Genomic DNA, 54,361 nt, shown 5'->3' on the forward strand with positions numbered 1-54,361 from the left:
CCAGGACCCCGGCCACCTGTACGCCCAGGGCACCCCGCACCCGCAGGGCACCCCGTACCAGCAGGGCGGCGGCCCCGTCCCCGGCAATCCGTACGCCGGCTAGCCGGTCAGCGGCTCACCGGATCCGGGACCTGCGCCACCGCGAGGCCCGGATCCGACCCGCCCGCCGTGGCCAGCAGGGTGCCGTCCGGACCCCACACCGCGCTGTCGCCGGGGCACGGCCCGACCTCCCAGTCGCCCACCAGATTGGCCAGGACGACCTGGAGCCCGAACTCCCGGGCGCGGACCGGATAGACGGTCGTGAACGAGTCGTTCCCCCGCTCCAGCGCCGAACTGGCCGCGTACACCGTGCAGCCGTCCGCGGCCGCCCGCTCGGCCAGCTCGGGGAAGCGGTTGTCGTAGCAGACCGCGAGCGCCACCCCGACCCCGTCGAGGACGAACCGCCCGTCCCGCTCGCCCGCCTGGAACAGCTCCAGCTCCCGGCCGTGCAGATGCCGCTTGTCGTACCGGGTCAGCAGGGTCCCCGCCGGGCCGACGACCAGCGAGGTGATCGCGGGGCGCGACCCGTCCGTGCGGACCACCGCGTTGACCACGGCCGCCGTCCCCGTCTCCCGGCAGGCCCGCCGCACCGGCTCCAGCCGGGCGTCGTCCTCGGTCAGCCACAGACCGGGATCCGCGGCGATCAGCTCCAGGTCGTAGCCGGTCAGCGCCAGTTCGGCGAAGACCACGAGCCGGGCACCGCGCCCGGCGGCCGACCGGACGAGTCCGGCGACGGTCCGGGCGTTGCCCTCGACATCGGCGGGTACGGGGGAGAACTGCGCTGCGGCTGCCTTCATCCCCCCATGATCACCCGGGTCGGCCCGGTCCGGCACCGGCGGCCCGGGTCAGGGATAGCCGTCCGGGTCGAGCGGCAGCCGCGCGCCCCGGCTCTGCGCGATCCGGTGCACGTTCCGCAGGGCCTCCGTCAGCTGGGCCATCACCAGCCGGAGCTGGTCGGGCGGGATCTCGTCCTCCGCGAGCAGGTCGTCGGCGTGGTCGAGCAGATCACCCGCCAGACCGAGCTGGACGCTCTCGATGGTGTCGGCGACCCGGGAGATGTAACCACTGCCGTCGCTGTCGAGATAGCAGGGTTTGCCCTCGGGCGTCGACCAGGGGAGCAACCGTGCCTCGTGCGCTTCCTGGCCACTCACCGGCGCCCCCCGCTCCGGATGGCTCCGTCACCCTGCTGACTGATCACGGTCGTGTCCCCCTGCCGGTTTCGGCGGTCTTCTCGCCCGTCCTGACGGTCGCTGCGCCCCGGGCGGCTTTGCCGTGGCACCTCAGAACGCTACCCCTGGCCGGACACCGCGGAACCATGATCGGACGCCGGGTCCGCGCCAACGGCCCCCAGCGGGACCGCCGATACGTTTCACCGGCGGGCCCCGGCCGTACGAAAGGGGCCCGGCGGCGACCGCCGGACCCCCGTCGTGTCACGCCCCTCGGCTCACGCCCCGGCCGCCACCTCGATGATCTCCCGCACCTGGCCCACGATGTCCTGCCGGTTCTTCAGGAAGGCCGGGTCGGTGATCTCGGTGGTGTTCCCCGCGCCGAACTCCAGCACCGGCGTGTGGACATGGCCGCCCGGGGTGTCCAGACCCAGCCGGTCCCGCAGCAGCGTCGCCCGGTACGCGATCTCGTTCGACAGGTAGTTCCCGCCGCCGCCCTGACGGGCCACGGACCCCGGCGTCGGCCCGCCGGGGCTGACGACCGGCGTACTGCCGCCCGCCGGGATCTCCTGCACGGAGGTGTTGTCGAGCACCGGGAAACGCCCCGTGGGCGCGGCCGTGATCGCCGCCACCGGCAGCGTGGAGCGCGTCCACTGCGGCTGCGTGGCCGGGTCGGCCACCGGGACCGTCTCCGTCCGCGAGACGTTCTCGTTGTCCGGGAAGCCGCCGCGCCAGGCCCCGTTGTGGCGCTCGATGTCGAAGCGGCCGGGACGCCCCTGGCTGACCGTGGTGAACAGGTCGGCCTCCGGGAGCCGTTCGCGCAGGGTCCGCTCCACCGTCCCGTCCGCGAAGTCCTGCCAGCGGACGGGGAAGACGGCCGCCTGGACGACCGCCGGGCCGCCGGCCGTACGGATCACGGTGCCGTCCAGCGCCAGCGCGGTGGCCCCCGACGGATTGCTGATCCGGATGTCCCGGTCGAGCGTGAAGGGGTCGAAGCCCGTCACCACGACCCGCTTCAGCGCCTTGCCCCGGTGCCCGTCCCCGCGCCCACGCTCGGGGAAGTCCATCGAGTCCTGGCCGCGCGAGGACCGCTCCAGGCCCGCCAGCAGGGCGGCCCGCCGCTCCCCGGTCAGCGGGAACGACGGCTGCCACTGGCGCAGTTCGCGGGTCATCCCCAGCCGTGCCCAGTACAGCGGACGGTCGTCGTCGCGGCTCAGATCGCCCAGCGCGGGGCCGCGCCCCTGGGCCCGGTCCACCGCCCGCTCCCACAGCTCCGAGGCATGGCGGTCGACCACCCTGCGGGCCTGCCCGTACGAGCCGGCCCGCTGGAGCGCGCGGCCGAACTCCGGTGCCACCGGCGCGAATCCGCTCCGCCGCAGGATCTCCTGGGGGACGGCCAGCGACAGCCGGGCCTCCTCCACCGTCGGGGCGACGGCGGCCCGCGGGCCGCCTTCCGGGCCCGGCGCCGGCGCGGCCGCCGCCGGGCCCGGCACGGCCAGGACGAGAGCGGCGGCGAACGCTGTGCCGGCCACGGTGGCGCGGGCACGTATCGGGGACATACGGAATCCTTCCGTCGAGGGGTGGCGGAAGTATCACCGGATGATCGTCCTTCTGGCCAGCCCCGCTCAGACCAGGAGGACGATCACCGCACGCCGCCGGTTCCGGCGCCCCCCGCGGCGAAAGGCGGCTACACCGGCGGCCGTTCCGCCGTGATGTTCCGATAGGCGATGTCCGCCAGCACGCCCTGGCCGTCCTTGCTCGGATGGAACCAGTCCCACCGGCTCAGCAGCTTCTCCCCGAAGCGGTAGTCGAACACCGCCCCGCCGTCGTAGCGGCAGCGGGTGTCCTTGGCGCAGATGTCCTTCAGGACGTCGTTGTAGGCCACCACCCGCTCCTGGACGTCGGCGCGGCGCCGCTCCGCCCGGGCGCTGGTGTCCTCCGCGTCGCCCAGCATCGAGGAGCAGATGCCCAGCTTCCACACCGCCCGCCCCAGCGGGTCGTCCTTGCCGGTGGCCCAGAGCCGGTGCAGATCGGGCACGCTGGAGACGTACACCTGGGCCTTCGGCGCCGTACGCCGCAACTCCCGCATCGCCCCGCTGAAGGAGGCCCGGAAGTCCGCGACGGGGGTCATCGTCCCCGCCGTCTGCGCGCAGGCGTCGTTGGCGCCGACGAGCACCGTCACCAGTTCGGGTCGGCGCTTGCCCGCCTGCGTCATCTGCCGGGTGAGATCGGCGACCTGCGCGCCGGTCCGGGCGAAGTTCCAGCTCCGCTGGGCGATCGTGGCCGGCTCCCCGCCGATCAGCCGCATCGCCAGACTGCGCACGCCCTTGTCGGTGCCGGTCGCCCAGGACGCCTCGGGGCAGTCCGAGAGCACCAGGCAGGCGTCGAACGCGCGCGTGATGGAGTCGCCGACGGCGGCGATCGAGTCGGGGCTGCGGTTCCATACGGGGGCGGTGCGCTTCTTGGCGGGCGCCCCGTGGGTCTGGCTGTCGGACGACGCGTCACATGCCGTCAGCGTCCCCGTGGTGAGCACCGCGGCGGCGGCCAGTGCCACCCCGGCTCCGCGCCCCCGTGGCGCTCGTCCTGCCCGCCGGCCCGTCCGGCCCCGCGAACCCACTGCGACCCCCTGGGTCTCGTCCATCCCGGTTTCCCCTCCGAATCGACTGCCCCCGAGGTCCTGCCGAGTGAAAGCATGGTGCGTACGGCTCCGGGACCGAGATTACGTCACCCCGGGGGCAGCCGTGCACGGTAGCTTTTCCCCGTCGGTTCCCGGTCGGTCCCCGGTCTGGATCCCCGCCGGCGCGGAGGCTTCGCCTCCGGCGGCCCGACGGCCCGGCGTTTCGGTAAATTACATCACGTCACATACTGTCCCTTTTGTGGAGATTAACTCCCGATGCTGTTTACTGAGGCCGCTGGGAAGGCGATCCTCGTCCCACACTGGAGGTCCCGGTGACGACACGTGGCGTTCTGTACGTTCATTCCGCCCCGCGCGCGCTCTGTCCGCATGTCGAATGGGCGGTCGCGGGCGTCCTCGGGGTACGGGTCCAGCTGGACTGGGTCCGCCAGCCCGCCGCGCCGGGCACCCTGCGGGCCGAGTTCTCCTGGCGGGGCGAGGCGGGGACGGCGGCCCGGCTGGCGTCCGCCCTGCGCGGCTGGCATCTGCTGCGGTTCGAGGTGACCGCCGAGCCGTGCGCCCAGGCCGAGGGCGAGCGGTACAGCGCCACCCCCGAGCTGGGGATCTTCCACGCCGTCACCGGGATGCACGGCGACATCCTCATCCCCGAGGACCGGCTGCGGGCGGCGCTGGAGCGGTCCGCGCGGGACGGGACGGGACTCGCGGCCGAGATCGAGAAGCTGCTGGGCAAGCCCTGGGACGACGAGCTGGAGCCGTTCCGGTACGCGGGTGAGGGCGCCCCGGTCCGCTGGCTGCACCAGGTCGTCTGAAGCGCCTCGCCCGGCGGTGCCGCGACGGCCGAAGGCCCGCACCCCGGGGGGCACGGGCCTTCGGCATGAGCGGTACGGCGGTACGGGTGTCAGACCGACCGGAACGCCAGGACCACGTTGTGGCCGCCGAAGCCGAACGAGTTGTTGATCGCGGCGATCGTGCCCTCCGGCAGCGCGCGCGGCGCACCGCGCACGACGTCGGCGTCGACCTCCGGGTCCAGCTCGTCGCAGTTGATGGTCGGCGGGGCGGTCCGGTGGTACAGCGCCAGCACCGTCGCCACCGTCTCGATGCCGCCGGCGCCGCCCAGCAGATGACCCGTCATCGACTTGGTCGCCGAGACGGCGACATGGTCGAGGTCGTCGCCGAGGACCTGGCGCAGCGCCTTGATCTCCGCCACGTCGCCCTGCGGGGTCGAGGTGGCATGCGCGTTCAGATGCACGATCTGCTCGGGCTTGAGGTCGGAGCTGTCCAGCAGGTTCCGCAGGGCGGCGGCGATGCCGCGGCCCCCGGGCTCCGGCTGGGCGATGTGGTGGCTGTCGGCCGACAGGCCCTGCCCCAGCACCTCGCAGTAGACGCGGGCACCGCGCCGGGCGGCGAACTCCGCCGACTCCAGCACGACCACACCGGCGCCCTCGCCGAGGACGAAGCCGTCCCGGCCCTTGTCGTACGGGCGCGAGGCGCGCTCGGGGTCCTCGTTGTTCTTGGACATGGCCATCATGCTCGCGAACGCCGCCACGGGCAGCGGGTGGATCGCCGCCTCCGTGCCGCCGGCGACGACGACGTCGGCGCGGCCGGTGCGGATCATCTCCACGGCGTAGCCGATGGCCTCGGCGCCCGAGGCGCAGGCGGAGACGGTGGAGTGGACGCCCGCGCGGGCGTTCACCTCCAGGCCCACGTTGGCCGAGGGACTGTTCGGCATGAGCATGGGCACGGTGTGCGGGGAGACCCGCCGCGAGCCCTTCTCCTTCAGTACGTCGTACTGGTCGAGCAGGGTGGTCACACCGCCGATGCCGGACGCGACGACCGTGCCGAGCCGCTCGGGCTCGATGGGTCCCTCGTCCCCGGCGGGGGCGGTGTAACCGGCGTCCGCCCAGGCCTCACGGGCGGCGATCAGCGCGAACTGCGCCGACCGGTCCAGCTTGCGGGCGAGCGGCCGGGGCAGGACCTCACTCGGGTCGACCGCCGCGGTGGCGGCGATCCGTACCGGCAGCTCGGCGAAGCGCTCGTCGTCCAGGAGCCTGGCTCCGGAGCGTCCGGCGAGCAGACCCTCCCAGGTTGACGCGCTGTCGCCACCCAACGGTGTGGTTGCGCCGATACCGGTGACGACCACGGTGCGATTGGTCGAGTTCACAGGAATTCATTCTCCACGTGTAGGGGGTGCACTGAATATGTACGGCGTCACCGCAAGGCGGCGACCAGCGCGTTCAGCCCTCGGCCAGGGTCAGGACTGGTGCTTCGCGATGTACTCCGCGGCGTCGCCGACCGTCTTCAGGTTCTTGACGTCGTCGTCCGGGATCTTGACCTCGAAGCGCTCTTCGGCGGCGACGACCACCTCGACCATGGACAGGGAGTCCACGTCCAGGTCGTCGGTGAAGGACTTGTCCAGCTTGACGTCCTCGACCGGGATACCGGCGATCTCGTTCACGATCTCCGCGAGACCGGCGACGATCTCTTCCTGCGTGGCGGCCATAGTGGCGCTCCTTCGATGTGTATAAGAGGGTGTGGTGTCCGGAAAATTCCGGATACCACTCCGGGGATACCGGCCCGGGACCGGCGGGGAACCGGCCCGGGAAAGATCCGGTTGACTAGGGGAGGGTAACGACCGTAGCCGCGTAGACGAGACCCGCCCCGAAGCCGATGACGAGCGCCGTGTCGCCGCTCTTGGCCTGTCCGGTCGCCAGAAGCCGCTCCATGGCGAGCGGGATCGAGGCGGCGGAGGTGTTGCCGGTGGTTTCCACGTCACGCGCGACCGTGACGTGCTCCGGCAGTTTGAGGGTCTTCACCATCGAGTCGATGATCCGCATATTGGCCTGGTGCGGGATGAAGACGTCCAGGTCGTCGGCGGTGATCCCGGCCGCGTCCAGCGCCTGCTGGGCGATCTTGGCCATCTCGAAGACGGCCCAGCGGAAGACCGCCTGGCCCTCCTGGGTGATGGCGGGGAACCGCTCGACGGTGCCGTCGCGGTAGTCCGTCCACGGCACGGTCTGCATGATGGTGTCGGACTTGTCGCCCTCCGAGCCCCAGACCGTGGGGCCGATCATCGGCTCCTTGGCGGGGCCCACGACCACGGCGCCCGCGCCGTCGCCGAAGAGGAACGCGGTCGCCCGGTCCTCCGGATCGGTCAGATCGCTCAGCCGCTCCACCCCGATGACCAGGACGTATTCGGCGGAACCATCGGTGACCATGCTCCGGGCCAGGGACAGTGCGTAGCCGAAGCCCGCACAGCCCGCCGAGATGTCGAAGGCGGCCGGCCTCTTCGTGCCGAGCTTGTCCGCGATCTCGGTGGCCACCGCGGGAGTCTGCTTGAAGTGGGAGACCGTGGCGACGATGACGCCACCGATCTGCTCCGGGGTGATCCCCGCGTCGGCGATGGCCTTGCCCGATGCCTCCAGGGACATCGCGGCCACCGTCTCCTCGGGGGAGGCCCAGTGCCGGGTGGCGATGCCCGAGCGGGAGCGGATCCACTCGTCGGAAGAGTCGATCTTCTCCAGGATCACCTCGTTCGGCACGACCCGGACGGGACGGTAGCCGCCCACACCCATGATCCGCGCGTACGGGGCGCCCTTGCTGGGCCTGATCTTCGCCATCTTCTCGGCTCTCCTTGTCAGCTGCTTCGGGCCGGTGTCAGGCCGTCGCGTGCTCGGCGGCGAGCGCACGGGCCGCGTCGAGATCGTCCGGGGTCTTCAGCGCGAGCGTCCTCACACCCGGCAGGGCACGCTTGGCCAGCCCCGTCAGGGTGCCACCCGGGCACACCTCGATCAGCGCCGTGACACCCCGGGCCGCGAAGGTCTCCATGCAGAGATCCCAGCGCACCGGGTTGGCCACCTGGCCGACCAGGCGCTCGACGACCTCGGCGCCGGTGGCGACGGTCCGCCCGTCCTTGTTGGAGACATACGACAGCCGGGGATCGGCGGGCGTCAGCTTCGCCGCGGCCTCGGAGAGGACGGCGACGGCGGGCGCCATGTGCGTCGTGTGGAAGGCCCCGGCCACCTTCAGCGGGATCACCCGGGCCTTGTCGGGCTTGTCCGCGCCGAGCGCCGCCAGCTGTTCCGCGGTGCCCGCGGCCACGATCTGGCCGGCGCCGTTCACATTGGCGGCGGTCAGGCCGAGCCCCTCCAGATGGGCGAGGACGGCCTCGGGGTCGCCCCCGAGCACGGCCGACATCCCCGTCTCGGTCACGGCCGCGGCATCGGCCATCGCCAGCCCGCGGGTGCGGACAAAACCGAGTGCGGCGGTCTCGTCCAGCACACCCGCGAGCGCGGCGGCGGTGATCTCACCGACGCTGTGCCCGGCGACGACGTCCGGGGAGAGCGCGCCGAGTTCCCGCGCGGCCAGCAGACCGGCCGCGACCAGCAGCGGCTGCGCCACCGCCGTGTCGCGGATCTCGTCCGCGCCGGCGTGGGAGCCGTAGTGGGCCAGATCGAGGCCGATGGCCGTGGACCAGCCCTCGACGAGTTCCGCCGCGCCGGGGAGGTCGAGCCAGGGAGTGAGGAAGCCGGGCGTCTGGGCGCCCTGGCCGGGAGCTACGAGTACGAGCACTCTCACACTCTCTCTCGACCACCGCCCTTGCCGCCCGTGGGGACAGGGACGAAGAACCGTCAGGGAGTTTGTTGGTGTCCCACAAAACGCTAGGAGTGGGTGTCCCCGTCGGCCAGCCGCCCGAGGATGAGGGCGATCCGCAGTGTGAAGGCGGACCGGACATCGGAGGGTGACCAACCGGTGACGTCAGTCACACGTCGTAGCCGGTAGCGCACGGTGTTGGGGTGGACGAACAACATCCGCGCCGCGCCCTCCAGGCTGCTCGCCTGCTCCAGGTAGACGCTCAGCGTCTCCAGCAGCGCGGAGCCCGCCTCCTCCAGCGGTCTGTAGATCTCCTCCACCAGCTGCTCGCGGGCGGCGGGGTCGGCGGCGATGGCCCGCTCCGGAAGCAGATCGTCCGCCAGAACCGGGCGCGGGGCGTCCTGCCAGGCGGCGCACGCCTTGAGCCCGGCCGCCGCCGCCTGCGCCGACCGGGTCGCGGCCAGCAGGTCCGGCACCACGGGCCCGGCCACCACCGGCCCGGCCGCGAACGGCCCGATCAGCGACTTCGCGACCTGGAGCGGATGGTCGCTGCCGCCCGCGATCACCACCAGACGGTCGCCGAGCACCCCGGTGAGCACCTGGAGCTTGGCGTGCCGGGCCGCCCGCCGGATCGCCTCCACCGTCAGCTCGCTGTCGCCGTCGGGCGCGGTGCCGAGGATGACGCAGACCCGGTCCGGCGAGTTCCAGCCGAGCGCGGCGGCCCGGGAGACCGCGCCCTCGTCCGCCTCGCCCGACAGGACCGCGTTGACGACCAGCGACTCCAGCCGGGCGTCCCACGCCCCGCGCGCCTCGGCGGCCTGCGCGTACACCTGGGCGGTCGCGAAGGCGATCTCCCGGGCGTACACGAGCAGCGCCTCGCGCAGCACCGACTCGTCGCCGGGGGCGGCCACCTCCTCGATCGCCGTCTCCATGACCTCGATCGTGGTCCGCACCATTTCCACGGTCTGGCGCAGGGTGATCGCCCGCGTCAGCTCGCGCGGGGCGGTGCCGAAGACATCGGTGGAGATCGCCTGAGGGGTGTCCGGGTGCCGGAACCACTCGGTGAACGCGGCGATACCGGCCTGGGCGACCAGACCGATCCACGACCGGTTCTCCGGGGGCATCGCCCGGTACCAGGGCAGTGTCTCGTCCATGCGCGCGATGGCGTTGGCGGCGAGCCGGCCGGACGACTGCTCCAGGCGGCGCAGGGTCGCGGTGTGCGGATGGGCGTTGTTCGTTGCGGGTTCGGGCACGGGGACAAGAGTGCCTTATCAGGACGGCGCAGTTGAGTCCCGGGGCCGAAGAGACCCGCCGGACGCCCGCGTCGGCGCCGGTCACGGCGGGGGCGGGGAGGATACGGAGCCGCCCGTACCCGCGCGGGTACGGCCCGCCCGCCGACGTGGCCTACGGTGGGGGAGTGATCGACGTACGCCGTGCGGAGGACCGCTACCCGGGCGGGGAGCCGGAGGCGGGCATCACCACCCGCCACGCCTTCTCCTTCGGACCCCACTACGACCCCGGCAATCTCCGCTTCGGCGCGCTCATCGCCTGCAACGAGGAGCGGCTGGCCCCCGGCGCGGGCTTCGCCGAGCATCCGCACAGCCACACCGAGATCGTCACCTGGGTCGTCGAGGGGGAGCTGACCCACCGCGACCCGGCCGGCCGGGCCACCGTCGTCCGCCCCGGGGACCTCCAGTGGCTCAGCGCCGCCTCCGGCGTCCGGCACACCGAACGCAACGACGGCGAGCGGCCCCTCGTCTTCGTCCAGATGTGGCTGGCGCCGCTGGAGCCCGGCGGGGAGCCCGCGTACGAGGTGGTCCGCGCCGTCGGCGACAGCTACGCGGTGCCCCGGGCGGGCGCCGTGCTCCGGGTGGTCCGCCCGGCCGCGGGGGAGCGGACCGAACTGCCCGGCGCGGCCGCCGACCATGTCCACGTCCACGTCGTCCGGGGCGAGGTGCTGCTCGACGGCGAGCGGCTGGGCCCCGGGGACGCGGCCCGGATCAGCGGCGGCGGGCCGGTCGGGCTGCGCGGGGCGGCCGGCCCGGCGGAGGTGCTGGTCTGGGAGATGAGCGGCTGACCGGGCGCGCGTCCGGGTGCGTCAGCCCCGGCTGTGTCCCGCTGCCGCCGGTTCGGCGCGGACCGCGTCCGTACGCCTCAGCCCCGGCCGTGTCCCGGCGCGGCCAGTTCGGCGAGGACCGCGTCCGTGAACTCCGGCCAGACCTCGACCGCCCACGGCCCGAAGGCGCGGTCGGTGAGCGCCACACAGGCGGCGCCCGCGTCCGGGTCGATCCACAGGAAGGTGCCCGACTGCCCGAAGTGGCCGAAGGTGCGCGGCGACGAGGTGAGCCCGGTCCAGTGCGGGTCCTTGCCGTCCCGGATCTCGAAGCCGAGACCCCAGTCGTTCGGCCGCTGCCGGCCGTACCCGGGCAGCAGCCCGTCAAGACCCGGATGGGTCACGGTCATCGCCATCAGCACCGTCCGCGGGTCGAGCAGCCGGGGCCGCTGCACCTCGGCCGCGAACCGGATCAGATCGGCCACCGTCGAGACGCCGTCGCGGGCGGCCGAGCCCGCGAGCGAGGTGTCGGCCATCCCCAGCGGCTCCAGCACCGCCTGGTGCAGATAGTGCGCGAAGGGAATGTCCGTGACCTTGGCGATGTGGTCCGCGAGCACCTCGAACCCGGCGTTCGAGTACGTACGGCGGGTGCCCGGCTCGTAAGTCGCGCGGTGCTCGTCGTAGGCCAGGCCCGAGGTGTGCGCCAGCAGATGACGGACCGTCGAGCCCTCGGGCCCGGCCGGCTCGTCCAGCTCGATCGCGCCCTCCTCGTAGGCGACGAGCACGGCGTACGCCGCGAGCGGCTTGGTCACCGACGCCAGCGGGAAACGGTGGGTCAGCGGCCCGTGCGCGCCCGCCACCGTGCCGTCCGCGCGGACCACGGCGGCCGCCGCCGTCGGTACCGGCCAGTTCTCGATCATCGCCAGGCTCTGCATGCGTACGAGCTTAAGGTCGGCCGAGGGTGAGCCGCATCGACGGGTCGGGTGTGCGGACGAAGCCCAGCGACGCGTACAGCGGCTCCGCCTCGGCCGAGGCCCGCAGATCGACCCTCGGCACCCCGCGCTCCCGGAACCAGCCGAGGAGCGCCGCCGTGCAGGCGCGCGCGTGGCCCCGGCGGCGCAGGCCGAGGTCGGTGGCCACATTGAAGACATGGCCGGTCAGGCCCTCGGGGTTGCCGGGGCCGCCGAGCCGGCGGTCCACGGTCCCCACCGCGCAGGCGGCCAGCCCGCCCGGCCGGTCCACCACGAAGGCGGCGAGATCGCCGTCCGGGTCGCCGAGGCGCCGCCGCAGCTCCGCGACGGCCCGCTCCTGCCACGCGGTGTCGGTGCCGGGGCCCGCCATCGACTCGATCATGACCTGGCGGAGCCGGACCAGCTCCTCCGCGTCCTCGGGAACGGCGGGGCGGGCGGGAGCTGCGGGCTGTGCGGGGCGCGCCTGGTCCATGGGGCGGAGGATAGGACCGGATCCGGGCGAGGGCGAGGGGATTTCCGCTTGCTTGGAGTCCACTCCAAGGTTCTAGCGTGGGGGGCATGACGCTGATGGACAGCAGCCCCCGGCCCGCCGTGCGCCCCGGGGAGCGGGACCGGTACACGATCAGCGAGGTCGCCGCGCGCACCGGACTCAGCGCGCACACCCTGCGCTGGTACGAGCGGATCGGGCTGCTGCCCCACGTCGACCGGTCGCACACCGGACAGCGCCGGTTCGCCGAGGACGATCTGCGGTGGCTGGACTTCGTCGGCAAGCTGCGGCTGACCGGGATGCCGGTCGCCGACATGGTCCGTTTCGCCGAGCTGACCCGGGAGGGCGAGCACACCATGGCGGCCCGCCGGGAGCTGCTGGTCCGGACCCGCCGCGATGTCCTCGGCAGGATCGCCGAGCTGGGGGAGACCCTCGCGGTGCTCGACCACAAGATCGACTTCTATGGCGGGGCCCTGCGGACCTCCGGGGAGCCGGTGGCGGCCACGGCCACTGCCACTGCCACTGCCACTGCCGCCGTGCCGGGCCTGGCCGTCGGCGGGTGCGGGTCCGGCTGAACGGACCGGCCCAGGGGCCCGTATCCCTTGACGGACCGTGCCTGACGCGTACCCGTACGTACTCGGAAGACGGCTGTAACCACCGCCACCATCGTGACCACCGCGACCACCGCGACGACAAGGAGACCGGACCGCCATGAGCGAGCAGAGGATCGAACAGGTGCGCCTCGGGACCGACGGGCCCCTGGTCGGGGTCCAGGGCCTGGGGTGCATGGGCATGAGCGAGTTCTACGGCGAGACCGACGAGGCGGCCGCCCGCGCCACCCTCACGGCCGCGCTGGACGCCGGGGTCACCCTCTTCGACACGGCGGACGTCTACGGGCGGGGCGCCAACGAGGAGTTCCTCGCGCCGTTCGTCGCCGCCCACCGGGACGAGATCGTCATCGCCACCAAGTGCGGCATCGAGCGCACCGACGACCCGACGCACCGGGCGGTCCGCAACGACCCCGCGTACATCCGCCGGTGCGCCGAGGCCAGCCTGCGGCGGCTGGGCGTCGACGTGATCGACCTCTACTACCTGCACCGCAGGGACCCGTCCGTGCCCCTCGCCGAGGCGGTGGGCGCGCTCGCGGAGCTGGTGGAACGCGGCCTCGTCCGCCACCTCGGACTGAGCGAGGTCACCGGCCCCGAGCTGCGCGAGGCGCACGCGGTGCACCCCATCGCGGCCCTCCAGTCCGAGTGGTCGCTCTTCAGCCGGGACGTGGAGGACAGCGCGATCCCGGCGGCGGTGGAGCTGGGCGTCGCGGCGGTCCCCTACTCGCCGCTCGGGCGCGGCTTCCTGACCGGTGCCTTCTCCGACGCCGCCACCGAGCTGACGGCGGACGACTTCCGGGCCCACCTGCCCCGTTACTCGGGCGACAACGCGCGGACGAACACCGCGCTCCTCGACCCCGTGAAGCGGATCGCCCGGGAGCACGGCATCACCCCGGGGCAGGTCGCCCTGGCCTGGGCCCAGCAGCGGGCGGAGGTCCACGGCCTGGCCGTGGTGCCGATCCCCGGCACCCGCAGGCCCGACCGGATCCGGGAGAACACCGCCGCGACCCGGCTGCGGCTCACCGCCGACGACCTCGCCGCGCTGGAGCCGCTGGCCGCGCAGGTCGCCGGGGAACGCTACCCGGAGTCCATGAAGTTCACCTCGGCCTCCCGCGAGTAGCCGGGCCGCAGGCGCGGGGACCCGCTCAGACCGCGCCGGGCCGGACCAGGCCGGATTCGTACGCGAAGATCACGGCCTGGGCCCGGTCCCGCAGCCCGAGCTTCGCGAGGATCCGGCCGATATGGGTTTTGACGGTCTGTTCGGCGACCACCAGCCGGGCCGCGATCTCCTGATTGGACAGGCCCTGGGCGATCAGCTCCAGCACCTCCGTCTCCCGGGGCGTCAGCTCCTTCGGCCGGGCCACCGGATCCCGCCGGTGCGCCGGGCGCTGGGCCGCGAAATCCGCGATCAGCCGGCGGGTGACGGAGGGCGCGAGCAGCGCGTCCCCGGCCGCGACCACCCGTACCGCCGCGATCAGATCCGCCGGCGGCGCGTCCTTGAGGAGGAAACCGGACGCGCCCGCGCGCAGCGCCTCGTAGACATAGTCGTCCACGTCGAACGTGGTCAGCATCAGCACCCGGGGCCCCTCGGCGCCCTGCTCCCGGTCCTGGTCGCCCAGGATCTCCCGGGTCGCGGCGAGACCGTCCAGCTCCGGCATCCGCACGTCCATCAGCACCACGTCCGGGCGGAGCGCGCGGGCCGCGTCGACCCCGGCCCGGCCGTCCGCCGCCTCCCCGGCGACCTCGATGTCCGGCTGCGCCCCCAGCAGCGCCGCGAACCCCGCCCGCACCATGGCCTGGTCGTCCACGATGAGCACCCGGATGGTCATGGCCTGTCGTCCTCCGCCGGTACGGGCGTCCCCAGCGGCAGACGCGCGGCCACCCGGAAACCGCCGTCCGGCAGCGGACCGGTGTCCAGCGTGCCGCCGGTCAACCGTACGCGCTCGCGCATCCCCACCAGACCGTGCCCGGTACCGGCCGCCGTCTCCAGCGGCGGGTGCGGCGCCGCCGCAGCTTCGTTGACGACGAGGACCACCAGATCCGTACCGTCCGAGGTCACCGAGACCCGGGCCGCCGCCCCGGGCGCGTGCCGGACCACGTTCGACAGCGCCTCCTGGACGATCCGGTACGCCGACAGGTCCACGGCGGGCGGCACGCCCTTCACCGCCGCCCCCGGCGCCAGGCTCACGGGCACCCCCGCCCGTACCGTCGCCTCCACCAGCTGCTGGAGCCGGGACAGCCCCGGCTGCGGGGCCAGCTCCCCGCCCGTGTCCTCGCTGCGCAGCACCGCCAGGAGCCGGCGCATCTCGGTCAGGGACTCCCGCGCGCCCGCCGCGATCGCCGCGAACTCCTCCCCGGCGGCCGGGGGAAGCCCCCGCACCCGGTACGGGGCCGAGTCCGCCTGCACGGTGATCACCGACATGTGGTGGGCGACCACGTCGTGCAGCTCCCGCGCGATCCGGGTCCGCTCCTCCAGCAGGGTCCGCCGGGTGCGTTCCTGTTCGCTGATGGTCTCCTGCGCCACGAGCCGGCGCTGTGCCTCGCCGCGCTCCCGCAGCGCGCCGGTGACGAGCAGCACCACGCCGGCCACGACGATCACGAGCACATGGGTGCCGTCGCTCCAGGTCTGCGGTATCAGCTCGAAGAGGAAGCCCACCAGCGCGGTGAGGAACCAGACGCCGAGCAGCGTGTGGCGCGACTCGCGCAGCCCGAGGCAGACCATCAGCAGGACATAGCCCAGGACGGTGGCGACCGGCCAGGGCCAGGTGACGCTCTCCTTCTCGGCGGCGGGCGAGGCGAGCAGCGCGAGCGCGCCCACCACGTCGGCGCTGCCGATGATCCACCACGCCTGGAGCGGCCGGGTCAGGGCGAGCAGCAGCGGGGCGGTCTGCACGGTGGCCAGGGACCCGGCGACGACGCCGTTCATCCCGTAGGCGTTGGACAGGACGAAGCCACCGACCGGCAGCAGCACGGCGACGGCCAGGAACATCAGGACGTACGGCAGCCGTCGCGTCCTCCCCGCGGCGGTGGTGAAGGGCGTGGCGGCGTGGGACGGGGTGCTGATGCCGCGCGCGAGCAGCCGCGTCTGTTCGAGGGCGGACCGCCACAGCGGGGGCTGGGGTGACTGGGACATGATCACGTCAGCCTAGGCACCTCCCGCCGGCGGGTCGTCATACCGGGGTGGTGACCCGGGCCCGGGGCGTCGTACTGGGGTACCGGGGTATCACCCGGTGAGCACCGGCCGGACCGTGCCCGCCGGACCGTGCCCGCCGGGGCGCTGGCCCGCCGCCGGGGCGCTCACAGCTCCGCCAGCAGCTCCGCCTTCTTGGAGCTGAACTCGTCGTCCGTGACCAGCCCCGCCCGGTGCAGCTCCCCGAGGTGCCGTATCCGCTCGGCGATGTCGGCGGGGTCGCGCCGGGCGCTGTGCAGGGCCGGTACGGGCGGGCGCCCCGACCGCTGCACCGACTCCAGCACCGCCGCGGCGAACGGCAGCGACTCGTGGACCGGACCGTTGCGGGGGCCGAAGACCACCGCGGCGGGGTCCTTGTCGACCTGCGGGGGCCGGTCGGGCTCGGCGCGGGGCAGCAGCCGCAGATAGCCGTGGGGCGCGTCCGGGGAGCGCCACTCGACCCCGCTCAACTCGCTCACCTCGAAGGTCTGGTCGCCCGCCTTCCACTTCGTGGACGAGGCTCCCGTCCACGACCAGCGGAAGTCGACCTGGCGGCCGTCGAAGGAGGCACGGGCGTCGTACGCCTTGAAATGCAGCGGCGCGCTGGGCGCCGCCACCGCGTACCGGTCGGCCGGCCGGTCGGCGTCACTGGACAGCACCGCGCGCAGCTCCCGCGCCCAGAACCCGGCCGCGGCCTCCTCGTCGGCCGCGAGCACCAGCCGGTAGGGGTCCGTCTCCTCCTTGAGCTGTCCCGCGGCCGCCTCCATCAGGGGATCCGCGCCCGGTCTCGGCGCCAGACGCAGCACCACCGTCCCCCGCTTGCCCGGAGTGAGCGCCACCGACGCCAACGCTTCGTGGGGGATGCGGCGTTCGCGGAGCGCCTGGAACAGCTTCGGCGTGCGATGTCCCCGTTCGAAGCGGATGAGCACGGAGTCGGCCTCGAACTCCCATGTGGCTTGAATTCCCGCCAGTACATCACCCATACGCATCATCGTAGGCGTCACCGGCCCGCGCGTCGCCCCTTGTGGGCAACCTGCTGTTCATGATGTTCTACGCGCGTCAGACCGCCGCTTCACGGTAAATATCACTCCGGCAGGCGTCGCCGTCGCCCGCGCAGCTCACCCCCTCGTAGGCTCCCACGGCTATCTCGGCGAAGTTGACCACACTCTCCGTACCCGGCTCGAAATAGCCGCTATGGCCGATAGCGCCCGCTGCCGACACCACCCGGGCCCCGAACTCGGGGGCCACCGGGTCCGCGCCGTGGCCGATCCCGACGACCTCCAGATGGGGCACCGCCCCGATCCAGTCGTCGCCGTCCCGGGTCGCCCACACCCGGGCGCTGGCCCCCAGCTCGGTCACATGGGACGCGCGCATCCCCGGGCTGCCGGCGACGGCGATGTCGGTCACCCGCGCGGGCAGCCGGCGGGCCGCGAGACCGCAGACCACCGAGCCGTAGCTGTGGCAGAACAGCGCCACTCCGGCCCGCCGGGGCAGCGCCCGCGCCAGCGCCGCCAGCCGCACCGCGCCCTCGCCGGCCAGCCGCCCGGTCACCGAGTCCATCCCGATCCCCGTCGGCGCCGTGTAGTCGGCCCAGGCGACCACCGCCGTACGGACCCGGGGGGCGGCGGCCCGCTGCGCCGCGTACAGCGACTCGGCCATCCCCCGGGGCGCGGTGTACCGGCGGGAGGTGCGCTGGAAGGTGAGGAGCCCGGTGTCGACGCCCGGCACGATCACCGAGATCCGTGCCGCCCGGTCCAGATCGCCGAGGACCTCGGCGACCCGGCCCCGGCCCGCCGGGTCGAAGGCGAGGATCTGCCGCCCGGGGCGCAGCAGCGTCCGGAGCCGGTGGATCCGGCGGAGCGTCAGCTCGCGGCCCACGGCGCTCAGCCGGGCCGTGGCCGCGCGGGCGCGCTCCTGGCGCAGGGCACGGCCGAGCGCGATCCGGTTGGCGCGGTAGCGCAGGGCCGCGGGGGCGCCGTTCAGATTGCCGACGACCAGGGGGTGGCGGCGGGCCAGCCGGTGCCGCCCGGAGTGGCCCACCGAGGCGAGGAAGGCGGCGATGTGCCCCGGCGGACCGTCGGCGGCGGGCAGCGGGCGGCCGTGCACCCGGGCCGTACGCCACCGCTCCAGCTCGGCCGTGCGCGGATCACCCGGAGCCGTGGCGTACGGCGGGCCGGCGGTCCATCCGGTGGTCGCGAGCATCAGCAGCACGACGGAGAGAACCAGCGCCGTACGCCAGAACACGAAAGCGGAAGCAGGAACAGAAGCAGAAACAGAAGCGGAAACAGAAGCAGAAGGGGAATCGGAATCGGAATCGGGGGAGGGGCCGGAGAAAGTCACTGCGCGACACCCTAGAACCGTGAGCGCGCGACCCGGGTGAACCGGATGACCGATCACGTGTCCGGGGGAGCGGACGGCGCGCGGACGGGGGACACGGAGCGCCGGGTCAACGGCGGCGGTCAGCCGCCGGCGGCCGGTGTCGCCCATGGGGGTGGTCCCCGCGCGGAACCCGGCCCGCCCGCCGGACACCGGGGTCAGGGTGCGGTCATACGATCCGTTCGACATCCCGGGGGACCCCATGCGGACCACCACCCTGCTGCTCGCCCTGACTCTCACCCTCACCCTCGCCGCCACCGCGACCGCCGCGTCCACCACCGCCCCGCCCCGGCGCGCGGAGTGCCCCACCGGCGCGCTCTGCCTCTGGGAACGGGAGGACTTCCGGGGCGCACGCCGGATCCACGAGCTGCACACGACGGACATCGACAGCTGTGTCCCGCTGCCGCCGGGCACCACGGCACAGGCACTGGCCAACCGCACCGGACGCCCGGTCACCACCTACCAGTCGCCGGAGTGCGCCGAGACGGGGGAGTTCGAGACCTACCCGGGCTCGGGGACATGGGTGCCCGCCTCCCCGTATCTGATCCGGGCGTTCAAGCTCTGGGAGAGCTGACGTCCCCGGAAGCGGAAGCGGAAGCGGAAGCGGAGTTGGAGTTGGAGTTGGAGGTGGAGTCCCCGGGCGCCGGCCGCTGGGGCACCACCCCGGCCACACCGGGCGGCGCGGCCGCCGACAGCGCCGCCACCTGCTCCCGCAGCGCCCGCACCTCCGCCGTCAGCGTCTCCAGCAGCTCGGTCTGCTGCCGCCCCGCCGCGTCCTCCCGTTCGAACCGGGAGATGAACCAGGCCGCGATGTTCGCGGTGACCACACCCAGCAGGGCGATCCCCGACAGCATCAGCCCCACCGCGAGCACCCGGCCGAGCCCCGTCGTCGGCGCGTGGTCCCCGTACCCGACCGTCGTCATCGTCGTGAACGACCACCACAGCGCGTCCCCGAGGGTGCGGATGTTGCCGCCGGGGGAATCCCGCTCCACCGACAGCACCGCCAGCGAACCGAACATCAGCAGCCCGACGACCGCGCCGCCGACGTACACGGTCAGCGTCAGCTGCGAGGCCATCCGGGCCCGCCGCCCCACCAGCAGCAGCGTGGAGACCACCCGCAGCAGCCGCAGTGGTGCCAGCAGGGGCAGCGCCACCGCCAGCAGATCCAGCGGATGCCGCCGGACGAACGCCCAGCGCGCGGGCGCCAGGGCCAGCCGTACGCCGTAGTCCACGGCGAACGCGCCCCACACCGCCCACTCCGTCGCCGCGCACGCCCGCCGCACCAGGGGATCCGCGCCGGGCGCCACGATCGGCAGCGCGTACGCCGCGCCGAACACCACGGCGAGCAGCAGCAGGGGATTCTGGGTCCGGGCCTCCCAGCGGGCGAGCCCGGTGCGTTCCTTCATGTGCGGCATCGTAGGGAACGCACCGGGAGCGGCGGCCCGCCCGGGACCGCCGCCCCACTCCCACGGGTGATCAGGCGTCGCCGCCCGCGGACCCCGGGTCGGCCGCCCGCACGTCGAGCAGCTGATAGCGGTCCACCGCCTGCTTGAGCACCGAGCGGTCCACCTTGCCGTCCCGGGCCAGCTCGGTGAGGACCGCCAGCACGATCGACTGCGCGTCGATGTGGAACCAGCGGCGGGCGGCGCCCCGGGTGTCCGCGAAGCCGAAGCCGTCCGCGCCCAGCGAGGTGTAGCGGCCCGGCACCCAGCGGGAGATCTGGTCCGGCACCGAACGCATCCAGTCCGAGACCGCGACGAACGGCCCCTGCGCCCCGGACAGCTTCCGGGTGACATACGGAACGCGCTGCTCCTCCTCGGGGTGGAGCAGATTGTGCTGCTCCACCTCCACGGCCTCCCGGCGCAGCTCGTTCCAGGAGGTCGCCGACCACACATCGGCGCGGACGTCCCACTCGTCGGCCAGGATCCGCTGGGCCTCCAGCGCCCAGGGCACGGCCACACCGGACGCCATGATCTGCGCCGGGACCGAGCCCGCCGTCCCGGGCGCGAAGCGGTGGATGCCCTTGAGGATGCCCTCGACGTCCGCGTTCTCCGGCTCGGCCGGGTGCTGGATGGGCTCGTTGTAGACGGTCAGATAGTAGAAGACGTCCTCGGCGTCGGGGCCGTACATCCGGCGGAGGCCGTCCTTCACGATGTGCGCGATCTCGAACCCGTACGCGGGGTCGTACGCCACACAGCCCGGGTTGGTCGACGCCAGCAGCTGCGAGTGGCCGTCGGCGTGCTGGAGGCCCTCACCGGTGAGGGTGGTCCGCCCCGCCGTCGCCCCCAGCACGAAGCCGCGCGCGAGCTGGTCGGCCATCTGCCAGAACTGGTCGCCCGTGCGCTGGAAGCCGAACATCGAGTAGAAGACGTAGACGGGGATCAGCGGCTCGCCATGGGTGGCGTAGGACGAGCCGGCCGCGATCAGCGACGCCGTGCAGCCCGCCTCGGAGATGCCGTCGTGCAGCATCTGCCCGGTCGGGGACTCCTTGTACGCGAGCAGCAGATCCCGGTCGACCGCCTCGTACTGCTGCCCCAGCGGGTTGTAGATCTTCGCGCTCGGGAAGAAGGAGTCCATGCCGAACGTGCGGTACTCGTCCGGCGCGATCAGCACGAACCGGCGGCCGATCTCCTTGTCCCGCATCAGGTCCTTGAGCAGCCGGACGAAGGCCATCGTGGTCGCGATCGACTGCTGGCCGGAGCCCTTGCGCACCGCCGCGTACGTCTTGTCCTCCGGCAGCGTCAGCGGCTTCGCCCGCACGACGCGGGTGGGCACATAGCCGCCGAGCGCCCGTCGCCGGTCGTGCATGTACTGGATCTCCTCCGAGTCGCGCCCGGGGTGGTAGTACGGCGGCAGGCCGCCCTCCAGCTGCGCGTCGGTGATCGGCAGGTGCAGCCGGTCCCGGAAGCCCTTCAGATCGGCGACGGTGAGCTTCTTCATCTGGTGGGTGGCGTTGCGGCCCTCGAAATTGGGGCCGAGGGTCCAGCCCTTGACGGTCTGCGCGAGCACCACGGTCGGCTGCCCCCGGTGCTCCTTGGCCGCCTGGAACGCCGCGTACACCTTCCGGTGGTCGTGGCCGCCGCGCCCCAGGTGCAGGATCTGCTCGTCGGTCATGTTCTCGACCATGGCGCGCAGCCGGTGGTCGCCGCCGAAGAAGTGGTCGCGGATGTAGGCGCCGGTTTCGGTCGCGTATGTCTGGAACTGGCCGTCGGGGGTGGTGTTCAACTTGTTGACCAGCACGCCGTCCCGGTCCTGGGCGAGCAGCGGGTCCCAGGAGCGGTCCCACACCAGCTTGATCACATTCCAGCCGGCGCCCCGGAAGACCGATTCCAGCTCCTGGATGACCTTGCCGTTGCCGCGTACCGGGCCGTCGAGACGCTGGAGGTTGCAGTTGACCACGAAGGTCAGATTGTCCAGCCCCTCGCGGGCGGCGATGGTGAGCTGGCCCAGCGACTCGGGCTCGTCCATCTCGCCGTCGCCGAGGAAGGCCCAGACATGGGAACGGGAGGTGTCGGCGACGCCCCGGGCGTGCAGGAAGCGGTTCATCCGGGCCTGGTAGATCGCGCCCAGCGGGCCGAGGCCCATGGAGACGGTCGGGAACTCCCAGAAGTCCGGCATCAGCCGGGGGTGCGGATAGCTGGAGAGCCCGTCGGGCGCCTTGGACTTCTCCTGGCGGAACGCGTCGAGCCGGGCCTCGCTGAGGCGGTCCAGGAGGAAGGCGCGGGCGTAGATGCCGGGGGAGGCATGGCCCTGGAAGAAGATCTGGTCGCCGCCGTCGCCCTCGTCCTTGCCCCGGAAGAAGTGGTTGAAGCCCACGTCGTAGAGGGAGGCGGAGGAGGCGAAGGTGGCGATGTGGCCGCCGACGCCGATCCCGGGCCGCTGCGCCCGGGAGACCATGACGGCGGCGTTCCAGCGGGTGGCGTTGAGGATCTTGCGCTCGATCTCCTCATTGCCGGGGAAGAAGGGCTCGTCCCGGGTCGCGATGGTGTTCACATAGTCCGTGCTGCGCATCTCGGGCACGGCGACACGCTTCTCGCGGGCGCGCTCGATGAGCCGGAGCATCAGATAGCGCGCGCGCTCCCGGCCGCGTTCGTCCACGGCGGCGTCGAGTGAGTCGAGCCACTCCCCGGTCTCCTCCGGGTCGAAGTCCGGGACCTGGCTGGGAAGGCCGCCAATGATGATCGGGTTGCCATCTGTTCCGGAAGCCACGCTATTCCTTCGCTGCTCGGAGAGGACTGCCGGAAGGATCCGTCGGGACTTCCCGCAGAGCTGTCAGGCGGTGCCGTACCGCATCCCATCGTGTACCCCGAGGCGCTAAACGTCATCTTTACCGGGGGGTAACCCAAGATCGCTGTGTCGGCGTCCGCGAAGTGCTCCGGCGCGCTCTCCGGCGGGCCCCGGGCCTCGGTGTACGGCCGGCGCGGCGGGGCGGAGAAGGGGGGTGTGACCCCGGGGCGGGCGGGTAGGCGGCCCTGCGCGGGGGTAAACCGTCACCATACGCCCGGGGCGGCGACGGGTCACGTTCGGGTGTTCGGTTCCAAAGGACACCGTCGGTCGACGTAAAGTGGCAAACGCGGCTGAATCGTGTGGCACCTTGCACGGATCGTGGCCGAACGTGTCTGGAGTTGCGTCGGGACGGGCGCAAACGTCACCGTTTCGGCGGTCCGGGCGGCCGGGTACTTGCGCGATCCGTCCCGCCCGTGTGGACTACGGCCAACGCCACGCGTACGCGCGAGGCCGCAGCATCTACCGAACATGATCAGGAGGCAAGCCGTGAGCGCGACCGCGGACCACGCGGAGGAGCGGACCAACCCGGCAGCGAGGCTGGGGTTCGAGCCCGGACAGGTGGTCCAGGAGATCGGCTACGACGACGACGTCGACCAGGATCTCCGTGAGGGCATCGAGTCCGTGATCGGCCAGGACCTCGTGGACGAGGATTACGACGACGTCGCCGACGTGGTCGTCCTCTGGTTCCGTGACGAGGACGGCGACCTGACGGACGCCTTGGTGGACTCCATCGGACTGCTGGAGGACGGCGGCATGATCTGGCTGCTGAACCCCAAGACCGGACGGGACGGCTACATCGAGCCCAGCGACGTCAACGACGCCGCACAGACCGCCGGGCTCTCGCAGACCAAGAGCATCAGCGTCGCCAAGGACTGGGTCGGAACCAGGCTGGTGGCCCCCAAGCGGTAGTCGTCACAGAGAGTGAGACCCGGGTGCCGACGCCCCGGGCGATAAGACCTGGCTCGCTCCGGAGCCCTGCGTTCCGGACCGTATGCCCTGGGCCATGAGCCGTGTGCCATGTGCCCCGGCCCCCTCCGGCACCGCCTGAGGGGGCCTTCGCGTACCCGGCTCCGGGGCCGCCGGCCCATGCGGTGGGGCCGAAGGGCCCCGCAAGGATCACCGGGCCGGGGCCTAGGGTGGACCCGTCACCCCGTACGGGAGCGAGAACCGTACGGATCACGGATCACGGATCACGGATCACCGGAGCGGAAGGGACGCGTACGTCATGGCGATCGAGGTCGGCACCAGGGCCCCGGACTTCGTCCTGCGGGACAACCACGGCCGGACCGTCCGCCTGGCCGACCACCGGGGCGAACGGAACGTGGTCCTTCTCTTCTACCCCTTCGCCTTCACCGGCGTCTGCACCGGGGAGCTGCACGCCCTCCGCGACGCGCTGGAGCAGTTCGACAACGACGACACCGCGCTGCTCGCCGTCTCCAACGACTCCATCCACACCCTGCGGGTCTACGCCGAGCAGGAGGGCCTGGAGTATCCGCTGCTGTCGGACTTCTGGCCGCACGGCGAGGTCTCGCGGGCGTACGGGGTCTTCGACGAGGAGAAGGGGTGCGCCGTGCGCGGGACCTTCGTGATCGACAAGGCGGGCGTGGTCCGCTGGAAGGTCGTCAACACGCTCGCCGACGCACGCGACCCCAAGGAGTACCTCGCGGCGCTCGCCGCGCTCTGACCGGCCGGTGTCCGAGCCCCCGCGGGGCCCCGGAACAGGGGGCTCCGGCGGGGTCCGGAGCGATCGGCGGACGGCCTTCGCGTGACATCCGCACGACCTCCGCGCGTCCACTCGCGTCAAAGCCTGTCCCGCCCGGGAACCGGTCACTAGGATCCAGTCGTTGATCCGGTACAAGAACGCACGACGGGGGCGCTGCCCCTGATACATCAATGGAGGGACTCGTGGGAGTCAGCCTCAGCAAGGGCGGCAACGTCTCGCTGACCAAGGCCGCGCCCGGACTGACCGCTGTGGTCGTGGGCCTCGGCTGGGACGTCCGCACCACCACCGGTACGGACTTCGACCTGGACGCCAGCGCCCTGCTGGCCAACGCCGAGGGCAAGGTCACCGTCGACGGGAACTTCGTCTTCTTCAACAACCTCAAGAGTGCCGACGGCTCCGTCGAGCACACCGGTGACAACCTCACCGGTGAGGGCGAGGGCGACGACGAGCAGATCAAGGTGAGCCTGGCGACGGTGCCCGCCGACGTCGACAAGATCGTCTTCCCCGTCTCGATCTACGAGGCGGAGGGCCGTCAGCAGTCCTTCGGCCAGGTGCGCAACGCGTTCATCCGCGTGGTGAACCAGGCCGACGGCCAGGAGCTGGCCCGCTACGACCTGAGCGAGGACGCCTCGACGGAGACCGCCATGGTCTTCGGCGAGCTGTACCGCCACGGCACGGAGTGGAAGTTCCGCGCCATCGGCCAGGGGTACGCCTCGGGCCTGCGCGGTATCGCGCAGGACTTCGGCGTCAACGTCTGAGCACGGCTCAGTCGTCCGGACGGGCGGCGACCGGCCCCTGGTGGCCCGGTCCGTCCGCCGGTCCGGGCCCGTCCGGGCCGCGCGCGTCCGGCGCCGCACCCAGCCGGGGTGCGGCGCCGGACGCGCCTGCGCGGACACCCCGTGCACCGGGTCGTCGGGACGGCGCCGGCCCTGCGGGGAGCTGTCCGTGAGCGCGCGGACAGCGAGCGACATCTGCCGTCGGGGAGGACAGGAACCATGGGTGTCACACTCGCCAAGGGGGGCAATGTCTCCCTGTCCAAGGCCGCGCCGGATCTGACCCGGGTGCTGATCGGCCTGGGCTGGGACGTCCGCACCACCACCGGGGCCGCATTCGACCTGGACGCCAGCGCGCTGCTCTGCGGCGGCGGGCGGGTCCTGGGCGACGACCACTTCGTCTTCTACAACAACCTCAGGAGCCCCGAGGGCTCCGTCGAGCACACCGGGGACAATCTCACCGGCGAGGGCGACGGCGACGACGAGTCGCTGATCGTGGACCTCGGCCTGGTCCCCACGGCCGTGGACAAGATCGTCTTCCCGGTCTCCATCCACGACGCCGACCTCCGCCGCCAGACCTTCGGCCAGGTGGCCAACGCCTTCATCCGGGTGGTTAACGAGGCCGACGGCCAGGAGCTGGCCCGCTACGACCTCAGTGAGGACGCCTCGACGGAGACCGCCATGATCTTCGGCGAGCTGTACCGGTACCACGGAGAGTGGAAGTTCCGCGCGGTCGGCCAGGGGTACGCCTCCGGTCTGCGGGGCATCGCGCTCGACTTTGGAGTCAACATCTCGTAAGTCCGCGCAGAGCAGGGGGATCCGGCCACTGGTACGGGGGAGCCATCCCCCGGTCCCCGCCCGGGACCCCACGACACGATTGGGTGCCAGTGGTTCTGAAAACCTTCGGCTGGTCGTTCGCGGTGACCGCGCTCGGGCTGGTCCTGGCGGTGCTCTACGGCGGCTGGGCCGCCTTCGGCATCGTCGCGATCCTGTCCATCCTGGAGATCTCGCTCTCGTTCGACAACGCGGTGGTCAACGCCGGAATCCTGAAGAAGATGAATGCCTTCTGGCAGAAGATCTTCCTCACGATCGGCATCCTGATCGCCGTCTTCGGCATGCGGCTGGTCTTCCCCGTCCTCATCGTCGCCGTCAGCGCCGGACTCGGCCCCATCGAGGCCGTCGATCTCGCCCTCAACGACAAGGACCTGTACCAGGAGCTGGTGACCGACGCCCACCCGTCGATCGCCGCCTTCGGTGGCATGTTCCTGTTGATGATCTTCCTGGACTTCATCTTCGAGGACCGGGAGATCAAGTGGCTCGTGCCGCTGGAGCGGCCGCTGGCCAAGCTGGGCAAGGTCGACATGCTGTCGGTCTGCATCGCCCTGGCGGTCCTGCTGGGCAGCGCGCTGACCTTCGCGAAGAACGCCCACCAGCACGGCGGCGGACACGCCGACAAGGCGGAGACCGTGCTGCTCTCCGGCATCGCGGGCCTGATCACCTATCTCGTCGTCGGCGGCCTCTCCGGCTACTTCGAGAACAAGCTCGAAGAGGAGGAGGAGCGCGAGCACGAGGCCGAGGAGAAGGCCCGCCGCAGCGGCAAGAAGGTCACCGTCGGCGCCATCGGCGGCAAGGCGGCCTTCTTCATGTTCCTCTACCTGGAGGTCCTGGACGCCTCCTTCTCCTTCGACGGGGTCATCGGCGCCTTCGCCATCACCAACGACATCGTGCTGATGGCCCTCGGCCTCGGCGTCGGCGCGATGTACGTCCGCTCGCTCACCGTCTATCTGGTCCGGCAGGGCACCCTCGACGACTACGTCTACCTGGAGCACGGCGCCCACTACGCCATCGGCGCCCTCGCGGTCATCCTGCTCATCACCATCCAGTACGAGATCCCCGAGATGGTCACCGGTCTGATCGGGGTCGCGCTCATCGGCTGGTCCTTCTGGTCCTCGGTCCGCCGGAACCGGGCCCTCGCCGCCGCCGGTCAGACCCCTCTCCCGGATCCCGCCGGGCGAAAAGGCTGAGCCACACTCCGAAACCGGGGTGTGACCGCCCTCCGAATGAGGAACGCTCACAGCGGGGCGGCTCCGGGACACGGACCCGGAGCCGCCCCGCCGGGCCGACGGCCGGCATCACGCCGTCTGGGCCGGGGCGCTCTCCCGCCATACGGTGGTGGAGCCGCGCGGCGCCGGCCCCCCTCCTGGCACGGGGGGCCGGGGCGGCCGGGGTGGGACCACGACGATTGGGGGCGGGGCATGGCTGTCTGGGACTGGCTGTGGCAGCGGAGTTCGACGCAGTTCGACATGGGCGGCGTCGCCGCGAACACCATCTCGCTGACCCGCAGGCGCCCGGCGGTCTCCCTCACCAAACAGGGCGCCGCCACCGGCCATCTGCGGGTCAACCTCTCCTGGCGGATGCGGGCCTCGGACATCGGGGCCCCCTACCGGGAGCGCGGGCAGCTGCTGCGCCGGCCGCTCAGCCTCTTCAAGCCCGAGGTGGTGCAGGCCCACACCCAGAGCATGGTCAACGTCGACCTCGACCTGGGCTGCCTCTACGAGCTGGCCGACGGCAGCAAGGGCGTGGTCCAGCCGCTGGGCGACTTCCTCGGCTCCACCACCGAGAAGCCGTATGTGGGGATCAGCGGCGACGACCGCTTCGGCTCCGGCTCCGGCGAGACGGCCTATGTCAATCTGGACCATCACGAAGAGATCAGGCGGCTGCTCTTCTTCGTCTACATCTACGACCAGACCCCGGCCTTCGACCGCACCCACGCGATCGTCACGCTCTATCCGAGCAGCGGCCCCCGGGTGGAGATCGAGCTGGACGAGCGGGCCCCGCAGGCCCGCTCGTGCGCCGTCTTCATGCTGGAGAACACCAAGGGCGAGCTGACCGTGCGCCGTGAGGTGAAGTACGTCTACGGCTTCCAGGCGGAGCTGGACCGACTCTACGGCTGGGGTCTCCAGTGGGGCCGCGGTTACAAGACCCGTGCCTAGCCTCGCCGGAGCCGGAGCTGTTTCGCGAGCCGGGGCAGGGGCCGTGGCCGGGACCGTTTCGCGAGCCGGGGCAGGGGCCGGAGCTGTTTCGCGAGCCGGGGCCCGGGTCGGCGGCGGCAGCGGTGCCGGTGGGCTCAGGGCCGTATGAACTGCGGTCCCATGGGCGGCAGCCGGAACTCGGCGCCGGGGACGAGAGCGGGGGCGGGCTGCGGATAGCCGTACCCCGGCCGGTGCCCGTCGGCCCCGGCGGCCGCCGGGTCCCCCACGGCCGGCGGGCGGGCCGGCGGCTCCGGGGTGCCGTGGGGATAGCCGTAGCCGCCCGCCGCCGGCTGCGGCACCGGCGCGGTGGGTGCCGTCCCCGTACCGGCGGGAACGGCCTCCGTCTCCGCCTCCGACCCGGACTCGTCCACCGAGATCCCGAACTCGGTCGCCAGCCCCACCAGCCCGGTCGGATACCCCTGCCCCACCGCGCGGAACTTCCAGGCGTCCCCCCGCCGGTACAGCTCGCCGCAGATGATCGCGGTCTCCTCGCCCGTGTCGGGCGCCACATCGAAGACGGCCAGCGGCTCGCCGTCGGCCGCCGCCGCGTCGAAGACCATGATCCGCAGATCGTGCACATGCCGGAAGGTGTCCCCGTCCGAGGAGGCCGCGAGGACCACCTGGTCGACGGAGGGGTCCAGCGCGGTGAGATCGGCCTCGACCGCGTCGGTCAGATGGTCGCCCACCCGCTTCTTCGACAGCCGGCGCACCAGCCCGGAGGGGTGCCGGGGCTGGTTGTAGAAGACGAAGTCCTCGTCCGACCGCACCCGGGAGTCCGGCCCGAGCAGCAGCGCCGACGCGTCCACGTCCGGGACCCCGGGCCCCGGGGTCCAGCGCAGCACGGCCCGTACCGCCGTGACGTCGAGCGGGACGTTCGAGCCCTTCATCATCGCGTGCGTCATGCCCGTCATCCTGCCTCCCCCGGGCCCGGCCGGACAACGCGGACCCGCCGCCGGGCCCGGGTGCCGCCGTTCACGGTGCGGGTGATCTTCCGCGCCCCCGGGCGTCACCCGCCGTTCATGGGGGACGGGAACTCTCGACCGACATCCATACGTACTATTACCGGCCATGCCAGACGGCGGGCCGCTCAGCGACACGGGAGAGACTCATGCGTCATTTCGGGCACCTCTCGGCTGCCGCCCGTGCACGCCTCTTCCATCGGGAGCCCGGCGAATTCACCGCCGAGTCCCCCGCCCACACCCTCGCCGCCGCCCTCGGGGCCACCCTCTACAGCCCCGCGACCCGCCCCCGGCTCGCCGCCGACATCCTGAAACAGTCCGCCGCCGGAGTCGTCTCCATGGTCCTCTGCCTGGAGGATTCCATCGACGACGGCGAGGTCGTGCGCGCCGAGGAGAATCTGGTCCGGCACTTCGCCGAGCTGGCCGCCCGGGAGGCCGAGCACCCCCTGCTCTTCATCCGGGTCCGGGAGCCCGAGCAGATCACCGATCTCGCCACCCGCCTCGGCCCCACCATCAGCAGACTGTCCGGTTTTGTACTTCCCAAATTCACCGAGGAGCGGGGAGTGCCCTTCCTGGAGGCGCTCACCGCCGCCGAGACCGCCACCGGGCACCGCCTCTTCGCCATGCCCGTGCTGGAGTCGCCCGAGCTGCTCCATCTGGAGACCCGCGCCGAGACCCTCGCCGGAATCGCCCGTACCGTCGACAAGTACCGCCACCGCGTCCTCGCGCTCCGGCTCGGCGTCACCGACTTCTGCTCCGCCTACGGGCTGCGCCGCCCTCCCGACATGACCGCGTACGACGTACAGATCGTCGCCTCCGTCATCGCCGACGTGGTCAACGTCCTCGGCCGCGCCGACGGCACCGGCTACACCGTCACCGGGCCGGTCTGGGAGTACTTCCGGCTCCAGCAGCGCATGTTCAAACCCCAGCTGCGGCGCAGCCCCTTCCTCCAGCTGCGCGCCGAGGACCTGCGGGACTCCCTCATCGAGGACGACCTCGACGGGCTGCTCCGCGAGATCGAACTCGACCGCGTCAACGGCCTCACCGGCAAGACCTGCATCCACCCCTCCCACGTCCTGCCGGTGCACGCCCTGTCCGTCGTCAGCCACGAGGAGTACAGCGACGCCCAGGACATCCTCCGCCCCGAGCGCGGCGGGGGCGGGGTGCTGCGTTCCGCGTACACGAACAAGATGAACGAGGTGAAGCCGCACCGGGCCTGGGCGGAGCGCACCCTGCTGCGGGCCGGGGTCTTCGGCGTCGCCCGGGAGGAGGTCGGGTTCGCGGAGCTGCTCACGGCCGGGATCACCGCCGGATGACCGCCCGGCGGGACACGGGGGACACGGGGGACACGCGGGACACGGAGGACATACAGGGCGCGCGGGACAAGCAGGACACGCGGGATACGCGATACGACGCCGGGGGTCACCGACGCCCCGGCAGGGACCCCGGGCATGCCTCCGGGAGAGATGAGACAACCACGGTGGTGTGGTCCGGAACCTGGGTCGCCGAACGGCTCGGCGTCCGCCTCGAAGGAAACGACCGGGACGGAGAAGGCGGGGGTGAGCGGCTGCGCGGGCTGCTGGGCCTCGCGCTGCGCCGCAACCCCAAGCGGGCCCATCTGCTCGTCTCGAACGTCCTGGGCAAGCATGTGCCGCAGTCCCCGGCGGTGGTGCACGGCGCCGGACACGGGCTCGGACAGCGCGTCCGCGCCCTCCTCGGCGACGAGGAAGCGGCCCGCGCGGTCGTCGTCGGCTACGCGGAGACCGCGACCGCCCTCGGCCACTCGGTCGCGGACGGGCTCGCCCTCGCGCCCTATGTCCACTCCACCCGCCGCCCGGTGCCCGGCGTGCCGCGCGCGGGCGGCTTCGAGGAGGCCCACTCCCACGCCACCTCCCATCTGCTGCTGCCCGAGGACCCCGCGCTGCTGGCACGGCCGGGCCCGCTCGTCCTGGTGGACGACGAGTTCTCCACCGGGAACACCGTCCTCAACACCCTCGCCGAACTGCACCGGGCACACCCGCGCGAGCGGTACGTGATCGTCGCCCTGGTCGACATGCGGGGCCCTGGGGACCGCGACCGGCTCGACGCCTTCGCCCGGGAGACCGGTGCCCGGGTCGATCTGGTCGCCCTGGCGTCGGGGCGGACCGTCCTGCCGGACGGGGTGCTGGCGGCGGGCGCGGAGCTGGTGGAGCGGTACGGATCGGCCCCGCCCGGACCGGGGGGCCCGCGCCGGGCGCCCGGCGCCCGGCGGGTCGGCATCGGCTGGCCCGAGGGCCTTCCCGACGGCGGCCGCCACGGCTTCCTCCCCGCCCACCGGGAGCGGCTGGAGGCAGCGCTGCCCGCGATGGCGGCCCGGCTGGCCGCCGCCCTGGCCGCGCCGGGAGAGGCCGCCGCACCGCGGGCCGCTCCCCGCCGGATCCTCGTCCTCGGCTGCGAGGAGCTGATGTACGCGCCGCTGCGCCTGGCCACCGCCCTGGAGGAGCTGTCGGCCGGCACCGAGGTCCGCTTCTCCACCACGACCCGCTCACCCGTGCTCGCCGTGGACGACCCCGGATACGCGATACGGACCCGCCTCGTCTTCCCCGCCCACGACGACCCGGCCGACGGGCCCGGCGAGCGGTACGCGTACAACGTGGCCGGCGGGGACTTCGACGCGGTCGTCGCCGTGGTCGACTCGGCCGCCGACACCCCGGCGCTGCACGCGCCGGGCGGGCTCCTCGACCGGCTCACCGAGCACACCCCCCGGGTGCTGCTCGTGGTCGTCCCCAGCCATGTGCCGAAGACCCCCCGGGCCGCCGGTGGACACGCCGCCGCGGCAGCGGGCCGGCTGGCCGGGCCCCTGCGCGGCCCCGCCTTCTCCTCGTACGCCCCCGAGGACGTCGGCTGGCTGCTCCAGGACCTGTCCCACGCCGAACTGGAAGCACCCACCGAGGAACGCGAGGAGGCCATCCAGAGCGGCGGCGCCCACTACGCGGAGTCACTGCCGGTGGAGTACCAGCCCTCCGAGGAGTACCAGCGGCTGTTCCGCACGGCACTCGACAGCTCCGCCGCCCGGATCGCGCGGGCCGTCGGCACCGTCACCGAGACCGTGCTCGCCGAGCGCTCCCCCCGCCCCGTACTGGTCTCCCTCGCCCGCGCCGGCACCCCCGTCGGCGTCCTCATGCGCCGCTGGGCCCGCCGCCGGCACGGCCTGGACCTGCCCCACTACGCCGTCTCCATCGTCCGGGGCCGGGGCATCGACGCCAACGCCCTGCGCTGGCTGCGCCACCACCACGACCCCGCCGACATCGTCTTCGTCGACGGCTGGACCGGCAAGGGCGCCATCACCCGCGAACTGACCGCCGCGCTCGCCGCGTTCGACGGCTTCCACCCCGAGATCGCCGTCCTCGCCGACCCCGGCGGCTGCGTGCGCACCTACGGCACCCGCGACGACTTCCTCATCCCCTCCGCCTGCCTCAACTCCACCGTCTCCGGGCTGGTCTCACGGACCGTCCTCCGTGCGGACCTCGTCGGCCCCGACGACTACCACGGCGCCAAGTTCTACCGGGAGCTGGCCGGAGCCGACGTCTCCGAACTCTTCCTCGACACCGTCGCCGCCCGCTTCGACGAGACGGCCGCCCGGGTCGCCGCCGACGTCAAGGAACTGCTCGCGGCCGACCGCACCCCCACCTGGGTGGGCTGGGCCGCCGTCGAACGCATCAGCGAGGAGTACGGCATCCACGATGTGAACCTGGTCAAACCCGGTGTCGGCGAGACCACCCGGGTACTGCTGCGCCGCGTCCCCTGGAAGATCCTCGCCCGCGCGGGCGCCGGCGCCGAACTGGACCACGTACGCCTGCTCGCCGCCCAGCGCGGCGTACCCGTCGAGGAGGTCGGCGAACTCCCGTACAGCTGTGTGGGACTGATCCACCCCCGCTACACCCGGGGCGCCACCGGCGCCGACGGCACGGCGGTGACCTCCCTGTGAGCGTGAGCACCCTCGTCGCCAGCGATCTCGACCGTACGCTGATCTACTCGGCCCGCGCCCTGGAACTGGCCGCCCCCGACGCCGAGGCCCCCCGGCTGCTCTGCGTCGAGGTCTACGAGCGCGCGCCGCTGTCCTACCTCACCGAGACCGCCGCCGCACTGCTGACCGATCTTGCGGACGAGGCCGTCTTCGTCCCCGCGACCACCCGCACCCGTACCCAGTACGGCCGGATCCGGCTCCCCGGCCGGCCACCCGCGTACGCGATCTGCGCCAACGGCGGGGAGATCCTCGTCGACGGCGAACCGGACCGGGACTGGCGGCGCGGGGTCGAGGCGAGGATCGCGGCCGAGTGCGTGCCGCTCGCCGAGGTCCGTGCCCGGCTCACCGCCACCGCCGACCCCGCCTGGCTGCTCAAGGAGCGCACCGCCGAGGACCTGTTCGCCTACCTTGTCGTGGACCGCGCGCGGCTCCCCGACGGCTGGACGGGCGAGCTGGCCGCGTGGGCCGGGCCCCGGGGCTGGTCCGTGTCGCTCCAGGGCCGCAAGGTGTACGCGGTGCCGCGCCCGCTCACCAAGAGCGCGGCCCTCCACGAGGTCGCCCGCCGCACCGGCACGACCCGGACCCTCGCCGCCGGCGACTCCCTCCTCGACGCCGATCTCCTGCTCGCCGCCGACCAGGCGTTCCGCCCCGGCCACGGGGAACTCGCGGAGAGCGGCTGGAGCGCGCCCGGCGTGACGGCCCTGACCGAGCGGGGCGCGGCGGCGGGTGAGGAGATCCTGCGCCGCTTCCTCGCGGGGGTGCGGGGCTGACGGCTCCGGGACGGCGAAGGCCCGGCGGGAGTGATACCCGCCGGGCCTTTCCGGCTGTGTCTGTATCCGTGTACGGCTACTTGCGCCGGTTGCCCGCTCCCGGCTTCATCACGCGCATGCCGATGAAGACGAGCACGGCGAGGCCGGCGAAGCCCAGCACCACCTTGGAGTAGGTCGAGACATACCCCGCCACCTGGTCCCAGTTCTCCCCGAGCAGATAGCCGGCCATCACGAAGATCGTGTTCCAGATGGCACTGCCCACCGTGGTGAGCAGCAGGAATATCCCGACCGGCATCCGCTCCACACCGGCTGGTACGGAGATCATCGAGCGGAAGATCGGAATCATCCGGCCAAAGAAGACCGCCTTGGTGCCGTGCTTGGCGAACCAGGCCTCGGTCTTCTCGATGTCGGATATCTTCACCAGCGGCAGCTTCGACGCGATGGCGATCGTGCGCTCCCGGCCGAGCAGCGCGCCCACCCCGTACAGCGCGAGGGCGCCGACCACCGAACCGATGGTGGTCCACAGCAGCGCGGCGTAGAGATTCATCTTGCCCGTGCTCGCGGTGAAGCCCGCGAGCGGCAGGATCACCTCGCTGGGCAGCGGAGGGAAGAGGTTCTCCAGCGCGATGGCTATGCCGGCTCCGGGGGCGCCCAGAGTCTCCATCATGTCGGTGACCCAGCCAGGGGCACCGCTCGCCGCGCCCGCCGCACTGGTGACGATCATTGGCTCCATGCCTTTCACAGTAGAAAACCGCAGCTGAAAGCAGCCTGAAGACAGCCTCAGAGGGTTCTGTGGTTTACCCCAGTGTGCGGTACTCGACCGACGACTAGCGTTGTCGATCATGCACAAAGACCTGCGGGACCCCGGAGGACGAACCCCGGGGGAACCGCTCGGCCCCGCCCGCGCCACCCCCGGGAGGACCCGATGACGAGCGGAACCGGTCGCCCCCGTACGGTACATGAGCCCGCGAGCGTCCTTCGAGCCGTGCGCGGCACCACCGGACTGGCCCTCGGGGCGCTCACCGCGCTCGCCGGGGCGGCACTCGCCCTGCCGCTGCTCCCCCTGCTGCTGCCGGCCCTGATCCGCCCGGCCGCCGCGGGCCGCCCCCGCCGGGTGCCGGGCGCGCTCGCCGTCCGGCTCACCCGGGCCGAGCTGCGCCGCCTGGAGCGCTGGTACGGGCGGCGGCTCCCGGCCCCGCCCGAGCCGGACCGGGCGGTCCGCTACCTGGCGGCCCGGATCCCCCTGGGCCTCCTCGGCGGCCTGGTGCTCGCCCTCGGCGCCGTCGGCCTCTCCTGGACGGGCTTCGCCGCCCTCGGCTGGCTCTTCACCTCCATCGAGTACCCCTGGGCGGTCCTCGTCACCGGACTCCTCGGACTCTTCCTCGTCGTCCTCGCCGCGCAGGGTGCCCACGCCACCGTCCTGCTGGAGTGGTGGCTCGCCCGCCGACTCCTCGAACCCGGCCGGCGGGACGCGCTGGAGCGGCGCATCGCCCAGCTCGCCACCAGCCGCGCGGAAGTCATGGCCGCCGTCGACGGCGAACGCCGCCGGATCGAACGCGATCTCCACGACGGGGTGCAGCAGCGGCTCGTCGCCCTCGGCATGCTGATCGGCCGCGCCCGCCGGGGCGGCGACCCCGAGCGCGTCGGCCGGCTGCTGCTCCAGGCCCACGAGGAGAGCCGGCGGGCCCTGACCGAGCTGCGCGAGGTCGCCTGGCGGGTCTATCCGACGGTGCTGGACGAGGCGGGGCTGCGGGCCGCCCTGGAGACCGTCGCCGACCGCACCCCGCTGCCCGTCCGGCTCGCCTGCGAAGTCGCCGACCCGCCGGAGCGGCCGGTGGAGACGGTGGCGTACTTCGTGGTCTCCGAGGCGGTCACCAACGTCGTCAAGCACGCCGAAGCCACCCGGGTCGAGGTCACCGTGCGGCGCGCCGGCGACACCCTCCGGGTCCGGGTCGAGGACGACGGCTCGGGCGGCGCCGACCTGAGGGGCGGCGGGCTCACCGGCCTGGCGAGCAGGGTCGCGGCCCTCGACGGCCGGTTCGGCGTGCACAGCCCGGCCGGCGGGCCCACCGTCGTCACGGCGGAGCTGCCGTGCGGGTGATCCTGGCGGAGGACTCGACCCTGCTGCGGGAGGGGCTGGTACGGCTGCTCGCCGAGGAGGGCCACGAGGTCCTGGCGGCGCTCGGCGACGCGGACGGGCTCGCGGAGGCGGTCGCGCGGCTGCGGCCGGACGTCGTGGTGGTGGATGTCCGGATGCCTCCGACCCACACCGACGAGGGCATCCGGGCGGCCCTGGAGATCCGGCGCCTGTGGCCGGGGGTGGGGGTGCTGGTGCTGTCGCAGTACGTGGAGAAGCGGTACGCCGCCGAACTCCTCGCCGGCGACACGGGCCGGGAGGCGGGCGGCGTCGGGTACCTCCTCAAGGACCGGGTGGCCGAGGTGGACGAGTTCCTGGACGCGCTGGAGCGGGTGGGGCGCGGGGAGGCGGCCTTCGATGCCGAGGTCGTCCGCCGGATCCTGGCCCGCAGCACCCGCGCCGACCCGCTCTCCCGGCTGACACCGAGAGAGCGGGACGTGCTGGCGCGGATGGCGCAGGGCCACGGGAACGCGGCGATCGCGGAGCGGCTGTACGTGTCGCAGAGCGCGGTGGAGAAGCACATCAACGCGATCTTCGACAAGCTGGAGCTGCCGAGGACGTCGGGGTACTCGCGGCGGGTGCTGGCGGTGCTGCGCTATCTGGGTTCGTAGCCGTCGGGGTCGGTGACGGTCCGGGTCGGTGCCGGTCCGGGTCTGTTCGGTTCCGGGTCCGTCCGGGTCCGTAGGCACTTGTGGCCGTCCGGGTCCGTGGGCGCTTGTGGCCGTCCGGGTCCGTGGGGCGGGGGGGAGGGCCGGCCGGGCGGTCAGCCGCAGCAGCCGCCTCCGCAGCAGCCGCCACCGCCGCCACCCGGGGCGGGGGCGGGCGCGGCACCCTGGCTCGTACCGCCGACGGCGACGGTCGAGAGCAGCTTCACGGTGTCCTCGTGCCCGGCGGGGCAGGCGGCGGGGTCGGACGACTGTGCCATCGGCCGGCTCACTTCGAAGGTGTCGCCGCAGCTGCGGCAGCGGAATTCGTATCGAGGCATGTGCCCAGGCTACGCGGTCCGTTCGGGGCGGGTGGTCCGTCGTCCGTCGCGGGGACGCCGGTCAGGAACCGGCGCGCTCCTCGCGGATCCGTTCGACGACCTGGGCGGCCGACCGCCGGACGGCGTCGGTCTCGTTGAGGAAGCGCCAGTAGTCGGGGTGCCGGCCGGTCAGGGCGTCGACGGCCCGGTCCAGCCGGGCGGCGGCGTCGTCCAGCGGCCGGGCGTGCCGAGGGTCGGGGGTGTGGCGGCCGACCATGGCGAGGCGCTGCGCGTCGCGTACCGCGAAGCGGGTGCGCTCGATCTCCTGCCCGGGGTCCGCCGCGACGGCGTCGAGCTGCCGCAGCCGCTCCCCGGCGGCGGAGACGGCCTCGTCGGCGGTGTTCAGCAGCGCGCGGACGGTGCCGAGCAGGGCGGTGGCGTCCGGCCAGCGCTGGTCCTCGCGGGCGCGGGCGGCCTCCCGCAGCTTCTCCTCGGCCTGCCGGACGGCGGTGGCGGCCTCCTCGGGCACCGGCTGGAGGTCCTGCCAGCAGGCGGCCGAGAAGCGGCGGCGCAGCTCGCTCAGGATCGGTTCGACGGCCTCGGCCCGGGTGGTCAGGGCCTCGGCGCGGGTCCGGAGGGAGACGATCCGACGGTCGGTCTCGGCGGCCCGCTCGGGCAGCCGCTCGGCCTCGGCGCGCACGGCTTCGGCCTCGCGCAGCACCCGGTCGGCGCGGTGCAGGGTGTCGGACACGCCGTGGCGGCCGGCGCCCTGGTTGAGGAGGGTCAGCTCGGGGGCGAGGGCGGCGAGCCGGGTGGCGAGATGGTCCGCGCGCAGCCCGGAGCCCCGCACCGAATCGAGAGCATTGCTCGCGGCGAGGAGCGCCGCTCTCGCCCGCTCGACGGCGGGGGCGAGCCGGGCGAGCTGGTTCTCGGCCCGCTCCAGCAGCGGACCGAGCCCCGAGGCGAACCGGTCCAGCTCGCCCCTGGTCGCCGTCAGCTCGTCCCTGGCGCCGTTCAGCCGGCCACGGGCCTGCGCGGCGAGCGAGGGGTCGAGATCCTCGCGGTCCAGGTCGTAGGAGTCCACCGCCTCGATATAGCGGTGGCTCACCTCGTCGATCCGCCGCCCGAGCGCGGCGAAGTCGTCCACCAGCCGCCGGGCCTGCGGGGAACTGTCGACGGCCGTGATCGTCTCCAGGGAGATCCGCAGCTCGCGCTGGGCGCTGTCCAGCTCGTAGAAGGCGGCGGCAGCGGCGTCCTTGGCGGCCTGGGCCTCGGCCCGGTTGCTCTCCCAGCGCCCACCGCCGAACCAGCGCCGGGCACCCCCGCCGGTGAAGGACCCGGCGGCCGTGACTGCCAGCAGCGGAAGCGGCAGCAGGACCAGGGTGAGGAGGGACCGGGCGGCACCCGCTGTCGCTGTTGTCCGCGGCCGCGTGTGTTTCGCCGTCACATCCCTCTCCCGTGCTGTGTCGTCGTACCCGGTACATTCTCCCACCTGGTCCCGACGAACACACGGGCCTGCCGGTCCGCCCCCTTTTCCCGCCCCTTTCCCTCCCTTCCGGCGCTGATCACACGCCGCGCACGGTGACCTTCCCGTTGTCGCTGCGGGCCGTCACCACGCGGGGGCTGCTGCCGTCGCGGGCCACGTCCACGTCCGTCTTCCCGTTCTCGCTGTGGGCGTCCACGGCGTAGGGGGCGCCCGCGCGGGGCAGGTCGACCCGGATGGCCCCGTTGTCGGTGGCGACATCCACCCGCTCGGGGACGGCTCCTTCCCGCACCCCGATCCGTACGCTCCCGTTGTCGGTCCTGACCTTCACGGTCGCGGCCCGGACCCGTTCGGTGACCACCTGGCCGTTGTCGCTGCGGAGGTCGAGGGGGCCGGTGGTGTCGCGTACGGTCACCTTCCCGTTGTCCGAGCTGATCCGCAGCGGGGTCCGGAACCCGGAGGCCGTCACCTCGCCGTTGTCGTTCTTCACGGTGACGTCGACCCCGTGGGGCACCCGTACGGTGTGCCGCCCCTCGCAGTCGCTGACGACACCCGTGCACTTCATCCGCAGGGTCAGCCGGCCGTCGGCCAGCTTCCAGGACTTCTCCGGCCCGCTCCCGGCGAAGACCCACCCGTCGACCTGCCGGGTCACCTCCACCCGCGACACATCGGCGGCGATCACGCGTACGGCCGAGTTGTCGCTGTCGACGGTGAGAACCTTCCCGGAGAAGGGGAACGCCTTCCGCTCCACGGCCGCCTCCCCGGCATCGGCGGCCCCGCACCCCGTGAGCAGCGCCACGAGCACCCCACCCCCACCGACAGCCACCAAGCCCCGCCGCCCCCGACTCCCGCCCATGCCGCCCACTCCCTCTCACCCGCACCGCTCCGCCTTGCCGACCCCGTCGACGCTAGCCACCCACGGGCCCCGGCACGATCGGGCCCACCACCCTCTCCGGGGTGGGGCCAGCCCCCCCTTCCGCGACCCCGCCACCCCGCCACCACGGAAAGGGAACGGGTTTGCGGCGCCTCCCCGGGCGGCATGTACCCTGTCCTTTCATCCACGGGTGCGTAGCTCAGGGGTAGAGCGCTGCTCTTACAAAGCAGATGTCGGCGGTTCGAAACCGTCCGCGCCCACCAGCACAAAGGCCCCCCGCCGATCATGGCGGGGGGCCTTTGACATCCACTTCTGACATCAACGTCCGTGATCACTCCCGGACGGGGGCCTGGCGGCGATCTGGAGCATCGCGGGGAGAACCACGCACTGGAACGAACGGATCAGCCGGGCGATGCTCCCCAGAGGGAGGCGCTGCCTCCACCACCGCCAGCAGCTCATCCACCTCGGTCCGCGTCGGGGCATCCAGCTCCAGGGTGCGGGAGAGCCGGTCGAGGACATCGGGACTAGGAACCATTCGACCGTTCTCGACCTTGGACACGGTCGGCTGCCCGACGCCAGCCTGACTCGCCAGCACGGCACAGGTCAGGCTGGCCTCAGCCCTCAGCGCACGAAGCCGTGCCCCTGAGTGCCGTCAACCGCTTCTGCTACTCATCCCCATACCCAGACACCACACCACCGGGACCTCCGGGAAGGACCAGCCACCCCGAGCCCTCAGGGGCGTGATTCAAACTTTCCCTACTGGTTCAATGCGCCTCGCTCCGCTCGCTGCGCGGCCCGTCGTCCGGGCCGCCGCTCCTGTCTCCGCCCCGCTCCAGCCCGGACCGCCGACCGAGCCCGCGACAGTGCGCCATGACAGGTGGGAGAGAACCCCTCTGTGGCTGGGGGTCGGCTCCACGGCTTTAGGCAGCCACCATGGGGCGAGCCTCGAAGATCGGGGTCCATATCGGGCCATTGCGGGCAGGTCTACAGACCGCCCGAGTCGCCGGAAGCTTACGGGCCCCGATCTCTCGCCCCATGGCAGCTCCCGCCCAAAGCCGCTCCACCGACCTCATTTATTTGGACGCCATGGAGACAATCGTCCCTGGTGGCGATCTAGTATTTCATCCATTCGGCCGTAGAAGATTCCAAGATACTGGAATCTTTCCGATCCGTACTCGATCCCCGCATTGCTCAATGCCTCTTCGAACTCCTCAGCGCTCGGGCGCTCCGTAAACCTATTCATAGCCTTTCGGAGAGTGACGGCCAGGAGGATGCCGGGAAAGGTGTCCCCCTCTTCGTCTCCTGACTCCCTTGTTACATTGGCTCTAAAAAGCTCTTGCCAAAGGATAGTGTAGGGGGATATTTCTTTTTTGGTCGACTGGGAAGTCCAGTCGCCGACACGTATCTTCCAGGATCGACGGGAGCTGGACATTTGAGGCTTAGTCCTGCCGGCAGTGTGGACGCACCCGCGCAACCTAATACTTCCGTGCTTGGAGTCGGCGAGAGCCTGCTGAATCGCAGGCCAGTAGTCAAATAGAAAGGTGACCCTGTCGTACGGTTCGATTCGGAGTGACGTTGCGCTTGTCGAGTTATCCGCCCCGAAATTTCGAAGTGCATAAGAGCGGGGGGAGATTTTGTAGTCACGCTTATGGGTTCCCTTTACTGAGAGGCTCGGAGTGTAAACGGTGATAGCGGTTCGTCCCGGATTCTCGACTACGAGTTGGGCCAGCTCTATGTGTTGTTCGCCGACAGGTTCGAAATCGGCGAAACTCGCTTCCCAGGCACCGGAGCGGTTAACCGTCAAGGTGGTGTTTGGTTCCCAAATTGCGGCATTGAGATAAACCTTTGGGCGACCGCCGTCAAGCCAATGTTTGCCGAGCGTTACGGCGATTCCGAGAATTGTTGCGCCTAGGGTGAATATTGCAACCGATATTCCGAAGAGTTCGGGTGAAGGTGCCGAAAGTGTCATCACTCCGGCATGCTAGCGGCCTTCGCCTAGCAGTGTGTGAGTTATTGAGATTCGCTGTTGCCGAGTCGTCAGGTGATGAGTCAACGGCCGTTCAGTGGGGGACTGGAGGCTGTGCCGCCTGGAGCCCCAGTGCCGGAGCTGCTTCGCTGACATCAACGACCCCGGACGGCGGCGTCACGACGCAGCCGTGCATGGCACCGGTTCACCAGGCGGCCCCTACCAGGCCCAGGCAGGAGCGAACTTACAAAGCAGATGCCGGCGGTTCGAAACCGTCCGCGCCCACCAGCGTGACTGGCATGTCACGCAACGAAGGCCCAGGTCAGACGATTTCTGATCTGTGCCTTCGCCGTGTGGTCTGCGTTCTGCCTACATCACGGCTACGCCACGGCGGCATTGGCAGCACACGAGGTCGTTTCCTGGATTTCCCCCAAATGATCATGCCCCTCTTGGCAGGCCAGGAGCAGGAACGGCGCCGCCCCTTTCCCACCTGGAGAGTGGGGTTCCCTTTTCCTTCCGTGGCGCGACGGGGCGCGGATGGTCCGGTGCAGGTCAGTGGGGTGCTTCGGGGTTATCGCTGGTGGTGATGGTCTGGGTGGCGGCTTGGTGGACGTGGTCGCCGAGGATGAGGGTGGGGCCGGCGATTCCGATGAGTGTCAGGACGGTGAGGGCCAGAGCGATGCCGTCGTGCTGGTGCGGTCGCTGTTCGGGGATGTTGTCTGCGGTGGTCATCGGACGGGGTTGCCGTGGACGAGGAGGGGTTGTGCTTCGCTGCGGTGGTGGGCGAGGAGGGCGGCGCGGATGCGGCGTTCCTGGTAGGGCTGGGTGTGTTCGCCGAGTTGTCCGAGGGGTACCCAGCGGAGTTCGGTGAGTTCGTGGCGTGCGGTTTCGGGGATGGTGGCGGTGTCGGCGTCGGGGCCGGTGAGGGTGCCGCCGTCGCAGATGAAGTTGAAGCCTTCGGCCGAGTCGGTGTCGGGGTTGGCGGGGACGTGGTCGACGGCGAGGAAGTGGCTGATCCGCAGGCGCAGTCCGGTTTCCTCGGCCAGCTCGCGGGCGGCGGCGTCGGCGACGGGCTCGCCGGCGTGGGCGCCGCCGCCGGGGAGTTGCCAGGCGCCGTCCTTGTACTTCGGCTGTACGAGGAGGATGCGGCCGGTGGTGTCCTGGACGAGGACGACGGCGCCGATGCGGCGGCGGGGTGGGCTGGTGGGGTCGATGTCGGCGTGGGCCATCGCGTTCTCCTGGGTGTGGTGGTGGGTGGGGGTCGCGGCCGACACCTGTACGAGCGGCCGTGACCCGCTTGCCGTCCCGGGACCGGCCCCGGTGGGGGCCGTCGTGCGCCCGGGTCGGCGGTGTGGGGTTGCCCGCCCCCGGCCGGGCCGGGGGAAACATCCGGCGCGGGGGCGGGCTCTTCCCGCCCGTGCGGTGGGCGGGGGAAGGGGGTGCGGCCGACAGGGCAGCCGGCCGCACCCGGCCTCGGCCCGGAGGCGTGGTCGGGCCGAGGAACCGTCCGCACGGGCGCACCTCAGGCGCCCGGCGGACGGAGATCGGGTCAGTCCTGTGAGCCGGGTATCGGCACGGCTCGAAGAGCGGCGGTGATCAGCTCCGCCACCTCGGCGGGCAGACAGCCCACCTCCACCTGCGCGGTGCCGAACCGGGAGACCTTCGGGCCGATGCCCCGCCAGGTGTCCTCACTAACCCCGACGGCAGACAGGGCTTCGCGGAGCGCGGTGGCGGCGGCCGTGGCGTGGTCCTGGCACTGGCGGTAGACGGTCATGTCCATCAGACCGCCGCCGGAGTGCCGGACATGGGGGCGGGTATGCGCGGGTCGGAGTCGACCTGACGGTAGTCCAGGTGGCCCGGGTGGTCGACGGTGTGATCGAGGGCCCACCGGGCGAAGGCGTCGAGCGCGGGCACCGGCGGGGCGGCAGCGCACCGAGTGCACCGAAGCACCCGGGCGGTGGGCGCGCTCTCTCCCTGAAGGAGTGCGGGCCCGACGGCCGGCGCCGGGCTGTCAAAGACGCCATTCTCGTGTGCTGTCGTCATCCTGGACCCCGTCTTCGTCGTGATCAGGTGGGATCCAGAGTGGCGCGACGGAATAGCCGCAATGCTCACAGATTTGTGAGCGGGTGAGGGCTCTGCTTACAGCCCGATCCAGCGGGCCATGTGCCCGAGGGTGTCGGGGGTGCGACGGGACAGATGTACGAGGCCGGTGATGGTGTCCCGGGTGCCGGGGTAGTGGCGGGTCTGCTCCGGGGCGACTCGGCGGGCTTCGGCGACGCTCTTCAGTGCTGTCTCCAGGTGCCCCGTCTCCATCTCGACGCGCGCCCGGTCCACGAGGAAGCGGGCCCGTCTGCTGGTGAGGGTCGACGCCGGGAGCCGGATCTTCCGGGCTTTGCCGAGGGCGTCGTCGTACTGGCGCATCGCGACTGCGGCGCCGAACTCGTGCAGCGCCGCATTACGACGCCCGAACGACAGCCAGTGGACCTCGGGCGCCTCCCCACCCACCCTGTCCGCCAGCTCGCGGGCTGTCGCGAGATGTGTGTCGACTGCGGTCTGGTCGGCGGTGCGGGCAGCGATGGCGGACGCCCCGAGATGGAGCTGCCCGGCGACGGCGAGAGCCTCCCGGGACGTCTCCCCGGCAATGAGCCGGTGCCCGGCGGAGACGAGGCGGCGAGCAGTGCCGTGCTGATCGCCTCCCTTGTAGAGGAGGGCCCTCTTGTACTGGCGGATCGCTGCCAGGCACGGATCGGAGGCGTGCTCGGCCGCCCACGCCATGCGGTCGAGGGCAACGCTCGCAAGGTCAAGGTTGCCCTTCTTGAGGGCGATGTCGGAGGCGGTGCGGCACACGGAGGCGAGGGCCTGCCACATCGGTGTCGAAGGTGCCGTCCACACGGTGTGCGTCAGCTCCACGATCAGCCCGGGGAGAGCTTTGGACGCCTTCGCCAGGTGGGTGGCGCGGACTTGCCGGCACAGCCGGTCCGCCTCGGCAGCGAGAACGGCCGGCGGGCGGGCGGTGATGTCTTCACCCGGCCCGAGGTCGTACAGGTCGAGGGCCTCGCGGATGGGGGCGAGTATCGCGGTGGAGTCGTGCAGAGCGCTGCTCGCGGAGGATGGTCCTGTCAGGGCGAGGACGTCGATCCTGAGGGCACGGGCAACAGCCGTGCAGAACGCGCTTGTGGCGGTACGGCGCCCGCATTCGATCTGGTTGAGGAGGCTATAGGAGTAGGGCATGCGGGCTGCAAGTTCGCGCTGGGTGAGCCGGGCAATCCTGCGCTGTTCTTTGATGCGCGCGCCGATGTGGCCGTCGTCCAGAGAGGGCATACGGGTGCCTCCGTTCCTGACTCGTCATCCGGAACGCTACCCACGCAAAAGGGCGTTGGCCCCGAGCGTCGCCCTTGATCCGTCAGGACCGAAGGCGAAGGCATGTGGTCAGATGAGGTCATGGCGACGCTGTACCTGTTCGGGAGTGCCGCACCCCCTGTACTCCATGTGGGTGACGTGATCCGCGAGGCCCAAGGGCTCGGGTGGGACGTCTGCCTCGGGCTGACGCCGACAGCGGCGGAATGGCTGGTCGGTGATCTGGCCGGACTGGAGAAGCTCACCGGACACCCCGTGCGGTCACGGTACAAGCGCCCGGGCGAACCCGACGTCTGGCCCCGTGCTGACGCGATCCTCTTCGCCCCCGCGACCGCGAACACGTTGAACAGCTGGGCTCTCGGGCTGACGTCCGCCTTCGTGGTGGGCGTGGTCGCCGAGGGCATCGGGAAGCGGATCCCGATGTGGGTGATGCCGTGCGTGAACGCCGCCTACGCCGAACATCCCCAGGTTCCCCGGTCCATCGAGACACTTCGAGCGGCAGGCGTCACCGTGCTCTACGGGGACGGCGGCTTCACTCCCCATGCACCCGGAGAGAAGAGGGCGTACCCCTGGCGTCTGGCCCTCGACGCCCTTCCCGCACAGACCTGACCTGGAACACACCACTCCCTGGGTGCCACGGGGGAGGCCTGCTCAGGCCGGGTTCGTGGGCCAGGGGGCGCCCGGGACCTTGCAGTCGTAGCCGCGGCCCACCCGGACCGGGATGGTCGGGTTGAGCGCCTTCAGCTTGTCGACCATGCCCTGTGCCGCCGCCTCGGCCAAGGCGTCCATCAGGTCCGGGTCGTGATCGAGTGGCAGTGAGAACGACACCGACGGGCCGTCCGATCCGGTCTCGCGCTGCCAGATCAGGTAGTTCACCGTGTGTGCGCCCTGTGGTCTCGCCATGGTTCCGTCTCCCCCTTGTGTCCGTCCGAGTGGATCGCCCCAGTCTTGATCGGCCGGCCGGGCGGGGCAAGGTCATCACGGGATGGCCCGGACCGGCCCCCCTCACGCGTCCAGCCAGGCCCGGCGGTCGCGGGCCGTCGTGAAGAGGTGGGTGACGCGGTCCGGGGCGAGGGTGCCGGTGAGGGAGCCCAGGGCCGAGATCTGGCGGTCCTGGTAGACGCGGACGTCGGACAGGGCCGGGTCGACCGTCAGGGCCGTCACTCCCGTGAAGACCAGCACCGGCTGGACCGGGACCGGGAAGCCGCAGTGGCGTTCCAGTGCCGTACGGACCCTCAGGGCCCCGGCGCGGCTCTCCGCCGGGCAGGACAGGGGCAGGCCGGCCCCGACCGTCGCCGTCGTCGCGTCGACCCGGACCGCCGCACCCGGGCAGTGCAGGGTGTCGACGGTGAACACCCCGCCGGGGCCGATCAGCAGATGGCCGAGATCCGACGCTCGCGGCAGCGGGATTCCGTGCAGCACATGCCACCCGTACCGGGTCAAACGCCCCAACTCGGCTGCCACGCGGCGCTCTCCGGGCGGCCGGGTGCGCAGCGGGTCCCGGCGCAGGGCCCTTTCGACGAGGCCCGAGGGGCCCCGGCGGGCGAGGTCGTTCTCCGGGGTCAGGGGCGGCAGCGCCGAACGGGGCGGCGGCGGTGGTGCCTCGGGGGAGTGGGCCGCTGTCGGCGTGTGCCGGGCCAGTGCGTCCAGGACCGCGTCGCGATAGCTCGGCCGCAGGCAGACGACCTGCCCCGAGCGGCGGTCCGCCCACCCCACCGACGTGCCGTCCGGGAGGTTCACATAGAGCCGGTCGTGCCCGGAACGCTGCCACGCGGTGACCCTCAACCCGTCCACCGGACCCCCCAGCGGGATAACGACTCTGTTGCTATAGCAGCAGTCGCGCGAAGGGCCCACAAGAGTGCCTTTTGTGAACTCCCTTGTCAGAGGGGGTAGTTGGCCAAGTGGTATAGGCCATTTGGTAACAGTTCGGATGACCATCTCATATATCTTCATAATCTGCCCTAGGGTGACGCTCCCTTAACTGTGCGCATCCTGGACGGTTCCGTGTACGACTCATCTCCGCAGCCCTCGCCTGGTCAACGGCCTCCCCAAGCCCCCTGGGGACAGCAGGACGACTGGGCCCGGGGCCAGCAGAACGACTGGTCCAACGGTCAGCAGGGCGACTGGTCCACCGGGCAGCAGCCGGCGTTCCCCCCGCCCCCGCCACCGCCGCCCCCGAAGAAGTCCCGAGCCGGCCTGGTCATCACCCTCAGCGTGCTCGCCGGTCTGGCGATCGCCGGCGGGCTGGTGTTCTACGTGATCGGCTCCGGCGACTCCGATCCCACCACCGTCACCGAGACGACATCCGAACCGGGCCGCCCGGCGAAGAAGGACGCGACAGTCAAGTCCTGCTCCGTCGACGAGTCCAGCAAGCTCCCCACCGCCGTCGTCAACATCACCAACAACTCCAGCTCCACCAGCAACTACGTCATCGATGTCGTCTTCGTGGACGCCGAGGGCAACAGCGTCACCAAGGGCGTCGCCAACGTCGACGGCGTCGCCCAGGGCCAGTCCACCGACAAGTCGCTGCGCGGACAGGAGGAAGTCGAGGGGAAGGTCAGCTGCGAGATCGCCTACGTGACGCGCTGGGCCCAGTGACACCCCCGTGACACCCACCCGGCGAAGGCCCGGCGCCGACCGCGCGCCGGGCCCTCGCGCGCCGGGCGGGGCCGGGCCGAATCGGACCGGCGACAGGGCTACCGCCCCGCCCCGGCGCTGCCTACAGTGCGGATGATTCGCCAACCCGTCTCTGTGTGGGGGTCCGATGTCCACGGTCGATCCAGCCGCCGGGCGACGCCGGCGCGCGCCGCTCCAGGACAGCGGCCGGCCCCCCGCGGGTGTCCGTACCGTGCTCGGCCTGGTCGTGTACGGCGGGCTCTGGACGCTCTTCGGCACCGCGCTCGCCGACCTCGCGAGCCACCCCGTCGGCAGCCTCTACCTCGCGGACGGCACCGAACCCCCGAACGACACCCCCGGGCTGCTCTGGGCCTTCTTCGCCGCGCTGCTCGCGGGCTCGCTGACCGGCGTGGGCCTGCGGGGACCGTTGCTGGAACGGCTCGGCCCCACCCTCCAGTCGGCCCTCTCCTCCACCGTCGTGAACACGGGCATCGCGGTGGGCATCGTCCTGGGCGCCCGCTCGCTGTGGCGCCGGCCCCCGGAGACCGGGCGCTTCGCCGACCCGGCCGGCGGGGCGGGCGAGGCGTGGGGCGCCGGCCCCTGGGCCGCCTGGACCGCGCAGTACTGGGTGCCCGCCGTGCTGCTGTTCCTCGTGGTGCTGCGGATCTGGGTGTCCCTCGGATACGAGCACGCCGAGCGGCGCCGCGTGGCCCGCACGCGGACGGTCTGCGCGACCGGGGTGCGCACCCGGGGCGTGGTCACCGTGGCACGGGAGTCGGGGCTGGTCATCGGGGAACGGCCGAGGCTGCACTTCACCGTGTGGTTCACGGACCGGGCGGGTGAGGCCCGCTCGGTGACCAGGACCGCGGCCTTCGCCCGGGACGAGCTGCCGCGCGCCGGTGACCGGGCGGTGGTCTGGTACGACCCCGCGGACCGGGACGCGGTCGCCGTCGCCCTCGCCGATCCCGACCTGCTGGGGGAGCGGGATCTCCTGGAGGCGCTGGCCCTGGGCGGGCTCGTGATCCACTGAACGCACCCGTAACCCCCGATCAACGCAGGAACGCCGGAGCGCTGGATCGGGTCGCCGCGGCGGAGGCACACTGAACACATGTGCCGCAGCATCAAGACGCTCCGTCCGCCCGTCCTCCCCGAGGAGGCCACCGACGACGACATCCGGGCCGCCGCCCTCCAGTACGTACGCAAGGTCTCCGGTTTCCGGGCGCCCGCCGCGCACAACCGCGAGGTGTTCGACCGGGCCGTCGACGACATCGCGGCGGCCACCCACGCGCTGCTCGACGGGCTGGAGGTGCGGGGCGGCGGACACCGGCGCCCCGCCGCCGTCGCCGAACAGCCCGTACAGAGCCACGCGGCAGGGCAGCGGTGAAAGGTCAGGCGTCGGCGCAGGCGGTCCTGGGGGCCACCGACGGGGCCGCGCCCTGCTGGCCCGGGACGGCCGCCGCCGGGGCCGGGCGGCGCCGCATGACGTACGCCGCCAGCGCGCCCGCGCCGAAGAGGGCGACCACGGAGACCGCGACGCCGAACCAGCTCGCGCCCAGCCACTGGCCGCCGAAGTAGCCGAGGCCCACGCTGTACCCGGCCCAGACCACACCGGCCACCGCCGACCAGGGCAGGAATTCCCGGACCGTCCGATGGGCCGCGCCCGCGCCGAGGGAGACCACCGAGCGGCCCGCCGGGGCGAACCGCGCGACCACCACCAGGGCGCCGCCGCCCCGGCTGAGGGTCGCGCCGAGCCGGGCCTGAGCGCGGGTGAGCCGGCGGGACCGGGCGATGGCCCGGTCGAAGCGGTCGCCGCCGCGCCGGGCCAGCCGGTAGGCGAACAGATCGCCGAGGACCGACGCGGTCGCCGCGCACAGCACCAGGAGCAGCAGCGAGGGCACGTCCTTCGGCACCTGGCCGGCGCCCGCGACCTGGGTCGCCGTCGACCCGGCCGCCGCCGCGGTGGCCGCGGTGATCACCAGGACGCCGCTCGGCAGCACCGGCAGGAAGACGTCGAGCAGTACGGAGAGGGCGACCACCGCATAGATCCAGGGACTGCTGGTCAGCGACCCCAGACTCTCCAGCACCTTGTTCTCCCCGTTTTCGCGTTTCCCGTGGCTCTTTGCCGCGACGGTGGAGACGGTCGGTGTGGCGGCAGTATCAGCTGTACAGCGTACGCCGGGAGCCCCCCGGGGATCACCCGGGGGGCCGCTGATGTTGTGATCATCACTTTGTGCGCACGGCTGCGCCGTCCGGGGTCAGGCCGGGACCGAGGTGCGTTCCCGCCGGTCGGCGGCTCCGCTCCGGCGGGGGAGCAGCCGGTCCAGCGACAGCGCGCCGGGGCCGGTGAAGACGAGCAGCAGCAGCGCCCAGCAGAAGAGCGCGGACAGCTCGCCGAAGTTCTCCATCGGGAAGAGCCCGTCGGGCTGGTGGTTGACGAAGTAGGCGTACGCCATCGAGCCGGAGGCGACGAACGCGGCGCTGCGGGTGCCGACGCCCAGCATCACCAGGCCGCCGGCGACGAGCTGGATCACCGCCGCGTACCAGTAGGGCCAGACGCCGGCGTCCACGGTGCCGCCGCCCTTGGCGCCGCCGAGGACGCCGAAGAGCGAGGCCGCCCCGTGACAGGCGAAGAGGAGGCCGATGACGATCCGGTACAGCCCGAGCGCGTACGGCTGTGCCCGGTCCAGGCTGCCGGGCAGGGAGGTGTTGGCCATGGGGGGCTCCTGTGAGGTCTGTGGGGGGTGTGTGTTCGTGGGGCCCCCAAAGTAGGGTCGCCGGATTATTACTTGCAAGTTCAACAACTCCGGATGGGTGCTTTCTCATCCGAATCTCATGACAGGTCCCCGACAGCGACGGCTCCCCGGCGTCCAGGGATCCCAGTCGTCCACGGGTCCCGTCAGGCCCCGGGCCGGGAGCGCCCTCCGCCGCCGGCCGACAGCTCGCGCTCCTCCACCGTCACCAGGCCCGCCCCCGGCGGCCCCACCCGCTCCACCCGCAGCCGCGCCGACCTCCCCCGCAGCGTCAGCGTCATCAGCTGGTTGCCGAACCACGGGCCGCCCGTCCGCCGCCAGCGCACCGGCGGCGGCGCCGTACGCCCGTGCCGGGCCAGCAGCCCGCCGCAGATCCGGCCCGCCCGGGTCCAGCCGAGAACCATCCCCCACCGGATGGTTCCCGAGATCGAGTTGTGCAGCGGCGAACAGGTCAGCTGCGCCACCCGCGCCACGGGCCCGGTGCCGCCCGGCCACCGGGGCTCGGCCACATACCCGTGGTGGACGTCGCCCGACAGCACGCAGACCGTCGCGGGCGCCCCCGGCCCCCCGCCCGCCCGCGCGATCAGCCGGGCCAGCCGGGCGAAGGAGACGGGGAACGCCGACCAGTGCTCCAGGTCGAACCGGCGCCGCAGCCACTCGCCCAGCCGCGCCCAGGACCCGTCGGGCCCGCCGCGCGCGCCCCGGCAGAGCGCCGCGTCCCAGCCCTCCAGGTCGTGCGCCAGCGGCGGCAGCAGCCAGGGGAGCGAGGTCCCGATCAGCAGATGGTCGTAGGAGCCGCGCGCGGCCGGGGTCTGCTCGTCCAGCCAGCGCTCCTCCGCCGGGCCCAGCATCGAGCGGCTCCCCTCCTCCAGGGCCCGCCCGGCGCGGGTGTCCACCATCACCAGCCGGGTACGGCCGAAGTCCCGCCGGTAGCTCCAGCGGGCGGTGGCCGGGTCCGCCTCCGCCAGCTCGGCGAAGTCGCGCAGCGCGGTGGTGCCGTCGGGAGCGGTCCGCACGGTGTTCCACAGGGGGTCGGCCGCCAGTTCGGCGGGGGAGAGGTTGCCCAGGTGCTGGTGGACCCAGTACGACATGAGCGCGCCGGTCACCCGCTTGTGCCACCAGGGCGTGGCCCGCATCCGCGTCACCCACGCGGCGCTGGTGTTCCAGTCGTCGATGACATCGTGGTCGTCGAAGATCATGCAGCTGGGCACGGTCGACAGCAGCCAGCGCACCTCGGGGTCGCGCCAGGACTCCTCGTACAGCCGCGTGTACTCCTCGTACCCCGTCACCTGCGCCCCCGGGGCCTCGCGCAGATCGCGGCGGCCGGCGAGCCAGTCGCGGGTGGCCGGCGAGACCTCGTCCGCGTACACCTGGTCGCCGAGGAGGAGCAGGACGTCGGGGCGGACGGCGGCCGGGTCGGTGGCCAGCCGGCCGGCGAGGGCGTCGAGCGCGTCCCCGCCGAGGGGGTCGGGCCCGTCGGTGGGCTGGGCGGCCCACCGGCAGGAGCCGAAGGCGACCGTCACCCCCGGGGCGGGCACGGCGGGCGCGGTGACGGTGGACGGGGGGAAGGCCGAGCCTGGCTCCGGCCAGACCCGGTGGCCGTCGAGCAGCACCTCGTACGCCGTGGTCGTGCCCGGGGTCAGCCCCGTGACCTCGACCAGGGCGTAGTGGTGGCCCGCGATCCGGAAGGTGGTGGCCGAGCCGCCGGCGCCGTCCGCGCACCGGATCTCGGCCGTGCGGGGGCCGTCGGCCTCCACCCAGACGGTCGCGGTGGTGCCGGTCTCCCAGTCGACGTACCGCAGCAGTGGTCCCAGGCGCAGCCCGGGGGTCGTGGCCGTCATCCGTGGCCCTCCCCGCCTCGTCGGTCGCTCCGTGCCGTACGGAAGGAGCCCTCCGTACCGTACGGAAGGAACGGGCGCCGGGGTACGGGGCGTGGCGGTGTGCCGGGCCCGGCTCAGCCGTCCGGGCCCGGCCGCCGGGCGGTCAGCAGCCGGCGAGGGCGCTCTGGATCGCGTTCTTCTCGGCCGCGTCCACGGTCAGCGCGTAGTGGTGCTTCACCTGGACCCACATCCGGGTGTACGTACAGACGTACGAGGTGCGCGGCGGCAGCCACTCGGCCGGGTCCTTGTCGCCCTTGGCCTGGTTGACGTTGTCGGTGACGGCGATGAGCTGCGGGCGGGCGAGGTCGTTGGCGAAGCCCTGCCGCTGGGCGGTGGTCCAGTTGTTGGCGCCGGAGCGCCAGGCCTCGGCCAGCGGGACGACGTGGTCGATGTCCACGTCGGACGCGGCGGTCCAGGTGGCGCCGTCGAACTCGGAGAACCAGCTGCCGCTGACGGCGGCACAGCTCGCGTTCTGGACCACGTTCACCCCGTCGCGCTTGAGCACCGTCTCGCGGGTGTTGCACGCGCCCGACACGGTGCTCCAGTGGGGGAAGCGGTCCCTGCTGTAGCCGCTGGAGGAGCCTTCGGGGGCCACGGTGAGCCGGGCGAGGTACGCGCGGGCGGTGGCGGCGTCGACCGGGGTGGGCGGGGCGGCCTGGGCGCCGGGCGCGGTGGCGAGCAGCCCGGTGACGGCGAGGGCGGCGGCGCTGAACAGGACGGCGGGGCGGCGGTGGTGACGCGCGTAGCGGCCCGGCATGGGGACTCCTCGGGAGTGGGGGGGCGGCTGACCGGATGTCATGCCGGAACCAGGGTGGCGTCATGGACACGACAGAGCAAGTGTTCTGATGGATCGACACTTTCGCGTGACTGTTCGAACTTGGTGGGGGTGGGGACGGGGAGGAGGAGGGCTTCGGTGCCGGTGGGGGCGTGCGCCGTTAGGGTTGCGCCGTGCTCCTGACGGTGAACGCGGTCTTCGGCGTGGTCCTCGGCGTCCTGCTGGTGGTGGCCGCCGTGGTCGCCGCCGTCACCCATCTGGGGCGGGGACGGGAGATCCTCACCGCGGGCGTCCGCGCCGCCGCACAGCTCGCGGCCGTCTCCCTCGTCATCGGCTGGGTCGTCGGCCGGCTGCCGCTGCTCCTCGCCTTCGTCCTGCTGATGTACGCGGTCGCCGTACGGACGGCCGGGCGCCGGATCACCCCGAACGGGACCTGGTGGTGGGCCGGGGCGCCCATCGCGGCAGGCGTCTTCCCCGTCGTCGGCGCGCTGCTCCTGACCGGGCTGGTGCCGCTCAAGGGAATCGCCCTCATCCCCGTCGCCGGGATCCTCATCGGCGGCGCGCTCACCGCCACCGTCCTCGCCGGGCGGCGGGCCCTCGACGAGCTGCACACCCGGCACGGCGAGGTCGAGGCCGGACAGGCCCTCGGGCTGCTCGACCGCGACGCCCGGATGGAGGTCGCACGGGCCCCGGCCGCCGACGCCCTGCTCCCCGGCCTGGACCAGACCCGGACCGTGGGGCTCGTCACCCTGCCCGGCGCGTTCGTCGGCATGCTGCTCGGCGGTGCGTCACCCCTGCTCGCCGGGGCCGTGCAGCTCTTCGTCCTGGTCGGGCTCATGGCCGTGCAGGTGGTCGCGGTCGCCGTGGCCCTGGAGCTGGTCGCGCGCGGCCGGCTGCACCGCGACGGCCCGGGCGGGCGGCGCGGCGGCGCCTGAGCCCGTCGCACGGCCGGCCGGCGGGCCGTGGCGTACCCTGGACGGAGCAGAAGGGGAGTAGCTCTTCGCCGGAACGTCGACATACTGCCGGGCCTCGTGCCCGGCCGGCGCCCGGAGGCGGCCCCCGGCGCCGGACATCGGACCATCCCGATCCCGGCCCGACCCGCCAGCGAGACCTTCGGCCGCAGTGTCCATCGACGCTGCCGTGCCGAAGCGACCCCTCCTACAGCAGGTCTCTCGGTACGGGCAGCCCGACCGATTGAGGAATCCACCCGTGGTCAGCTTCACCATCATGGCGATCACCTTCGGCGTCGTCTTTCTCGCCGAGCTGCCCGACAAGACCGCACTCGCCGGTCTCATGCTCGGCACCCGCTACCGCGCGTCCTACGTCTTCGCCGGTGTCGCCGCCGCCTTCGCCGTCCATGTCGCCCTGGCCATCGCGGCCGGCAGCGTACTGACCCTGCTGCCGCAGCGGCTCGTCCAGGCGGTCGTCGGCGTGCTCTTCCTCGCGGGCGCGCTCGTCCTGCTGCTGCGCAAGCACGACGACGACGGCGAAGCGATCAAGGCACCGGCCGACCAGTCCTTCTGGAAGGTCTCCGGCGCCGGATTCATGCTGATCCTCGTCGCCGAATTCGGCGACCTGACCCAGATCATGACCGCGAACCTCGCCGCCCGCTACGACGACCCCGTCTCCGTCGGGCTCGGCGCGGTGCTCGCGCTGTGGGCCGTGGCCGGGATCGGGATCCTCGGCGGGCGGACGCTGATGAAGTACGTGCCGCTGAAGCTGATCACGAAGGTGGCGGCGGGGTTGATGCTGGCGTTGGCGGGGTTCAGCCTGTACGAGGCGATCACCGGGTAGCGGGTGGGGGTGCGGGTGGTTGTCGGGGGCCGGCCCCCGACGGTGGCCCGCACATGCCGTGTGCGCGGGGGCCTGTCCGCCCCTGCGGCAACCCGGAAAACTCAGCCTGGCCCGCGATGAG

At 72.4% G+C, this 54,361-nt stretch carries 58 protein-coding genes and 1 tRNA gene (1 of these 59 cut by a window edge); 24 read left to right on the top strand and 35 right to left on the bottom strand.

Annotated features, from left to right (window positions below; all coding sequences use genetic code 11):
- Positions 1-103: the end of an EI24 domain-containing protein gene (locus SYYSPA8_RS06250; protein WP_323445933.1), read on the top strand. The gene continues 788 nt to the left of window position 1, outside the view; 103 of the gene's 891 nt are visible here — the last part of the coding sequence; the start codon falls outside the window, past its left edge; its stop codon occupies positions 101-103.
- 4 nt (positions 104-107) lie between these two features.
- On the opposite strand, the gene SYYSPA8_RS06255 is transcribed toward SYYSPA8_RS06250, so the two are convergent.
- The 4 genes from SYYSPA8_RS06255 to SYYSPA8_RS06270 form a co-directional block, all read right to left on the bottom strand.
- Positions 108-836: a carbon-nitrogen hydrolase family protein gene (locus SYYSPA8_RS06255; protein ID WP_323445934.1), complete on the bottom strand. Its 729-nt coding sequence runs from the start codon at positions 834-836 to the stop codon at positions 108-110.
- A 48-nt stretch (positions 837-884) separates the two neighbouring features.
- On the bottom strand, positions 885-1,190 hold the full coding sequence (locus SYYSPA8_RS06260; protein ID WP_323445935.1) for a hypothetical protein: 306 nt from the start codon (positions 1,188-1,190) through the stop codon (positions 885-887).
- Between the two features lie 293 nt (positions 1,191-1,483).
- Entirely contained in the window at positions 1,484-2,764 is a 1,281-nt protein-coding gene (locus tag SYYSPA8_RS06265; RefSeq protein WP_323445936.1) for a pyroglutamyl-peptidase I family protein, read from the bottom strand.
- A 128-nt stretch (positions 2,765-2,892) separates the two neighbouring features.
- Positions 2,893-3,846 carry an SGNH/GDSL hydrolase family protein gene (locus tag SYYSPA8_RS06270; RefSeq protein WP_323445937.1) on the bottom strand — a complete coding sequence of 318 codons (954 nt, stop codon included), beginning with the start codon at positions 3,844-3,846 and terminating at the stop codon, positions 2,893-2,895.
- A gap of 308 nt (positions 3,847-4,154) precedes the next feature.
- On the opposite strand from SYYSPA8_RS06270, the gene SYYSPA8_RS06275 reads away from it, so the two are divergent.
- Positions 4,155-4,649 (top strand): DUF3145 domain-containing protein, encoded by a 495-nt coding sequence (locus SYYSPA8_RS06275; RefSeq protein WP_323445938.1) that lies wholly within the window; start codon positions 4,155-4,157, stop codon positions 4,647-4,649.
- Between the two features lie 89 nt (positions 4,650-4,738).
- Here the strand turns inward: SYYSPA8_RS06275 and fabF are convergent, their stop codons facing one another.
- From fabF to SYYSPA8_RS06300, 5 genes are all read right to left on the bottom strand, one after another.
- The gene (gene fabF / locus SYYSPA8_RS06280; protein WP_323445939.1) at positions 4,739-6,001 is read right to left on the bottom strand and encodes a beta-ketoacyl-ACP synthase II; all 1,263 of its coding nucleotides are present in this window, start codon (positions 5,999-6,001) and stop codon (positions 4,739-4,741) included.
- Between the two features lie 90 nt (positions 6,002-6,091).
- On the bottom strand, positions 6,092-6,340 hold the full coding sequence (locus SYYSPA8_RS06285) for an acyl carrier protein (protein WP_323445940.1): 249 nt from the start codon (positions 6,338-6,340) through the stop codon (positions 6,092-6,094).
- Between the two features lie 115 nt (positions 6,341-6,455).
- Positions 6,456-7,457, bottom strand: coding sequence for a ketoacyl-ACP synthase III (locus SYYSPA8_RS06290; protein WP_323445941.1), 1,002 nt, complete (start codon positions 7,455-7,457; stop codon positions 6,456-6,458).
- 37 nt (positions 7,458-7,494) lie between these two features.
- Positions 7,495-8,409: an ACP S-malonyltransferase gene (locus tag SYYSPA8_RS06295; protein ID WP_323445942.1), complete on the bottom strand. Its 915-nt coding sequence runs from the start codon at positions 8,407-8,409 to the stop codon at positions 7,495-7,497.
- 89 nt (positions 8,410-8,498) lie between these two features.
- A complete protein-coding gene (locus SYYSPA8_RS06300) occupies positions 8,499-9,683 on the bottom strand; it encodes a PucR family transcriptional regulator (RefSeq protein ID WP_323445943.1) in 1,185 nt (394 codons plus the stop codon).
- A gap of 167 nt (positions 9,684-9,850) precedes the next feature.
- Between SYYSPA8_RS06300 and SYYSPA8_RS06305 the strand changes: the two genes are divergently transcribed.
- Positions 9,851-10,507, top strand: coding sequence for a pirin family protein (locus SYYSPA8_RS06305; RefSeq protein WP_323446326.1), 657 nt, complete (start codon positions 9,851-9,853; stop codon positions 10,505-10,507).
- Positions 10,508-10,584: 77 nt separating this feature from the next.
- Here the strand turns inward: SYYSPA8_RS06305 and SYYSPA8_RS06310 are convergent, their stop codons facing one another.
- Positions 10,585-11,418: a serine hydrolase domain-containing protein gene (locus SYYSPA8_RS06310; protein WP_323445944.1), complete on the bottom strand. Its 834-nt coding sequence runs from the start codon at positions 11,416-11,418 to the stop codon at positions 10,585-10,587.
- A 10-nt stretch (positions 11,419-11,428) separates the two neighbouring features.
- On the bottom strand, positions 11,429-11,926 hold the full coding sequence (locus SYYSPA8_RS06315; RefSeq protein ID WP_323445945.1) for a GNAT family N-acetyltransferase: 498 nt from the start codon (positions 11,924-11,926) through the stop codon (positions 11,429-11,431).
- An 86-nt stretch (positions 11,927-12,012) separates the two neighbouring features.
- Here SYYSPA8_RS06315 and SYYSPA8_RS06320 point away from each other — a divergent pair, with 86 nt between their 5' ends.
- Entirely contained in the window at positions 12,013-12,516 is a 504-nt protein-coding gene (locus tag SYYSPA8_RS06320; protein WP_323445946.1) for a MerR family transcriptional regulator, read from the top strand.
- 136 nt (positions 12,517-12,652) lie between these two features.
- On the top strand, positions 12,653-13,669 hold the full coding sequence (locus SYYSPA8_RS06325) for an aldo/keto reductase (RefSeq protein ID WP_323445947.1): 1,017 nt from the start codon (positions 12,653-12,655) through the stop codon (positions 13,667-13,669).
- Between the two features lie 25 nt (positions 13,670-13,694).
- Here the strand turns inward: SYYSPA8_RS06325 and SYYSPA8_RS06330 are convergent, their stop codons facing one another.
- The 4 genes from SYYSPA8_RS06330 to SYYSPA8_RS06345 all read right to left on the bottom strand — a co-directional run bounded on the left by SYYSPA8_RS06330 (position 13,695) and on the right by SYYSPA8_RS06345 (position 17,920).
- The gene (locus SYYSPA8_RS06330; protein ID WP_323445948.1) at positions 13,695-14,378 is read right to left on the bottom strand and encodes a response regulator transcription factor; all 684 of its coding nucleotides are present in this window, start codon (positions 14,376-14,378) and stop codon (positions 13,695-13,697) included.
- Positions 14,375-15,682 carry a sensor histidine kinase gene (locus SYYSPA8_RS06335; protein ID WP_323445949.1) on the bottom strand — a complete coding sequence of 436 codons (1,308 nt, stop codon included), beginning with the start codon at positions 15,680-15,682 and terminating at the stop codon, positions 14,375-14,377. Before SYYSPA8_RS06335 ends, SYYSPA8_RS06330 begins: the two co-directional genes overlap by 4 nt.
- Before the next feature lie 164 nt (positions 15,683-15,846).
- Positions 15,847-16,701 carry a DUF4429 domain-containing protein gene (locus SYYSPA8_RS06340; protein ID WP_323445950.1) on the bottom strand — a complete coding sequence of 285 codons (855 nt, stop codon included), beginning with the start codon at positions 16,699-16,701 and terminating at the stop codon, positions 15,847-15,849.
- 76 nt (positions 16,702-16,777) lie between these two features.
- Positions 16,778-17,920 (bottom strand): alpha/beta hydrolase, encoded by a 1,143-nt coding sequence (locus SYYSPA8_RS06345; protein ID WP_323446327.1) that lies wholly within the window; start codon positions 17,918-17,920, stop codon positions 16,778-16,780.
- A gap of 376 nt (positions 17,921-18,296) precedes the next feature.
- On the opposite strand from SYYSPA8_RS06345, the gene SYYSPA8_RS06350 reads away from it, so the two are divergent.
- Positions 18,297-18,668, top strand: coding sequence for a peptidase inhibitor family I36 protein (locus SYYSPA8_RS06350; protein ID WP_323445951.1), 372 nt, complete (start codon positions 18,297-18,299; stop codon positions 18,666-18,668).
- Here the strand turns inward: SYYSPA8_RS06350 and SYYSPA8_RS06355 are convergent.
- On the bottom strand, positions 18,649-19,500 hold the full coding sequence (locus SYYSPA8_RS06355) for a potassium channel family protein (protein WP_323445952.1): 852 nt from the start codon (positions 19,498-19,500) through the stop codon (positions 18,649-18,651). The two genes, SYYSPA8_RS06350 and SYYSPA8_RS06355, sit on opposite strands and share 20 nt — an antisense overlap.
- A gap of 70 nt (positions 19,501-19,570) precedes the next feature.
- A complete protein-coding gene (gene aceE, locus SYYSPA8_RS06360) occupies positions 19,571-22,303 on the bottom strand; it encodes a pyruvate dehydrogenase (acetyl-transferring), homodimeric type (RefSeq protein ID WP_323445953.1) in 2,733 nt (910 codons plus the stop codon).
- A 564-nt stretch (positions 22,304-22,867) separates the two neighbouring features.
- On the opposite strand from aceE, the gene SYYSPA8_RS06365 reads away from it, so the two are divergent.
- From SYYSPA8_RS06365 to SYYSPA8_RS06390, 6 genes are all read left to right on the top strand, one after another.
- Positions 22,868-23,290, top strand: coding sequence for a DUF3052 domain-containing protein (locus SYYSPA8_RS06365; protein ID WP_323445954.1), 423 nt, complete (start codon positions 22,868-22,870; stop codon positions 23,288-23,290).
- Between the two features lie 316 nt (positions 23,291-23,606).
- Positions 23,607-24,065 carry a peroxiredoxin gene (locus SYYSPA8_RS06370; protein WP_323445955.1) on the top strand — a complete coding sequence of 153 codons (459 nt, stop codon included), beginning with the start codon at positions 23,607-23,609 and terminating at the stop codon, positions 24,063-24,065.
- Between the two features lie 221 nt (positions 24,066-24,286).
- Complete coding sequence (locus tag SYYSPA8_RS06375; protein ID WP_323445956.1) at positions 24,287-24,862, top strand: TerD family protein; 576 nt, start codon at positions 24,287-24,289, stop codon at positions 24,860-24,862.
- A 237-nt stretch (positions 24,863-25,099) separates the two neighbouring features.
- Complete coding sequence (locus tag SYYSPA8_RS06380) at positions 25,100-25,675, top strand: TerD family protein (RefSeq protein ID WP_323445957.1); 576 nt, start codon at positions 25,100-25,102, stop codon at positions 25,673-25,675.
- An 89-nt stretch (positions 25,676-25,764) separates the two neighbouring features.
- Positions 25,765-26,901, top strand: coding sequence for a DUF475 domain-containing protein (locus SYYSPA8_RS06385; RefSeq protein ID WP_323446328.1), 1,137 nt, complete (start codon positions 25,765-25,767; stop codon positions 26,899-26,901).
- Positions 26,902-27,132: 231 nt separating this feature from the next.
- Entirely contained in the window at positions 27,133-27,870 is a 738-nt protein-coding gene (locus SYYSPA8_RS06390; RefSeq protein WP_323445958.1) for a TerD family protein, read from the top strand.
- 134 nt (positions 27,871-28,004) lie between these two features.
- Here the strand turns inward: SYYSPA8_RS06390 and SYYSPA8_RS06395 are convergent, their stop codons facing one another.
- Positions 28,005-28,811, bottom strand: a complete 807-nt coding sequence (locus SYYSPA8_RS06395; protein ID WP_407705913.1) for a TerD family protein — start codon at positions 28,809-28,811, stop codon at positions 28,005-28,007.
- Positions 28,812-29,017: 206 nt separating this feature from the next.
- Here SYYSPA8_RS06395 and SYYSPA8_RS06400 point away from each other — a divergent pair, with 206 nt between their 5' ends.
- The 3 genes from SYYSPA8_RS06400 (at position 29,018) to SYYSPA8_RS06410 (ending at position 33,644) form a co-directional block, all read left to right on the top strand.
- A complete protein-coding gene (locus SYYSPA8_RS06400) occupies positions 29,018-30,184 on the top strand; it encodes an HpcH/HpaI aldolase/citrate lyase family protein (protein ID WP_323445960.1) in 1,167 nt (388 codons plus the stop codon).
- A gap of 164 nt (positions 30,185-30,348) precedes the next feature.
- Positions 30,349-32,835, top strand: coding sequence for a phosphoribosyltransferase (locus SYYSPA8_RS06405; protein WP_323445961.1), 2,487 nt, complete (start codon positions 30,349-30,351; stop codon positions 32,833-32,835).
- A gap of 2 nt (positions 32,836-32,837) precedes the next feature.
- On the top strand, positions 32,838-33,644 hold the full coding sequence (locus SYYSPA8_RS06410; protein WP_323446329.1) for an HAD family hydrolase: 807 nt from the start codon (positions 32,838-32,840) through the stop codon (positions 33,642-33,644).
- A 76-nt stretch (positions 33,645-33,720) separates the two neighbouring features.
- On the opposite strand, the gene SYYSPA8_RS06415 is transcribed toward SYYSPA8_RS06410, so the two are convergent.
- Positions 33,721-34,368 carry a DedA family protein gene (locus tag SYYSPA8_RS06415; RefSeq protein WP_323446330.1) on the bottom strand — a complete coding sequence of 216 codons (648 nt, stop codon included), beginning with the start codon at positions 34,366-34,368 and terminating at the stop codon, positions 33,721-33,723.
- A 261-nt stretch (positions 34,369-34,629) separates the two neighbouring features.
- Between SYYSPA8_RS06415 and SYYSPA8_RS06420 the strand changes: the two genes are divergently transcribed.
- Positions 34,630-35,745: a sensor histidine kinase gene (locus tag SYYSPA8_RS06420; protein WP_323445962.1), complete on the top strand. Its 1,116-nt coding sequence runs from the start codon at positions 34,630-34,632 to the stop codon at positions 35,743-35,745.
- Positions 35,736-36,392 carry a response regulator transcription factor gene (locus SYYSPA8_RS06425; RefSeq protein ID WP_323445963.1) on the top strand — a complete coding sequence of 219 codons (657 nt, stop codon included), beginning with the start codon at positions 35,736-35,738 and terminating at the stop codon, positions 36,390-36,392. The genes SYYSPA8_RS06420 and SYYSPA8_RS06425 overlap by 10 nt, the downstream gene beginning before the upstream one ends.
- 152 nt (positions 36,393-36,544) lie before the next feature.
- On the opposite strand, the gene SYYSPA8_RS06430 is transcribed toward SYYSPA8_RS06425, so the two are convergent.
- From SYYSPA8_RS06430 to SYYSPA8_RS06440, 3 genes are all read right to left on the bottom strand, one after another.
- Positions 36,545-36,766, bottom strand: coding sequence for an FmdB family zinc ribbon protein (locus SYYSPA8_RS06430; protein ID WP_323445964.1), 222 nt, complete (start codon positions 36,764-36,766; stop codon positions 36,545-36,547).
- A gap of 61 nt (positions 36,767-36,827) precedes the next feature.
- Positions 36,828-38,192: a hypothetical protein gene (locus tag SYYSPA8_RS06435; protein ID WP_323445965.1), complete on the bottom strand. Its 1,365-nt coding sequence runs from the start codon at positions 38,190-38,192 to the stop codon at positions 36,828-36,830.
- A gap of 118 nt (positions 38,193-38,310) precedes the next feature.
- The gene (locus tag SYYSPA8_RS06440) at positions 38,311-39,084 is read right to left on the bottom strand and encodes a DUF4097 family beta strand repeat-containing protein (RefSeq protein ID WP_323445966.1); all 774 of its coding nucleotides are present in this window, start codon (positions 39,082-39,084) and stop codon (positions 38,311-38,313) included.
- 206 nt (positions 39,085-39,290) lie between these two features.
- On the opposite strand from SYYSPA8_RS06440, the gene SYYSPA8_RS06445 reads away from it, so the two are divergent.
- Positions 39,291-39,365 (top strand) — tRNA-Val (locus SYYSPA8_RS06445).
- A gap of 68 nt (positions 39,366-39,433) precedes the next feature.
- Here the strand turns inward: SYYSPA8_RS06445 and SYYSPA8_RS06450 are convergent.
- The 7 genes from SYYSPA8_RS06450 to SYYSPA8_RS06480 all read right to left on the bottom strand — a co-directional run bounded on the left by SYYSPA8_RS06450 (position 39,434) and on the right by SYYSPA8_RS06480 (position 44,389).
- Positions 39,434-39,697 carry a helix-turn-helix domain-containing protein gene (locus SYYSPA8_RS06450; RefSeq protein ID WP_323445967.1) on the bottom strand — a complete coding sequence of 88 codons (264 nt, stop codon included), beginning with the start codon at positions 39,695-39,697 and terminating at the stop codon, positions 39,434-39,436.
- A 474-nt stretch (positions 39,698-40,171) separates the two neighbouring features.
- Positions 40,172-41,074, bottom strand: coding sequence for a hypothetical protein (locus SYYSPA8_RS06455; RefSeq protein ID WP_323445968.1), 903 nt, complete (start codon positions 41,072-41,074; stop codon positions 40,172-40,174).
- 546 nt (positions 41,075-41,620) lie between these two features.
- The gene (locus SYYSPA8_RS06460) at positions 41,621-41,800 is read right to left on the bottom strand and encodes a hypothetical protein (RefSeq protein WP_323445969.1); all 180 of its coding nucleotides are present in this window, start codon (positions 41,798-41,800) and stop codon (positions 41,621-41,623) included.
- Positions 41,797-42,342: an NUDIX hydrolase gene (locus SYYSPA8_RS06465; RefSeq protein WP_323445970.1), complete on the bottom strand. Its 546-nt coding sequence runs from the start codon at positions 42,340-42,342 to the stop codon at positions 41,797-41,799. The genes SYYSPA8_RS06460 and SYYSPA8_RS06465 overlap by 4 nt, the downstream gene beginning before the upstream one ends.
- Before the next feature lie 275 nt (positions 42,343-42,617).
- Positions 42,618-42,848, bottom strand: a complete 231-nt coding sequence (locus SYYSPA8_RS06470; RefSeq protein WP_323445971.1) for a hypothetical protein — start codon at positions 42,846-42,848, stop codon at positions 42,618-42,620.
- Positions 42,848-43,111: a DUF7848 domain-containing protein gene (locus SYYSPA8_RS38475; RefSeq protein ID WP_456115156.1), complete on the bottom strand. Its 264-nt coding sequence runs from the start codon at positions 43,109-43,111 to the stop codon at positions 42,848-42,850. The genes SYYSPA8_RS06470 and SYYSPA8_RS38475 overlap by 1 nt, the downstream gene beginning before the upstream one ends.
- A 96-nt stretch (positions 43,112-43,207) precedes the next feature.
- The gene (locus SYYSPA8_RS06480; RefSeq protein ID WP_323445973.1) at positions 43,208-44,389 is read right to left on the bottom strand and encodes a helix-turn-helix domain-containing protein; all 1,182 of its coding nucleotides are present in this window, start codon (positions 44,387-44,389) and stop codon (positions 43,208-43,210) included.
- Between the two features lie 120 nt (positions 44,390-44,509).
- Between SYYSPA8_RS06480 and SYYSPA8_RS06485 the strand changes: the two genes are divergently transcribed.
- Positions 44,510-45,034, top strand: a complete 525-nt coding sequence (locus SYYSPA8_RS06485; RefSeq protein ID WP_323445974.1) for a flavoprotein — start codon at positions 44,510-44,512, stop codon at positions 45,032-45,034.
- Positions 45,035-45,076: 42 nt separating this feature from the next.
- Here SYYSPA8_RS06485 and SYYSPA8_RS06490 read toward each other — a convergent pair whose 3' ends face one another.
- Both SYYSPA8_RS06490 and SYYSPA8_RS06495 read right to left on the bottom strand, forming a co-directional pair.
- Positions 45,077-45,328 carry a hypothetical protein gene (locus tag SYYSPA8_RS06490; RefSeq protein WP_323445975.1) on the bottom strand — a complete coding sequence of 84 codons (252 nt, stop codon included), beginning with the start codon at positions 45,326-45,328 and terminating at the stop codon, positions 45,077-45,079.
- A gap of 102 nt (positions 45,329-45,430) precedes the next feature.
- The gene (locus tag SYYSPA8_RS06495) at positions 45,431-46,219 is read right to left on the bottom strand and encodes a nuclease-related domain-containing protein (RefSeq protein ID WP_323445976.1); all 789 of its coding nucleotides are present in this window, start codon (positions 46,217-46,219) and stop codon (positions 45,431-45,433) included.
- 210 nt (positions 46,220-46,429) lie between these two features.
- Between SYYSPA8_RS06495 and SYYSPA8_RS06500 the strand changes: the two genes are divergently transcribed.
- The 3 genes from SYYSPA8_RS06500 to SYYSPA8_RS06510 all read left to right on the top strand — a co-directional run bounded on the left by SYYSPA8_RS06500 (position 46,430) and on the right by SYYSPA8_RS06510 (position 48,425).
- Positions 46,430-47,023, top strand: coding sequence for a hypothetical protein (locus tag SYYSPA8_RS06500; protein WP_323445977.1), 594 nt, complete (start codon positions 46,430-46,432; stop codon positions 47,021-47,023).
- Positions 47,024-47,189: 166 nt separating this feature from the next.
- Positions 47,190-48,071: a DUF3592 domain-containing protein gene (locus tag SYYSPA8_RS06505; protein ID WP_323445978.1), complete on the top strand. Its 882-nt coding sequence runs from the start codon at positions 47,190-47,192 to the stop codon at positions 48,069-48,071.
- A gap of 78 nt (positions 48,072-48,149) precedes the next feature.
- Positions 48,150-48,425 (top strand): DUF2277 domain-containing protein, encoded by a 276-nt coding sequence (locus SYYSPA8_RS06510; RefSeq protein WP_323445979.1) that lies wholly within the window; start codon positions 48,150-48,152, stop codon positions 48,423-48,425.
- Between the two features lie 4 nt (positions 48,426-48,429).
- On the opposite strand, the gene SYYSPA8_RS06515 is transcribed toward SYYSPA8_RS06510, so the two are convergent.
- The 4 genes from SYYSPA8_RS06515 to SYYSPA8_RS06530 form a co-directional block, all read right to left on the bottom strand.
- Positions 48,430-49,125: a DedA family protein gene (locus SYYSPA8_RS06515; RefSeq protein WP_323445980.1), complete on the bottom strand. Its 696-nt coding sequence runs from the start codon at positions 49,123-49,125 to the stop codon at positions 48,430-48,432.
- A 171-nt stretch (positions 49,126-49,296) separates the two neighbouring features.
- Positions 49,297-49,755 (bottom strand): DoxX family protein, encoded by a 459-nt coding sequence (locus tag SYYSPA8_RS06520; RefSeq protein ID WP_323445981.1) that lies wholly within the window; start codon positions 49,753-49,755, stop codon positions 49,297-49,299.
- A 182-nt stretch (positions 49,756-49,937) separates the two neighbouring features.
- Positions 49,938-51,632, bottom strand: coding sequence for an alkaline phosphatase D family protein (locus SYYSPA8_RS06525; RefSeq protein WP_323445982.1), 1,695 nt, complete (start codon positions 51,630-51,632; stop codon positions 49,938-49,940).
- 142 nt (positions 51,633-51,774) lie between these two features.
- Positions 51,775-52,428, bottom strand: coding sequence for an HNH endonuclease family protein (locus tag SYYSPA8_RS06530; protein WP_323445983.1), 654 nt, complete (start codon positions 52,426-52,428; stop codon positions 51,775-51,777).
- Positions 52,429-52,619: 191 nt separating this feature from the next.
- Here SYYSPA8_RS06530 and SYYSPA8_RS06535 point away from each other — a divergent pair, with 191 nt between their 5' ends.
- Complete coding sequence (locus SYYSPA8_RS06535; RefSeq protein ID WP_323445984.1) at positions 52,620-53,381, top strand: ABC transporter permease; 762 nt, start codon at positions 52,620-52,622, stop codon at positions 53,379-53,381.
- 274 nt (positions 53,382-53,655) lie between these two features.
- Positions 53,656-54,240 (top strand): TMEM165/GDT1 family protein, encoded by a 585-nt coding sequence (locus SYYSPA8_RS06540; protein WP_323445985.1) that lies wholly within the window; start codon positions 53,656-53,658, stop codon positions 54,238-54,240.
- The last annotated feature ends 121 nt before the right edge of the window (positions 54,241-54,361 follow it).

It is taken from the genome of Streptomyces yaizuensis, assembly GCF_034961445.1.
GTDB classification, from domain to species: domain Bacteria; phylum Actinomycetota; class Actinomycetes; order Streptomycetales; family Streptomycetaceae; genus Streptomyces; species Streptomyces yaizuensis.

What these genes read in the sequence shown, in the direction of transcription:
- SYYSPA8_RS06255 (WP_323445934.1), bottom strand. Translation starts at nt 836, where the DNA reads ATGAAGGCAGCCGCAGCGCAGTTCTCCCCCGTACCCGCCGATGTCGAG.
- SYYSPA8_RS06265 (WP_323445936.1), bottom strand. Translation starts at nt 2,764, where the DNA reads ATGTCCCCGATACGTGCCCGCGCCACCGTGGCCGGCACAGCGTTCGCC.
- SYYSPA8_RS06270 (WP_323445937.1), bottom strand. Translation starts at nt 3,846, where the DNA reads ATGGACGAGACCCAGGGGGTCGCAGTGGGTTCGCGGGGCCGGACGGGC.
- SYYSPA8_RS06285 (WP_323445940.1), bottom strand. Translation starts at nt 6,340, where the DNA reads ATGGCCGCCACGCAGGAAGAGATCGTCGCCGGTCTCGCGGAGATCGTG.
- SYYSPA8_RS06290 (WP_323445941.1), bottom strand. Translation starts at nt 7,457, where the DNA reads ATGGCGAAGATCAGGCCCAGCAAGGGCGCCCCGTACGCGCGGATCATG.
- SYYSPA8_RS06310 (WP_323445944.1), bottom strand. Translation starts at nt 11,418, where the DNA reads ATGCAGAGCCTGGCGATGATCGAGAACTGGCCGGTACCGACGGCGGCG.
- SYYSPA8_RS06315 (WP_323445945.1), bottom strand. Translation starts at nt 11,926, where the DNA reads ATGGACCAGGCGCGCCCCGCACAGCCCGCAGCTCCCGCCCGCCCCGCC.
- SYYSPA8_RS06320 (WP_323445946.1), top strand. Translation starts at nt 12,013, where the DNA reads ATGACGCTGATGGACAGCAGCCCCCGGCCCGCCGTGCGCCCCGGGGAG.
- SYYSPA8_RS06325 (WP_323445947.1), top strand. Translation starts at nt 12,653, where the DNA reads ATGAGCGAGCAGAGGATCGAACAGGTGCGCCTCGGGACCGACGGGCCC.
- SYYSPA8_RS06330 (WP_323445948.1), bottom strand. Translation starts at nt 14,378, where the DNA reads ATGACCATCCGGGTGCTCATCGTGGACGACCAGGCCATGGTGCGGGCG.
- SYYSPA8_RS06335 (WP_323445949.1), bottom strand. Translation starts at nt 15,682, where the DNA reads ATGTCCCAGTCACCCCAGCCCCCGCTGTGGCGGTCCGCCCTCGAACAG.
- SYYSPA8_RS06340 (WP_323445950.1), bottom strand. Translation starts at nt 16,701, where the DNA reads ATGGGTGATGTACTGGCGGGAATTCAAGCCACATGGGAGTTCGAGGCC.
- SYYSPA8_RS06345 (WP_323446327.1), bottom strand. Translation starts at nt 17,920, where the DNA reads ATGCTCGCGACCACCGGATGGACCGCCGGCCCGCCGTACGCCACGGCT.
- SYYSPA8_RS06350 (WP_323445951.1), top strand. Translation starts at nt 18,297, where the DNA reads ATGCGGACCACCACCCTGCTGCTCGCCCTGACTCTCACCCTCACCCTC.
- SYYSPA8_RS06355 (WP_323445952.1), bottom strand. Translation starts at nt 19,500, where the DNA reads ATGAAGGAACGCACCGGGCTCGCCCGCTGGGAGGCCCGGACCCAGAAT.
- SYYSPA8_RS06370 (WP_323445955.1), top strand. Translation starts at nt 23,607, where the DNA reads ATGGCGATCGAGGTCGGCACCAGGGCCCCGGACTTCGTCCTGCGGGAC.
- SYYSPA8_RS06380 (WP_323445957.1), top strand. Translation starts at nt 25,100, where the DNA reads ATGGGTGTCACACTCGCCAAGGGGGGCAATGTCTCCCTGTCCAAGGCC.
- SYYSPA8_RS06390 (WP_323445958.1), top strand. Translation starts at nt 27,133, where the DNA reads ATGGCTGTCTGGGACTGGCTGTGGCAGCGGAGTTCGACGCAGTTCGAC.
- SYYSPA8_RS06395 (WP_407705913.1), bottom strand. Translation starts at nt 28,811, where the DNA reads ATGACGCACGCGATGATGAAGGGCTCGAACGTCCCGCTCGACGTCACG.
- SYYSPA8_RS06400 (WP_323445960.1), top strand. Translation starts at nt 29,018, where the DNA reads ATGCGTCATTTCGGGCACCTCTCGGCTGCCGCCCGTGCACGCCTCTTC.
- SYYSPA8_RS06415 (WP_323446330.1), bottom strand. Translation starts at nt 34,368, where the DNA reads ATGATCGTCACCAGTGCGGCGGGCGCGGCGAGCGGTGCCCCTGGCTGG.
- SYYSPA8_RS06430 (WP_323445964.1), bottom strand. Translation starts at nt 36,766, where the DNA reads ATGCCTCGATACGAATTCCGCTGCCGCAGCTGCGGCGACACCTTCGAA.
- SYYSPA8_RS06440 (WP_323445966.1), bottom strand. Translation starts at nt 39,084, where the DNA reads ATGGGCGGGAGTCGGGGGCGGCGGGGCTTGGTGGCTGTCGGTGGGGGT.
- SYYSPA8_RS06460 (WP_323445969.1), bottom strand. Translation starts at nt 41,800, where the DNA reads ATGACCACCGCAGACAACATCCCCGAACAGCGACCGCACCAGCACGAC.
- SYYSPA8_RS06470 (WP_323445971.1), bottom strand. Translation starts at nt 42,848, where the DNA reads ATGGACATGACCGTCTACCGCCAGTGCCAGGACCACGCCACGGCCGCC.
- SYYSPA8_RS38475 (WP_456115156.1), bottom strand. Translation starts at nt 43,111, where the DNA reads ATGACGACAGCACACGAGAATGGCGTCTTTGACAGCCCGGCGCCGGCC.
- SYYSPA8_RS06480 (WP_323445973.1), bottom strand. Translation starts at nt 44,389, where the DNA reads ATGCCCTCTCTGGACGACGGCCACATCGGCGCGCGCATCAAAGAACAG.
- SYYSPA8_RS06485 (WP_323445974.1), top strand. Translation starts at nt 44,510, where the DNA reads ATGGCGACGCTGTACCTGTTCGGGAGTGCCGCACCCCCTGTACTCCAT.
- SYYSPA8_RS06490 (WP_323445975.1), bottom strand. Translation starts at nt 45,328, where the DNA reads ATGGCGAGACCACAGGGCGCACACACGGTGAACTACCTGATCTGGCAG.
- SYYSPA8_RS06505 (WP_323445978.1), top strand. Translation starts at nt 47,190, where the DNA reads ATGTCCACGGTCGATCCAGCCGCCGGGCGACGCCGGCGCGCGCCGCTC.
- SYYSPA8_RS06510 (WP_323445979.1), top strand. Translation starts at nt 48,150, where the DNA reads ATGTGCCGCAGCATCAAGACGCTCCGTCCGCCCGTCCTCCCCGAGGAG.
- SYYSPA8_RS06520 (WP_323445981.1), bottom strand. Translation starts at nt 49,755, where the DNA reads ATGGCCAACACCTCCCTGCCCGGCAGCCTGGACCGGGCACAGCCGTAC.
- SYYSPA8_RS06525 (WP_323445982.1), bottom strand. Translation starts at nt 51,632, where the DNA reads ATGACGGCCACGACCCCCGGGCTGCGCCTGGGACCACTGCTGCGGTAC.
- SYYSPA8_RS06530 (WP_323445983.1), bottom strand. Translation starts at nt 52,428, where the DNA reads ATGCCGGGCCGCTACGCGCGTCACCACCGCCGCCCCGCCGTCCTGTTC.